This is a genomic window from Paenibacillus sp. FSL L8-0470, from assembly GCF_038008625.1.
In the GTDB taxonomy this organism is placed as follows: domain Bacteria; phylum Bacillota; class Bacilli; order Paenibacillales; family Paenibacillaceae; genus Paenibacillus_AQ.
The window spans coordinates 2,118,285-2,175,955 of the sequence record NZ_JBBOZM010000001.1 but is presented as its reverse complement, the minus strand read 5'-3'; the positions used below and the strand labels follow the sequence as shown (position 1 = coordinate 2,175,955).

At 54.6% G+C, this 57,671-nt stretch carries 25 protein-coding genes and 7 pseudogenes (2 of these 32 cut by a window edge); 1 reads left to right on the top strand and 31 read right to left on the bottom strand.

The features are described from left to right. The 30 genes and pseudogenes from NST99_RS09760 to NST99_RS09615 all read right to left on the bottom strand — a co-directional run. On the bottom strand, positions 1–221 hold the 5' portion of the coding sequence (locus tag NST99_RS09760) for a hypothetical protein (RefSeq protein ID WP_341091341.1). 49 nt of this gene lie to the left of the window's left edge; the window shows 221 of its 270 coding nt (coding positions 1–221); it begins with the start codon at positions 219–221; the stop codon falls past the left edge of the window. A gap of 91 nt (positions 222–312) precedes the next feature. Then, positions 313–1,302 carry a BtrH N-terminal domain-containing protein gene (locus NST99_RS09755; protein WP_341091339.1) on the bottom strand — a complete coding sequence of 330 codons (990 nt, stop codon included), beginning with the start codon at positions 1,300–1,302 and terminating at the stop codon, positions 313–315. A 33-nt stretch (positions 1,303–1,335) separates the two neighbouring features. Next, the gene (locus NST99_RS09750) at positions 1,336–5,043 is read right to left on the bottom strand and encodes a type I polyketide synthase (RefSeq protein WP_341091337.1); all 3,708 of its coding nucleotides are present in this window, start codon (positions 5,041–5,043) and stop codon (positions 1,336–1,338) included. A gap of 108 nt (positions 5,044–5,151) precedes the next feature. Beyond that, positions 5,152–7,095 carry a non-ribosomal peptide synthetase gene (locus NST99_RS09745; RefSeq protein WP_341097603.1) on the bottom strand — a complete coding sequence of 648 codons (1,944 nt, stop codon included), beginning with the start codon at positions 7,093–7,095 and terminating at the stop codon, positions 5,152–5,154. A 53-nt stretch (positions 7,096–7,148) separates the two neighbouring features. Next, the gene (locus tag NST99_RS09740) at positions 7,149–9,239 is read right to left on the bottom strand and encodes a condensation domain-containing protein (protein WP_341091336.1); all 2,091 of its coding nucleotides are present in this window, start codon (positions 9,237–9,239) and stop codon (positions 7,149–7,151) included. 65 nt (positions 9,240–9,304) lie between these two features. Further along, positions 9,305–10,102 carry an AMP-binding protein gene (locus NST99_RS09735; RefSeq protein ID WP_341091334.1) on the bottom strand — a complete coding sequence of 266 codons (798 nt, stop codon included), beginning with the start codon at positions 10,100–10,102 and terminating at the stop codon, positions 9,305–9,307. Positions 10,103–10,148: 46 nt separating this feature from the next. Continuing rightward, the gene (locus tag NST99_RS09730; protein ID WP_341091332.1) at positions 10,149–11,267 is read right to left on the bottom strand and encodes a condensation domain-containing protein; all 1,119 of its coding nucleotides are present in this window, start codon (positions 11,265–11,267) and stop codon (positions 10,149–10,151) included. Further along, entirely contained in the window at positions 11,200–12,024 is an 825-nt protein-coding gene (locus tag NST99_RS09725; RefSeq protein WP_445745021.1) for a condensation domain-containing protein, read from the bottom strand. The genes NST99_RS09730 and NST99_RS09725 overlap by 68 nt, the downstream gene beginning before the upstream one ends. A 45-nt stretch (positions 12,025–12,069) precedes the next feature. Continuing rightward, a pseudogene (locus tag NST99_RS09720) lies at positions 12,070–12,575 on the bottom strand (condensation domain-containing protein); the annotation flags it as partial. A 65-nt stretch (positions 12,576–12,640) separates the two neighbouring features. Then, positions 12,641–13,402, bottom strand: a complete 762-nt coding sequence (locus NST99_RS09715) for a condensation domain-containing protein (RefSeq protein WP_341091331.1) — start codon at positions 13,400–13,402, stop codon at positions 12,641–12,643. A 69-nt stretch (positions 13,403–13,471) separates the two neighbouring features. After that, positions 13,472–13,555 (bottom strand): annotated as a pseudogene (locus tag NST99_RS33665) (phosphopantetheine-binding protein); the annotation flags it as partial. 184 nt (positions 13,556–13,739) lie between these two features. Next, a pseudogene (locus NST99_RS09710) lies at positions 13,740–15,104 on the bottom strand (non-ribosomal peptide synthetase); the annotation flags it as partial. Between the two features lie 17 nt (positions 15,105–15,121). After that, positions 15,122–15,556 (bottom strand): hypothetical protein, encoded by a 435-nt coding sequence (locus NST99_RS09705; protein WP_341091327.1) that lies wholly within the window; start codon positions 15,554–15,556, stop codon positions 15,122–15,124. Further along, positions 15,549–15,956: a condensation domain-containing protein gene (locus NST99_RS09700; RefSeq protein WP_341091325.1), complete on the bottom strand. Its 408-nt coding sequence runs from the start codon at positions 15,954–15,956 to the stop codon at positions 15,549–15,551. The genes NST99_RS09705 and NST99_RS09700 overlap by 8 nt, the downstream gene beginning before the upstream one ends. Positions 15,957–15,970: 14 nt before the next feature. After that, positions 15,971–17,233 carry an ACP S-malonyltransferase gene (fabD, locus tag NST99_RS09695; protein ID WP_341091323.1) on the bottom strand — a complete coding sequence of 421 codons (1,263 nt, stop codon included), beginning with the start codon at positions 17,231–17,233 and terminating at the stop codon, positions 15,971–15,973. A 249-nt stretch (positions 17,234–17,482) separates the two neighbouring features. Next, a pseudogene (locus NST99_RS33660) lies at positions 17,483–20,667 on the bottom strand (amino acid adenylation domain-containing protein). Beyond that, positions 20,667–22,715 carry a condensation domain-containing protein gene (locus NST99_RS09680; protein ID WP_341091321.1) on the bottom strand — a complete coding sequence of 683 codons (2,049 nt, stop codon included), beginning with the start codon at positions 22,713–22,715 and terminating at the stop codon, positions 20,667–20,669. The pseudogene NST99_RS33660 and the gene NST99_RS09680 overlap by 1 nt, the downstream one beginning before the upstream one ends. A gap of 112 nt (positions 22,716–22,827) precedes the next feature. After that, positions 22,828–26,573, bottom strand: a pseudogene (locus NST99_RS09675) (amino acid adenylation domain-containing protein); the annotation flags it as partial. A gap of 16 nt (positions 26,574–26,589) precedes the next feature. Further along, positions 26,590–28,329, bottom strand: coding sequence for a condensation domain-containing protein (locus tag NST99_RS09670; protein ID WP_341091319.1), 1,740 nt, complete (start codon positions 28,327–28,329; stop codon positions 26,590–26,592). Positions 28,330–28,967: 638 nt separating this feature from the next. Then, positions 28,968–31,016: a condensation domain-containing protein gene (locus tag NST99_RS09665; protein WP_341091317.1), complete on the bottom strand. Its 2,049-nt coding sequence runs from the start codon at positions 31,014–31,016 to the stop codon at positions 28,968–28,970. 4 nt (positions 31,017–31,020) lie between these two features. Further along, positions 31,021–32,250 (bottom strand): annotated as a pseudogene (locus NST99_RS09660) (non-ribosomal peptide synthetase); the annotation flags it as partial. After that, positions 32,205–33,695, bottom strand: coding sequence for a condensation domain-containing protein (locus NST99_RS09655; RefSeq protein WP_341091315.1), 1,491 nt, complete (start codon positions 33,693–33,695; stop codon positions 32,205–32,207). The pseudogene NST99_RS09660 and the gene NST99_RS09655, both read right to left, overlap by 46 nt. 32 nt (positions 33,696–33,727) lie before the next feature. Beyond that, positions 33,728–34,033, bottom strand: coding sequence for a condensation domain-containing protein (locus NST99_RS09650; RefSeq protein WP_341091314.1), 306 nt, complete (start codon positions 34,031–34,033; stop codon positions 33,728–33,730). Next, complete coding sequence (locus NST99_RS09645) at positions 33,996–34,376, bottom strand: condensation domain-containing protein (RefSeq protein ID WP_341091313.1); 381 nt, start codon at positions 34,374–34,376, stop codon at positions 33,996–33,998. The genes NST99_RS09650 and NST99_RS09645 overlap by 38 nt, the downstream gene beginning before the upstream one ends. After that, positions 34,301–41,163: pseudogene (locus tag NST99_RS09640) on the bottom strand (amino acid adenylation domain-containing protein). Before NST99_RS09640 ends, NST99_RS09645 begins: the two are co-directional and overlap by 76 nt. Positions 41,164–41,319: 156 nt before the next feature. After that, positions 41,320–42,018, bottom strand: coding sequence for a thioesterase II family protein (locus NST99_RS09635; protein WP_341091312.1), 699 nt, complete (start codon positions 42,016–42,018; stop codon positions 41,320–41,322). A 194-nt stretch (positions 42,019–42,212) separates the two neighbouring features. Next, positions 42,213–44,324: a methyl-accepting chemotaxis protein gene (locus NST99_RS09630; protein ID WP_341091311.1), complete on the bottom strand. Its 2,112-nt coding sequence runs from the start codon at positions 44,322–44,324 to the stop codon at positions 42,213–42,215. Positions 44,325–44,521: 197 nt separating this feature from the next. Further along, positions 44,522–45,367, bottom strand: coding sequence for a sugar ABC transporter permease (locus NST99_RS09625; protein ID WP_341091310.1), 846 nt, complete (start codon positions 45,365–45,367; stop codon positions 44,522–44,524). Beyond that, on the bottom strand, positions 45,364–46,680 hold the full coding sequence (locus NST99_RS09620) for a carbohydrate ABC transporter permease (protein ID WP_341091309.1): 1,317 nt from the start codon (positions 46,678–46,680) through the stop codon (positions 45,364–45,366). The genes NST99_RS09625 and NST99_RS09620 overlap by 4 nt, the downstream gene beginning before the upstream one ends. A gap of 106 nt (positions 46,681–46,786) precedes the next feature. Next, complete coding sequence (locus NST99_RS09615) at positions 46,787–48,124, bottom strand: sugar ABC transporter substrate-binding protein (RefSeq protein ID WP_341091308.1); 1,338 nt, start codon at positions 48,122–48,124, stop codon at positions 46,787–46,789. Positions 48,125–48,905: 781 nt separating this feature from the next. Between NST99_RS09615 and NST99_RS09610 the strand changes: the two genes are divergently transcribed. Continuing rightward, positions 48,906–50,651, top strand: coding sequence for an alpha-glycosidase (locus NST99_RS09610; RefSeq protein ID WP_341091306.1), 1,746 nt, complete (start codon positions 48,906–48,908; stop codon positions 50,649–50,651). A 92-nt stretch (positions 50,652–50,743) separates the two neighbouring features. Here the strand turns inward: NST99_RS09610 and NST99_RS09605 are convergent, their stop codons facing one another. Then, a protein-coding gene (locus tag NST99_RS09605) for a pullulanase (RefSeq protein WP_341091305.1) crosses the window boundary here: on the bottom strand, positions 50,744–57,671 show its 3' portion. 668 nt of this gene lie beyond the right edge of the window; only the last 6,928 of its 7,596 coding nucleotides appear in the window; the start codon falls outside the window, past its right edge — the gene reads right to left on this strand; its stop codon occupies positions 50,744–50,746.

Sequence of the window (57,671 nt, the reverse complement as noted above, 5' to 3'; positions counted from 1 at the left end):
TCTGTTAGTATATTCAGGTCTCCTTGCAGCACCACGTTAAACTTTTTTTCAATATTAACGAGAATCATGATGAAATCAAGGGAATTAATATAATTGGACAACTCCAGATCACCTTCCAAGCTGGTCAGCAATCCAGTTTCACCCGGTTTTCCTGCTTCTTCAGCTCTTTGCAAGAGATGAGCATTAATGATTTCAAGTAATTCCTGAGTAATTGTATCCATAGAATGCATAGTAGATGCTCCTTTGTATGGACCTAGTATGTGTTAACACTATCATCGATCTGTATAATCCCGTTCATCTGTGTACTCTTCATCACTTCGTTAAAAAGGTTTCGTAAAACTTTAACTCGGCATCGTAAATATTGCTGATTCGATCCGGCAATTCGGCGAATTGTTCAACTTTAAACTGGTTGGAGTATACATATTTGCCCACGATCGCTCTAATCATGCTCCACTCATTAGTAATACTCTGCAGGATGGCACTTAAAGGCTCCTGCTCCATCTGCAAAAGCTTCAGCTTGTAGCTCTCCGCTTGTTTCGCCAATATGATTGAATTCAGCTTATCGAGTTGCTGTGCAGCATGATCTAAAGATATGTGCGCTTGCTGCATCAATCTCCCATACAACAGCTCCGACACTTCCAGCAGCTGGTCTAGACCTTCTGTAATTACATTCATATTTGCCTGAATGAGTTCCTGGTATTGTTCCGCTTCGCCGGAAATCATGGAAGCAGCTTGATTCAGCTTATAAAATTCATAGTAGGAATCCAGCTTCATTTGTCCTTGATTGAATTCATGATCAAATTCAATATAAGCCCGCTCCAAATCTTCCATCCTAATTGTTTTTTTATCATAGGACAGGTTCTCCATCTGCAAATGTTCAATAATATGAAAATGGCCGGTACAATCATTATATCCATGAACTAAGATAGTGTGTGGCAAATGCTTCTTCAGAAAAGTGTCTTTGCGAACCGGCAATTCGTAACAATCAACCCATAGTACGACAGGTCTCCCCATGTCTACTGCACTCTTAATTTTGTCAACGACCGTTCCGGCAAACTGTTCCTTCTCGACTGCGATTCCAAGCGCTGCAAGAGCTTCAATAAGACCCTTATTGCTTCTGTAAGAGATTCCGCAAAGAGTGCCTTCCCCTGCCCGGGCCGTTTCATACACAACCCAATCGTTAATCAGTAACGGCAATATACTAAGCTGAAAATGCCGTATAACCGGAAACAACGAATTATACAAGCAGCTTTGATAATAGATTTCGTTAAAAGGTTCTATCGGTTCAATGATTTTTGGCATCCTTTTTTCCCCGCTTTCACTTCAAGCACGCACTCAGTCCTCAACCTTAGAATTCGAGTATTCCAGAGTTTCCGCTATTTTCTCAAGCGTCCGGTCCCGTTCAATATTTAATTGGTCTACCGCCACACCATGCTTTTCCAGCTCAACCTCCACCCGGATAAGCAATAAGGAGTGTCCCCCCAAGTCGTAAAAATTGTCATCCACCCTCATCACATCACGTTCGAACAGTTCTCCCCAAATGCTTGCCAATAATTTCTCAAGTTCGGTGTATTCACCGGATTCTCTTCCTGCCAGCTGTACAGTCTTGAAGGGCTGTTGTTCCTGTAGCTGTCCGTTTACAGGCACTTGACTTGCATGTGCAGAGTTCATCTCCCCCAGAATCACTCTGGACCGATTCGAATCCAGGATTTGGTCAAGCGCAGCCAGCGCGGCACGAGGTGAGATATGGCTAACCAGATTGTCGCTTTCTTTGACGCCGTAATTAGCAGCCATGCCGACTTCCTTCCAGGCCGGCCAATTGATAGAACAAGCCGTCAACCCTAAGCCGGCTCGGTAGGCGGCGAAGGAATCCATAAACCGGTTAGCAGCCGTGTAGTCCCCTTGACCCGTTCCCCCGGTAAGTGAAGCAAGCGACGAGCACAGCACAAAAAAGTCCAGGTCATCGTCCTTCGTAAGCAGGTGTAAGTTCCATGTGCCCGTTATTTTAGGAGACAGGACCGCGTCCATTTGCTCATGGGTTCTTCTGAACAGCATACCGTCTCCTGCGATGCCTGCCGCATGGAAAATGCCATTAATATTTCCGAGGCTGGCTCTAATCTGCCGGAACAGCATGTCCATTTGAGCGAAATCGGAAACATCCGCACTGTAAGAATGTATGGAAGAACCCAGGCTCTCCATTTCCTCTATGCTCTCAACGATGCGTTTACGTTCAGGATTATTCCCCGCTTTAATGGAGCTCCATTCTTCACGGCTTGGCAATGGCGTCCGGTTTATGAGGACCATGGAGATTTGCTGTTGTCCCGCCCAATGTTTGGCCACCTCTAAACCAATTCCCCCGTGTCCTCCTGTAATAACATAGACGCCATTGCCCCGAACGCCAACGGCTTCGGTTGTTCTAAGCTCCGCTGCCTGAATGCTTTCGATGTATCTGACACCGTTTCGGAATGCACATTCTGCCGCTTCTCGGATTGGGGATAAAATCACCTCAAGTACAGGAGGTTCAATCGTTTCGTCCAGATCAAAGCTGCGGGTGTACAGGTATGGATGCTCTTGGTGAATCACCTTCGCCATCCCGAGCACTGCGGCGCCGACCGGATGAATCTGTTGCTCTTCTCCTGTCACGGCATTGGCCCATCGGGTAAGCACGGTAATCACCGCTTCTTGCCTCCGCTGCTTCTTGAATAATGCTTTCGATAAAGAAACCAAGCTGTAGACGCTGCGAGCGAGACGCTCCTGCAGCTCCAAGGTATGGTGCGGCAGCCGTTCCTCGGGCTCAAAGGCATGGATGATATGCCCAACCTTGCCTACTTGCTCAAGTAACAGGAGATAGTCAGCATCATTGCCCGAAATCACATATTCACGATCCGTTACTTTGCTGTACCGGGAACCATAATAAACTTCAATATAATCCCGGTCTTGTCTTTCCAGACATGTACGGATCTGGCTGGACAGCGGAGCTGTTGTCCGGAAGAACACCGTTTTCCCGTCAATGGGTTCCGTTCGCTTGTCATCCATGTCCCGGCGTACCCATTCCGGCTGATAATAGTGCCCCGCTTCCTGCAAAGATGGTAAAGCTTCGCGTCTCTCAACCAGTTCTATGTGCTTCTCCGGAATGCTGATCCAGCATCTGCTTTTCGTATAGCTGTAGGTCGGCAAACTGACTTTATAATAAGAACGGGCCGGATATAACAGTTTCCAGTTCATCTCAGCTCCTTGTATATAAGCCTGAGCGAAATCATGAAACGTTCTTCCCGCATCGGACAAATCCCTGCTAATATTGGTCAAAAGTTCTTTGACCTGCTCGGCAGCTGAACCCGTCGCAGTTTCAGAATCCGGCCAGGTGGCTTTGTTAGTGCTGACGTTATGGCTGCCGTAATAAATATGATGCTCTTCCATCGTAACGAATGGGGTTTTAAGAAATCGCTCCAATTGCTGAAGTAGTTCTTCTATGCTGCAAGCCCTCAGCACCAAGCGGTGAGCGTAGTGGCCTCTCCCCGTGTTAACGGTATAGCAAATATCCCCGATTCTATATTTGCTGACAGAACCCGATAGGAAATCTATATATCTTCTCACCATATCTAACAGGTTCGTTTGTTCCATAGCAGATAAGGTAAAAATATGATGTAAATGGTCAGGGGAAGTCTCTGTTCGTTCAGGTGCCTCCTCTAATACCACATGGCAATTCGTTCCGCTTAAACCGAACGAACTTACCCCGCATCTTCTTTTTGCACCTGGTGAACGCTCCCACCGGATTAACTGGTCTGCCACATAAACGGGCGAATCAATAAACGATATATTAGGATTAGGCACTTTAAAATGCAGCATCGGCGGAATTTTTTGATGCTCTAAGGCGAGAACCGCCTTAATAAATCCGGCGATTCCCGCTGCATGATCCAAATGGCCGATATTCGTCTTGACGGAACCGACGGCGCAAAATTGCATCTTGGAGGTATGCTTGCGGAAAGCATTATTTATTCCTCGGATTTCGATAGGATCTCCCAGCTTTGTTCCCGTACCATGGGCTTCCAGATAGGAGATGGATTCAGGATCGATTCCCGCATCCTGCCATGCCCGCAGAATAACCCGCTCCTGAGCGGCCGGATTCGGTGCTGTGAGTCCTACCGAGCTGCCATCCTGATTCCATGCACTGCCCTTCACGACCGCATAAATATGATCATGATCGGCCATCGCTTGATGCAGAGGCTTCAGCAGAACAGCCGCGACTCCCTCTGCACCATTCGTTCCATCCGATTCTGCATCGAAGGTTCGGGTGTACCCGACTGAGGATTCAATTCCCATACTGTAGTCATTCGACTGACTGGCCGGTAACATGACAATTTTGACGCTTCCCGCTATCGCAGTATTGCATTCGCCTGCGCGGATAGAGCGGCATGCCAGGTGAAGTGCAGACAAAGAGGAAGAGCATGCAGTATCCACCACACTGCTGGGGCCTTTAAAATCAAATATATAGGAAACCCTGCCGGCGATAATCGATTTCAGGTTACCTGAAGTTGTCAGACCCACAAGCTCTGGTGCGGACATTTGCGCAAATGCTTTGTATTCATTGGGCCCGTCGCTCGATAATCCGACAAATACTCCGGTTTCGCTGCCAGCTAGCTCCCTTCCTCCGTACCCCGCATCCTCCATGGTGGCATAGACAGTCTCCAGAAAGAGCCTTTGGTGCGGGTCCATTAACTGAGCCTCGATAGCCGGCAGAGAAAAAAACTTATAATCGAACGTGTCGATGCTGCCAAGGTAAGAAGCTTTCTTAAATTCCTGATGAGTGATGCCGCTTTGCTTCAGTGCATCTGTAATATCTTTTTGGCGTGCTTGCGGAATTTCTTCAACCAGACACTTTCCTTCAACCATACTATCCCAAAACTCATTTGTATTTTTGGCGCTCCCAATTTGGCAGGACACACCAATTACTGCAATATCCTTACTTGAGATTTGTTCAAACTTGATATTCTCATTCGTTAATAACACTTCGGAAGTATCGAAGTCGACTAGTTTTTTTTTCACATTGCGCCCTCCAATTTGAAACCTGATCTGATGTATAACAATCCGTAGAACAGAAGAGAAGGACATTCGCTTGTCTTCTCCTCTCTTCTCCTGTTCATTTCACGTCTCTTACAGACTGGCCTTTTTTTCGCATTGTTCCAGCATTTTAGCCAATAAGCTTACGAACTGGCGAAGCAGCCTCTCTACAGACGCTTGTAAAATCCTGCCCTGGTTGTACTCACATGTCATGGACTGGACAATGCCAGCCTCTCCACAATTGAGCACGAGATCAAACTGCTTTGCAAAGCCTGACGGCAATAGGTCAGCGCCTGTAAATGCACAAAGGATTTGGCCTTCTTGCGGCTCATAAGCAGCATACTTCACCTGTTCCCAATGAAATCGCCCTTCCGTTTTCAGGTATCCGTCTACTATTGCAAAAACTTCCTCCAGCTCTTCAGCTTCCCGGAACGAAACCTCAACCCGGCATACATCGCCGCCTTCTATCAAGCAAGGCAAAGTAACCGTTTCTGTCTGTGCGTATTCCGACATTAAATAGGCAAAAGCGGTCAACAGCACAGACATCTTTTGAATGCTGTAGTGACTCGAAATGCGTTCCAAGCTTTGACTCGTATGCTCCGAGAGCTCAAAGCGCAATACATCGCCCGGAATGTAGACTCCTTGCCCGGCCATACCTGACGTTGGGAATGCGAGGGGGAGGTGCTTCCATGTAGATGCTTGTTTTTGCGCATGAACCGTTTCGATATACTGAGCCAATTGACGCACATTCGGGTTTCCGAACAAATCCGCTACAACAAGTACGCCCGGATACTTTTGCTGTAACTTGGCATATATATCTACAATCCGCAATGAGTTTCCACCCACATGGAAGAAGTTATCCATAACCCCAATGTCGTCTTTGTGAAGAACCTCTTGCCATACTTTCAAAATTTCAGACTCAATCTCAGTAGCAGGCGGCAGTTTTTCTTCTTGATCATCCAAGACCACATCTGGAACAGGCAGAAGTGTCCGGTTCACTTTGCCGTTATTATTGAGCGGAATATAGTCCAATTCCACAAAATAGGACGGGATCATATAGTCCGGCAGATGTCTGGACAGGTGAGCATGTATTTGGGCTACAGTCAGCGGCATGCTGCATACCAGATAAGCGCATAGATATGCCTGCCCTTGCTCGTCCTTCCGGTCGACTACGACAGCTTCACGGATATGCCCATGCGCCAGAAGGCGCGCCTCGATCTCTCCGCATTCGATCCGGTAGCCGCGGATCTTCACTTGGTGGTCGATCCGGCCCAGGTACTCCACGTTGCCGTCCGGCAGCCATCTTGCTAAATCTCCGGTCCGGTACATCCGTGTCCCCGGCTCGAACGGGTTGTCTACGAACTTCTCCGCCGTCAGCTCCGGCCGGTTGTGGTAGCCACGGGCCAGACCGTCACCCGCGATACACAGCTCGCCCGCGACGCCTATCGGCTGCAGCTGCCGGTTGTCACCCACAATGTACAGCCGCGTATTAGCGATCGGTCCCCCGACGCTCACTGTCTGGTCGGAGGTCGCTTCCCGCACCGCGGACCAAATCGTGGTCTCCGTCGGACCGTACATATTGAATAGCGCGGCCTTCGATTTGCTTTGCAGTTCAGCCAGCAGATCGTCCGTCCATGCCTCCCCGCCGACCAGTATTTCCGTTACGCCTTCAAACCACGCCACGCAGCCCGCCGACAGCAGCATCTTCAGCCGCGACGGTGTCATCTGCACCATCCCAATGCGCTGGCGTTCGATCAGCGCCGCCAGCTGCTGAGGGTCCTTCTGCTGTTCTTCGCTCGCCGCCACGATCCGCATGCCTTGCGTCAACGCCAGCAGCGTCTCCACCACCGAGATGTCGAAGGACAGCGTGGTCGCAAATAAAACCGACTTCGCCGGGCCGAAGGGAATCACTCTCGTCATCCCTGTGATGAAGTTAACCACCGCGCGGTGCTCAATCATCACCCCTTTGGGGTTCCCGGTCGTCCCCGAGGTATAGATCACATACGCCAACCGCCGGGAATCCGGCGCAAGCGGCAGGTTGGCCTCGGACTCTGCTGGCCCTCCAGGCTGTCAACCCGATAACCGTGCCCTCAAATCCGCAGGAAATGCTGAGGCTGGGTCAGCAGCACCGCCGCGCCGCTGTCTCCGAGCATATACCGGATGCGTTCGGCCGGCAGCGCCGGATCAATCGGCAAGTACGCCCCGCCGGCCTTCAGGATGCCGAGCATCCCGGCGATCATGTCCAAAGAGCGTTCCATCAAGATGGCCACGATACGCTCCGGCCCTACACCCTGCCCGCGCAGCGTCCACGCCAGCTGATTCGCCCGCGCGTTCAGCTCCGCATAGGTCAGCTGCTGATCCCCGTACACGGCCGCCACCGCATCCGGCGTCTTCTCCACCTGGGCTTCAAACAGCTCATGGATCGTCGCTTCCCGCGGATACGCCGCCGCTGTGTCATTGAACGCATGCAGCAGTTGTTGCCTCTCTTCCGTCGTCACAAGCTCATACGAGCCAATGCTTGCTTCCGGCTGACCGGCCATTTGCGACAAGAGCTGCACGAAGTGCATCAGGTACCGCCCGGCTGTCTCCTCATTGAACAGCGCGCAGCTGTATTCCAGCAGCAGCTGAAGTCCTTGATCGTTCTCCGCGACGTTTAACGTCAGGTCAAACTTCGCCGTCCGTTGGTCAAGCTTGACCGGACGAACGTCAATATCTGCCAGCCCAAAACGCGCTTGTTCCATGTTCTGCAGCACCAGCATCGTGTCAAACAAGGGGTTACGGCTCCTATCGCGCCGTACGTTCAGCTTCTCGACCAGTTCCTCGAACGGGTAATCCTGATGCTCGAATGCCGCCAGCGTCCGCTCCTTCACTTCGCGCACGAAGTCCATAAACCGCTTGTCCCCGGACGGGGCGTTGCGCAGTGCCAGCGTGTTCACGAACATCCCGATCATCGGCTCCGTATCCCCATGTGTCCGCCCCGACACCGGCGTCCCGACCACAATGTCGCTCTGCCCCGTGTACTTGTGCAGCCACACGTTATAGGCAGCCAGCAGCACCATGTACAGCGTCGCTCCGCTTTCGGCTGCGATTCGTTTCAGGGCGTCTGCCGTCTTGGTATTCACTTGAGTGGATACCTGTCCTCCTTCACTGCCGGGCACCGCCGGACGCATCCGGTCGGCCGGCAGCTCCAGCACCGGCACTTCCTCCGCATAAGCCGACAGCCAGTACGCCTCATGCATCTCCATCCGCTCCACCCCAAGCGTACCCTGCTGCCAGACCGCGTAGTCCTTGTACTGGATCCGCAGCGGCGCCAGCTCCCCGCCGGCATACGCCGTCATGAAGTCCGACACCAGTAGGTTCACCGACACGCCATCCGACACGATATGGTGCATGTCCCAGACCAGCCAGTAGCGCTCTGCCGCCAGCCGCAGCAGCCCGGCCCGCAGCAGCGGCGCCTGATCCAACGCGAACGGGCGCACGAAGTTCCGGATGAGTTCCCGGGCCTGCGCTTCCTCCGCCTCCCGGCACCCCCATTCAAATGCCATGTCTTCGTGTACCTGTTGTCTTGGTTCGCCGCCGATCCACGTGAACGATGTGCGCAGCGATTCATGACGGGCGATGACCGAGCGGATCGCTTGCTCCAGCCGATCCGCATCCACCTTCCCGGCCAGTTCCAGGACGCCCGGCATGTTGTAGCGCATGCTCTCCGGCTCCATCTCATGAAGCACGTATAGCCGCCGCTGCGCCGAAGACAGCGGGTACGACGCCCGCGCCGCCGCCAGCTCGATCTTGCCGTAGCCGCTTTCTTTCGTGCTGCGCACATAGTCCGCCAGCGCCTTCACCGTCGGCCGCGCGAACAGCTCCCGCAGCGGCAGCTCCACCGCCAGCCGCTGATGTATGCGCGACATCAGCGTCATCGCTTTCAGCGAGTGACCACCGCGCTCGAAGAACGAATCACCGATGCCGAACGCCTTTATCCCCAGCACCTCTGCGAACAATTCCGCCAATTGTGTCTCCAGCGCATCCCGAGGCGCTTCATGGCTTCCGCTGTGCGCCTCCCGGTCCGGTGCCGGCAGCGCCTTGCGGTCCACCTTGCCGTTGGCAGTCAACGGGATTCCATCCATAGCTACAAAGTAGGACGGAATCATATAATCCGGCAGTTGTGCCACCAGGGTGCGCACGCAGCTCAGCTGCCGGAACGGCTTCGCCGCTTACGAGATATGCGCACAAGTACGCCAGCCCTTGCTCATCCTTCCGGTCGACGACGACGGCTTCGCGAATCTGTGGATGCGCCATGAGCTGCGTCTCGATCTCTCCGCACTCGATCCGGTAGCCGCGGATCTTCACTTGCTGGTCGATCCGGCCCAGGTACCAGGTTGCCGTCCGGCAGCCATCTCGCTAAGTCTCCGCTCCGGTACATCCGCGCACCCGGCTCGAACGGGTTGTCGACGAATTTCTCCGCCGTCAGCTCCGGCCGGTTCAGATAGCCCCGGGCCACGCCGGCTCCCGCGATACAGATTTCACCCGGCACACCCATAGGCAGTAATCGGCCTTCCTGATCCAGTATATACACCCGAGTATTGGACATCGGTTTGCCAATCGGAACGATCATCATCTCTTCTTTTGTTCCGTCTGCAGGCCACATCGTGGCGCCCACTGTCGTTTCCGTCGGCCCGTACCCATTGACCAAGTTGACGTAAGGACTCCACTTCCGCACAACCTCCTGCGGACATGCCGAGCCTGCCGTGACGACCGTTCTCAGCGAACGGACTTGCTCCGGATGCATCCGCAATAAGTACGCCGGCGGCAAGCTCATTATTGTAATGCCGTTTGTCCGGATGTACTGCTCGAACTCCCCAAGGTGATGGATCACTTCCACCGGCACTATATGCAATTGCGCCCCGCTGCACAGGCTGATCACGATTTCCCAGACAGATGCATCGAACGAGAGGGACGCAAATTGGAGAATCCGGTCACCCCCGGTAACCTGTAGATAATGTTTAAACATAGACGTCAAGTTGGCCACACTCCGGTGCTCAGCCATCACTCCTTTTGGCCGCCCCGTAGAGCCCGAAGTGTAGATGACGTATCTAAAGGCTCTCCGGTCCGCTGATTGCCCCTAAATTGCAGCCATATATAATGCTGCTCTCCCCGACATGCATTGTACCGGTCGCAGCGGTTTCGGCCATTGCTGTCATCAGTCCCAGCTTAACTCCATCAAAGGCCGTTTCCGCCAGTAGCGTCTCATCGCCTATCAACCACTGACTGCCGCTGTCCGCCAGCATGTATTGGATGCGTTCGGCCGGCAGCGCCGGATCGATCGGCAAGTACGCCCCGCCGGCCTTCAGGATGCCGAGCACTCCGATGATCATCTCTGCTGAGCGATGCATCAGGATCGCCACGATGTGATCCGGCCCTACACCCTGCCCGCGTAGCGTCCACGCCAGCTGATTCGCCCGCGCGTTCAGCTCCGCATAGGTCAGCTGCTGATCCCCGTACATGACCGCCACCGCATACGGCGTCTTCTCCGCCTGCTCCTCGAACAGCCCGTGGATCGTCGCTTCCCGCGGATACTCTGCCGCCGTGTCGTTGAATCCGTGCAGTAGCTGTTGTTTCTCCTCCGCCGTCACAAGCGATATCGAGGCCACCGGCCGCTGCGCATCCGCCAGCATTTGCTGCGCGATCTCCCGGATATGCCCTTCCATTCGCCGGATGAATATCCCCTCGTATACCTTGGCGTTGTAGCAGAAATTAATCGACAACGCTTCGCCCGGGAATAACACGACGGTTAGGTCATAATTCGTCTGCTCATATACTTCAACGTCACGGATTCCAAACGCAGCCTCGGCCGTCCCGCCTGCTTGGCCAAGCGCTTCGGCGATCGGATAGTTCTCGAACACCAAAATATGGTCGATTAGCCCTTGCTTCAGCGCGCTCATTCCCTGAATCTCATACAGCGGATAATGGCTATGTGATTCCGAGACCAGCGCCGCTTCCTGCACCTGCTGCAGCAGTGCCGTTACACTCTGCTCGGGGGAACTGCTGACCCGTACCGGCGTTGTATTGATAAACAGGCCGATCATCCGCTCGATCCCCGGCACCTCCGCCGGTCTCCCCGATACGACCGCCCCGAATACCACATCATCGCTCTGGTTGTATTTCTGTAGTAGCAGTCCCCAGATCGTCTGCATCACTGTGTTCAGCGTCATATAGGCCTTGGCGGGCCAACCGCTCCAGCTCCCGGGTCATCCCCACATCCAGACGGAAGGCATGCTCCTGCCGCTCAGCTTCTGTTCGCCCTGTTGCCCCTGTCACTCGCGGCACACTCGCCTGTTGCTCATAGTCCCTCAGGTACCGGCTCCAGTACTGCCGCGCCGCCTCCCTGTCCTGCATGTTCAGCCACTGCATGTATCGGCTATACGGCTCCACGGGCCCCAGCTCTATCGGCTGCTTCGTCTGCAACCCGCGATAAATCGCCATGAGCTCCTGCATCAGAATACTCGTGCACCAGCCGTCCATGATGATGTGATGAAAGCTCCAGATGACATGCTGACACCCCTTCTCCCCGATCACAATCGTGGCGCGCATTAGCGCATCCCGGCTCAGGTCAAAGCCGCTTTGCCGGTCTTCCTGCTGGATCGTCTCCAGATCACCTGACCCTTCCCTCACCCGCAGATCGACTTCCCGTTCCTGCAGCACCAGCTGCACCGGCCGCCCTACCTGCTCGCTCACGATCACCGTCCGCAGCATGTCGTGCCTTTCCGTTAAACGGCCCAAGCTTTCCTCGAATACCGCGATATCCAGCGTTCCTTCAACCCGGAACGTAAACTGCTCGAAATACGTCGCAGCCTCCGGGTCCAGCTCAGCGTGAAACAACATGCCTTCCTGCATCGGAGACAGCGGATAGATGTCTTGCACCTTATAGCCGTAGGCTTGCTGCAAGCCGCTCGCTTCCTGCGGCTCCAAATCCGCCAAACTGAAATCGCTCGCGGTCTTCTCGCTGTGCGCCTGCCGGGTGCAGTGGGTGATCAGTCTGCGAAGCTGTTCCGCGTAGCACGCCATCCAGCGTTCCACCGTTTCCCTCCGGTACGCCTCTGCCTCATAGTCGCATGTAAACACGAGCTCCCCGCCGATCACCATCCCGTTCAGGCTCAGCTTGTACTCTCCCGGGAGGTTCGGGTCGATGCTGCTGCCTGTCCCGTACGCCGACGATTCGAATAGTCCTGTCGTCACGTCCCGGTCGAACTGGCCCAAGTAGTTGAAGCAGATCTCCGGGCGAAGGTCGAACTTCAGCTCCTGTTTGTGCTCCGCGGCTGTCATATACTTCAGCACGCCATATCCCAGCCCTCTGTTCGGCACGCTGCGCAGCCCCTCTTTTACCCGCTTGATGCAGCCCGGCAACGTCTCGCATGACCCAGGTCAAGCAGTGTCGGCACGATCGTCGTAAACCACCCCACCGTTCGGCTCACATCCACCGCTTCCCCGATCTCTTCCCGGCCATGCCCTTCCAGGTCCACGACAAACCGATCCTTACCAGTCCATTCCCGCAGCGCCAAGGCCCAGCCCCGTCAGCAGGATGTCGTTAATTTCCGTGTAGTACGCCCGATTCGCCTGGTTCAATAACTGCGCCGTCTCTTCCTGCGACAGCCGGATGCTCACCGCTCCGCCGGTCTCCTCCGCTTCCAGGTCCTTCGTCCGCCGGCAGTGCCGCAGCCGGCATCTCTTCTACTCGCTTCCAATAAGCGATTTCACGCAGCTGTTCCTCACTGTCCGCATAGCGCGCCAGGGCCTCCGACCACGTCTGGAACGCGTCCGTTTTCTCCGGAAAGCGGATCTCCTCGCCCCTCTCCGCCTGCTCATAACCGGTCTGCACATCTTCGAACAGGATCCGCCAGGACACCCCGTCCACCACCAGATGGTGGATGACGATCAGCAGATGGTCGCCCTCGCCGGTCTTCATCAGCCCTAGGCGCAGCAGCGGCCCTTGCTCCAGATGCAGCCCCCGCTGCAGCCGCTCGGCTTCCGCCGCAATCCGTGTATCCACCGCGGTTTCCCCGCGCAAGTCGATCACGTCCAGCCCGAAACTCGCCTCTTGAGGCCCGCAGCTCCACTGCACGATGCCCCCCGCTTCTTCCCGGTACCTCATCCGCAGCGCATCATGATGCTGGGCGATCCGTTCAAACACACGGCGCAGAATAACTTCGTTGAATCCGTCCCGGCGATGCAGCATGACCGCCTGATTATAATGGTGCGGCAACTGCGGCGACCGCTCAAACAACCCTTGCTGGATCGGAGTTAATCGTACTTCGCCTTCGACCGGACGCTGATCGATCTTGTGCGCCAACGTTTGCACATAAGGGCACAGCTCCAGGATCGTTGGATACCGGAACAGATCGCGGATCCCCAAGTGCAGCCCATGCCCCCGCAGCCGCGCGGCGATCTGAACGGCTTTGATCGAATCCCCGCCCAGCTCGAAGAAGGAATCCTTGACGCCCATCCGCTTGATGCCCAGAACCTCCTTGGCAAACCGATACCATCAAGGCTTCCTGGGCTGTCCGCGGTGCTTCATAGCCTTTGCTGTACGTCTCCCGGTCCGGTGCCGGCAGCGCCTTACGGTCCACCTTGCCGTTAGGGGTTAGCGGCAGCTTCTCCAGCTCCACAAAGTAGGACGGAATCATGTAATCCGGCAGCTGTGCCATAAGGTGTGTACGCAGCTCCGGTACTGGAACAGCCCCGTTACTTACGAGATACGCACACAAGTACGCCTGCCCTTGCTCGTCCCCGCGGGCCATGACCACCGCTTCGCGGATCTGCGTATGCGCCAGAAGCCGCCCCTCGATCTCCCCGCACTCAATCCGGTAGCCGCGGATTTTCACTTGCTGGTCGATCCGGCCCAGGTACTCCAGATTGCCGTCCGGCAGCCATCGCGCCAAATCCCCGCTCCGGTACATCCGCTCACCCGGCTCGTTCGGGTTGTCGACGAATTTCTCTGCCGTCAGCTCCGGCCGGTTCAGATACCCCCGGGCCAGACCGTCCCCCGCGATACACAATTCACCCGCGACCCCGATCGGCTGCAGCTGCTGCCCTTCGCCGAGAATATAGGCCCGCAGCGTTGGAAGCGGCTTGCCGATGTTGCTGATGCCGCCGCTTGTGATTTCCGCTTCTGTCAGCTTCTTGTAAGTCACATGCACGGTCGTTTCCGTGATCCCGTACATGTTGATCAATTCCGTATGGGGATACTTCCGTCGCCATTCCCGCAATTGGCCCGGCGCCAGCGCTTCTCCGCCAAAGATCACGGCCCGCACGCAGAGCTCCGCGTCCGCCTCTTCCATTTCCCGCTCTGACAACGCACAGAATGCGCTCGGCGTCTGGTTTAGCACCGTCACCCGCTCCTGCCGCAGCAGCCGCACCATCTGCTCCGGGTCCCTCGCCGTCATCAGCGGCACAACAACCAGCTTGCCCCCATAAAGCAGCGCTCCGTACATTTCCCATACCGAGAAATCGAAGCAATACGAGTGGAACAACGTCCACACGTCCCGTTCGTTGAAATCAAAAGCCATGCGGTCATTGAACAACAGCCGCACTACGTTCCGGTGTGTGATCATCGTCCCTTTCGGCTTTCCCGTCGTTCCTGAGGTGTAAATCACGTACGCCAGATCGTTCGGTTTCGTCGCCTGCGGCGGGTTCTCCGCCTGCACCGGCTCTGTTTCTAAGGCAGTTTCTCCGGCATATACCCGGCATCCCGCGAACGGTAACGCCGGGGTCTGAAGCTCGGCGGCACGGGTCGTCACCAGCCACTGCGTCCCGCTGTCCGCCAGTGTATAGGCGATGCGCTCGGCTGGATAGGTCGGATCGATCGGCAAATACGCACCGCCGGCCTTCAGAATGCCGAGCATCCCGACGATCATCTCCAAAGAGCGCTCCATCAGGATGGCCACGATACACTCCGGCCCCACACCTTGCCCGCGCAGCGTCCACGCCAGCTGATTCGCCTCCGCATTCAGCTCTGCATAGGTCAGCTGCTGTTCCCCGTATACAACTGCCACAGCATCCGGCGTCTTCTTCACCTGGTCCTCGAACAGCCCGCGGATCGTCGCTTCCCGCGGATACGCCGCCGCGTGTCGTTGAACCCGTGCAGGAGCTCTTGCCTCTCCTGATCCGAAACCATATCAATCTGGGCAAGCGGCGTGTTCTTCTGTTCCATTATTAATTCAAGGAAGTAAGCAAGCTGCTGCTTTAACCTGATCAGACTCTCATGGGCATAGCGGCTTGCATCATAATGCAGTACAAAGGAAAGGGCGTCGTCCTTCTTTTGAAAAAATATGTGTATGAGACATTCAGAGAGAAGAGGGTCTATCGTTTGGTGAATGCTGTTAAGTGAAACAATCGTACCGAAACGCAATAAATCGTTACCGTTCATAGGCAGCCCGAATTTCTCGGCTATGTAAGGATGGGGGAATTTCTGATGTTTGGCGGCTTCCGTTAAGCCGTTACGCACCTATGGAGCAGTACGTCCCTGAAAGTACTCTCAGAGTCCACTTGAATTCGAATCGGCAATACAGCCGAAGCCACTTCTTCGCTTCCTTTTTTTTCAGTGGAGGCATACCTACTAATAAATCTGCAAGATTCAGATACCGGGAAAGAAACAACAGCGTTCCGGACATTAAGACCATGAACATTGCCTGTTCCGAGTTTTTAGATAGCAACTCTACTTGATGTAAGGTCTCCTTCGAAAGCTGCTGCTCCACCTGCCGGAACGACGGGCCGGCTATACCGTTCTCTCTGCCTAGGGAGAGGGTTGTCGGTGCGGAGGATTCCGCAAGCTGCTCCAGCCAATAATCAACGGCCTCCGAGTATTTACCGCTGGAAGCCATAAGCCTAACGGTTAAAGAATCCATTGTTGAACCTCCAATCATTGGGTAACCTCAGCAATTCCATGAAATAAACCGGGCATACCTGTTTCGTTAATCGCCTGCTCCATACGCAGATTCAGTTCATCGGCAGGCAGCTTCTTACCTCTAAGAATAGTCTCAAGCAGCTGTAGAACGTTCTCCGTTTGCTTTAATGTCAGTTCCTTTCCGGCAACCGTTACTTCTTCCTTCATTCTCTGAATCATCTTATAAGGCTCAAGCACATTTTTTTGATATTCATCCGCATTTGAATTGTGATTTTGGGTGCATACGGCAATAGATAAGCATTTATCTATTACCTTCCTCCTGCCTCTTAGACGGCTTCTTTCCCGATCTGACCTCAGGTTGTCAAGACAATCCTGCATAGCCGAATGGACGGAGTCTATTGCATACACCTTCGCTTCCGGAAAAGCTTCCTTCAGAAGCGGCCCAAGTGTTTCACGAGGCCCCGTATCGATAAATGCATGAACGGGCAGAGCAGCCATCCTGTTCATGCAAGCCGTCCACAAAACCGGTTTTATTAATTGGTCAGAGAGCAATGGAATAATATCCTGTTCACTGCTGTAAAAGTCCCCCGTAACATTCGACACAACTGTGTGCCGCAAAGGCTGAAATGTAAGTCCGTTCAAAAATGCGCGAAACGGAGCAACGGCCGGTTCCATGAGCGGACTGTGAAAGGGAGCACTGACTTTTAACGGTATAACTTGCGCGCCTGCATGTTTCATGGAAATCACCGCTTCTTCCACCGCGCCTTTTACCCCGGATATTACCGTTTGATTGCTGGCATTATAGTTAGATGGCACGACGGCCCCTGTATTTAGTGAAATCTTCCTGCATATCTCTTTCACTTGCTCTGATGAAAGTCCAACCACGGCATACATCAAGCCCCGGCCTTCCGGCACCGCTTCCTGCATATATTTCCCTCTGGCATGCACTAGCTTGACTGCGTCGGCAAACGATATAGTTTCCGCTGCGCATAATGCCGATATCTCTCCAAGACTATGACCCGCAAGGACGGGCTGCTGAATTTCAACCTCTTGAAGTATGATTCGATAAGCAATCAAACTTACGGTTAAAATTGCGGGTTGGGCAATTTCCGTCTTTTTAAGTTCTTGCGGATTTCCCTCGAAACAAATTTTTTTAAGATCGAAACCAAGAGCATCGTTGGCCATTTCGAACAATTCCCGTGCAATTGGATATGCTGAATGCCAAGCTTGACCCATCCCAACATATTGCGAGCCTTGGCCCGGAAATATAAATGCCATTTTATACAAATGCAACACCTCATTATATTGAAGTCCAATAATATCAATAAAGTTTATATATTTACTTTTTCACTTATTAAAGTTATACATATGGCAAAATTAGAAATTGATTTTTGTGAATTCTAGTTCCAGCTTCTTTCCAGATCAACTGCCAAACCAGTGGTCTGAAGCTTTCCGTGGCTGGAACTAGAATTCTGTAACCAATTGAGATGTTACCGAAGATTAACCCTAGTAATACAACAGACCCTGTTATTCAAAATAAATAATATCGAATAATTCGTCTTCCTCTTCTTCTTTTTCCTGTGGAAAAAGTTCCATCTTTAATTCTTTAATGCAAACGGAAGGATCGGTTACCGTGGCTTTGATAAGTTCACAGAATCCTTGAAGCAGTCTCGCTGCCGTCCCATGCTCAAATAAATCCCTTCTGTACTCCAAAGATAATTGAAGGCCTTGTTCGACTTCGGCAACAATCATCGTCAGATCCATCTTCGTTGTCAAAATATCTTGTTCAACGGAGCGAACCTCAATATCAGTTAAATAAAGAATCGATTGCTCCATGTTCTGCAGCACCAGCATCGTGTCAAACAAGGGGTTACGGCTCCTATCGCGCCGTACGTTCAGCTTCTCGACCAGTTCCTCGAACGGATAGTCCTTATGCTCGAATGCCGCCAGCGTCCGCTCCTTCACCTCACGCAGGAAATCCATAAACCGCTTGTCTCCGGACGGGGCATTCCGCAGCGCCAGCGTGTTCACGAACATCCCGATCATCGGCTCCGTATCCCCATGCGTCCGCCCCGACACCGGCGTCCCGACCACAATGTCGCTCTGCCTCGTGTACTTGTGCAGCCACACGTTATAGGCAGCCAGCAGCACCATGTACAGCGTCGCTCCGGTCTCTGCGGCAATCTGCTTCAGCCCCTCGGCTACGTCCGCGCTGATCTGCGCATGAACCTGCCTGCCTTCACTGCTGGGCACCGCTGGACGCCTCCGGTCGGTCGGCAGTTCCAGCACCGGCGTTTCTTCCGCATAAGCCGACAGCCAGTACGCCTCATGCGCTCTCATCTGCTCCACCTCGAGCGTACCTTGCTGCCATACCGCGTAGTCTTTGTACTGAATCCGAAGCGGCGCCAGTTCCACGCCGCCATACGCCGCCATGAAGTCCGACACCAGTAGGTTCATCGACACGCCGTCCGACACGATATGGTGTATGTCCCACATCAGCCAATGGCGCTCCTCCGAAAGCCGCAGCAGTCCGGCCCGCAGCAGCGGTGCCTTATCCAGCGCGAACGGCCGCACGAAGTTCCGGGTAAGTTCTCTCGCTTGCGCTTCATCCGCATCCCGGCATACCCATTCCAGCGTCACGTCTTCATGTATCCGTTGTCTCGGTTCGCCGTCGATCCACGTGAACGACGTGCGCAGCGATTCGTGACGGGCGATGACCGAGCGAATCGATTGCTCCAGCCGGTCCGGGTCCACCCTCCCGGCCAGTTCCACCACGCCCGGCATGTTATAGCGCGTGCTCTCCGGCTCCATCTCATGCAGCACGTACAGCCGCCGCTGCGACGAAGACAGAGGGTACGACGCCTGTGGTGCCGCCGGTTCGATGGCGCTGTAGGCCGTCTTCGACATCCCTTCGATCTTCTGCGCCTGCTCCTTGACTGTCGGCAGGCGGAATACATCCTGCAGCGTCAGTTCTGCGTTCATCGTCTTCTGGATCTTGGTCACCAGCGCGGTCGCCCGCAAGGAGTGTCCTCCGATTGCAAAAAAGTCGTCGCTCACCCCAATGTTCTCTATGCCAAGCACGTCTTGCCAAATCCTGAGCAGCTTCCGCTGCGTCTCATTACTCGCTGCCTCATACCGTTCTTCCGAATCCATTCTTGCCTCAGGCTCCGGCAACGCCTTGCGGTCCAGCTTCCCGTTAGGCGTCAGCGGCAAGCGCTCCATCCGGATCATGTACCCCGGTATCATATAGGACGGCAACGTCCGCCCGAGATGCTCCCGAATGTCCGCCGATGCCGTCTCCTCCTGCAGCACCACGTAAGCGCACAAGTATTTCCCGCCCGCGGCATCCTCCCGGTCGATCACCACCGCTTCGCGGACCGCCTCATGCTTCAGCAGCTGGCTCTCGATTTCGCCCAGCTCCACACGGTAGCCGCGGATCTTCACCTGATGATCCCGGCGCCCCAGAAATTCCATATTGCCGTCCGGCAGCATCCGACCCATATCTCCCGTCTTGTACATCCGTCCCTGCGGCACAAACGGATTCGTCATAAACGATGCGCTGGTCTTCGCCGTATCGTTCATATATCCTTTGGCTACGCCTACTCCCCCGATATACAGCTCGCCGGCCACCCCGTACGGCACCGGATGCCGATTGGCGTCCAGTATGTAGAAGGTGTTGTTATCCAGCGGCTTGCCGTACGGAATGCTTGTTTGATCCGCCGTTACTTCCCGGATCGGATAGTAGTTGGACCATACGGTGGCTTCCGTCGCACCCCCAAGTCCAATCACCTGGACGTTCGGGAAGGCTGCCTTCGCTCGCTCCGCCAAATTCACCGGAATCCAGTCCCCACTTACCAGCGCCAGACGCAATGCCTGCTGACGGATGCCCTTCTCCTGTTCCTCCAGACCATGCAGCACATGGTTCAGTGTCGTCGGCACCGAGTCCCAAATCGTAATGGCTTCCTGTTCCAGCAGCTGCTGCATCTGCTTAGGATCCTGCACCTGCTCCCGGTCTGCAATCACAATCCGGGCGCCTGCCGCCAGCGGTCCGAAAATGTCATACACCGACAAGTCAAAGCACATCGACGTGATGAACAGCAGCCGATCTTCCTCATGAACGCCAAATTCCTGATTGACCCAGCTGACCAAGTTCACGGCCGAATGATGCTCTATCATGACGCCCTTCGGCTCTCCGGTGGAACCCGAGGTGTAAATAATGTAAGCCAGCTCGTGCGAATCTTTGGTAAGGTGAAGCGCCTCACCGGAATGCCCGATCAGCGAAGGGTCCCGGCTGTCGATGATTTGCGCAGGCATTTCTGCATACGCCTGATCGGCGACAACGACGCTTATTCCCGCATGGCTGATCATATGCGCGATCCGGCTTTGCGGATAGTCCGGATCCATCGGTACATACGCCGCGCCAGCTTTCAGAATCGCCAGCATGCCAATGATCATCTCAAAGCCCCGGCCAGTCATCAGCCCGACATGATCATTGACGTTCACCCCTGGGCCTGCAGCCGCCGCGCCAACCGGTTCGACCGCTTGTCCAGCTCCCGGTAGGTCAGCTGCTGGCCGTTCCAGCTTACAGCCGGTCGCTCCGGCGTCCTCGCTGCTTGTTCCCCGAACAGTTGATGCAGCGTCTTCTCTACTGCGTACGGCGTATCCGTTCGGTTCCATTCGTACACGATCCCTTGACGCTCCGCAGCCGTCATCAGATGCTCCATCGACAAGAGATCGTTCTCCTCGTCACACAAGGCCTCAAGGATTGTTCGTACCATAAGGCAAACGCCGTTTCGATCTCCCGGTCCTCAAAATAAGCCGGCGTATATTTGATCTGCATGTTCAGCCTGTCAAAGTACTGCGATACTTCCAGATCAAACCACGTATTTGTCATTTCGTTTGCTTCCAAGCTCAGCGCCGCCGTCTCCGATACCAACTCTTGTCTCGGCCCCATCTCCTCCAGCACATGGAAATCCGTATAGTTAAACAGCGTATCGAAGATCGGGTTGACCGACGGGCTCGATACATCGCCGATCGCATGGGCGATATCGACCAAAAACAGTTCATGCGCCTTCATGTGTGCAAGCTGCTGCTTGGTACGGTTCACCAGTTCCGACTTGGACACTTCATGTGCTACCCCCATGCGGATCGGCACCGTATTCAGGAAGCAGCCCAGCACTTTATCTGCATCCTCGATTGGCGGCCGGTCGTGGCTGACCACGCCCGTGACAATCTCTTCCTCCGTCGTCAGGATACCCAGCAAATATACGTGCGCGCTCAAGCACAGTTCCTTGACGGTACAACCGTACCGCTTCGCGTGCCGCTTCAAGGCTCCCAGCAGCGTGCTGCTCAATGGCCTGCGATAAATTTTGCTGACTGCCCCGCGTTCCCTCTTCTTGCCTGCGTAGTTAAACGGCAGCTTATTACGGGTATACCCCGCCAATTCGCTGATCCAATATTGCCGGCTCTCCTCGTCGCTCTCCCGGAACCGGTTGATGGCCACATAATCCTTATAGCTGCTTTGCAGCGGCTTAACCTCCGCAGGGTTTCCCTGCAGCAGCTGATGATAAATGTCTTCAAACTCCTGCTGGAAGGAAGCCACGCTCCAGCCGTCCAGAATCGCATGGTGGAACGTAAACACCATGCAATAATCATGCTGGCTATTCAGCCGGAACAACCGAACTCGCCACAGCACCTCGCCGTCGAAGCGGAACAAGTGGCGCTGGTCCTGCTCAATATACGTGCGGATAACGCGCTCCTGCTCTTCCCGGCCAAGTGAAGAGACATCCTCCGCCGAAAGGGCTGGCACGATCCGGGCGTGCACGATCTGGACCTCTTCCTCGAAATGCTTAAGATCGAAGGTGGTGCGCAGAATCGGATGCTTGTCAGATAACCGCTGCAGTGCTTCGGCAAACTGTTCCACTGACACGATTTTGAAATGATACACAAACTGGTCGTGGTAGATCGGCTCCTCCGGCCGCAATCTGGAGTAGAACACCATGCTCTGCTGAATTTTGCTAAGCGGATACACATCCTCGCAATCTTCTGGCAGGTGCTTCAACTGCTCGGGGTCCACCATGATGCGCCGCTTCATCTGCTCCAGCATCTCCCGCCCCGATTCCAGCTGCCGGTTCGGCTCATACTCCTGCGCCAAAAGCCCGGCCAGCTCTCCGATGGTCTGATGCAGGTAGAGCTCTTTTAGCGGGAGATCCGCCTCCATGTCACGGTTCATCCGGCTGATCAGACGGATCGCCTTGATCGAGTCGCCGCCCAGCACAAAGAAGTTATCGTGGACGCCGACCTGCTCCGCCCCCAGCACTTCCTGCCAAATCTCTGCCAGTTGCCGTTGCGTCGGCGTGCTTGGCGCTTCGTATACGCTGCCGGTATGAGCCGCTTCCGGTGCCGGCAACGCCTTGCGGTCCACCTTGCCGTTGGCAGTCAACGGGATTCCATCCATGCTCACAAAGTAGGACGGAATCATGTAATCCGGCAGCTGTGCCGCTGGGTGCGCCCGTAGTTCTGTAATCGGAACAGCCGCGTCACTTACGAGATACGCACACAAGTACGCCTGCCCTTGCTCGTCCTCATGGGCCAAGACCACCGCTTCGCGGATCTGCGCATGCGTCATGAGCCGCGCCTCAATCTCCCCGCACTCGATCCGGTAGCCGCGGATCTTCACTTGCTGGTCGATCCGGCCCAGGTACCAGGTTGCCGTCCGGCAGCCATCGCGCCAAATCCCCGCTCCGGTACATCCGCTCACCCGGCTCGAACGGGTTGTCGACGAATTTCTCCGCCGTCAGCTCCGGCCGGTTCAGATACCCCCGGGCCACGCCGTCGCCCGCGATACACAGTTCACCCGCGACCCCGATCGGCTGCAGCTGCCGGTTGTCACTCACAATGTACAGCTGCGTATTGGCAATCGGCCCCCCGATCGGCACCGCCGCTTCCGCGAAGGTCGGAGCGCTGTCGTAATACGCGACATCGACCGTGGCCTCCGTCGGCCCATACAGGTTGTGAAGCGTGGCTCCGCTCCCTTCCATGAACTTGTAGAACCCGCTCACATGCTGCGGCTTCAGCGCTTCCCCGCTGGCAAATACCCGGCGCAAGCTGCCGAGCTTCTCCGGGCTAAACGCTTGCCCGGCCTGCTCCATAAGACGCTCAGCATCGACGGCACAAAATGCATCACCGTGACCCCGTAACGCTCCATCGTTTCGGCCAGCACCGCCGGATCTTTCTCTCCCTGCGGCGGAAGCATGCAGACCTTCGACCCGGTCATCCCCCACCAGAACAGCTCCCACACCGAAACGTCGAACGTTATCGGCGTCTTCTGCAGAATGACGTCCCCTTCTCCGACCGGGTAGCGGTTCTGCATCCATTGCAGGCGGTTGATGACCGCGCGATGCTCAATCATGACCCCTTTCGGGTTGCCTGTGGTCCCCGAGGTATAGATCACATACGCCAAACGCCGGGAATCCGGCGTAAGCTCCGGATTGGCCTCGGATTGCACCCGCTCTCCAGGCGTCAGCTCGATGACCGTCCCCTCAAATCCGCATGAATCCTGCCCGGGCTGAATCAGCAGTACCGCCGAGCCGCTGTCCCCGAGCATATACCGGATGCGTTCGGCCGGCAGCGCCGGATCAATCGGCAAGTACGCCCCGCCGGCCTTCAGGATGCCATAAAGCCCTACCATCAGCTCCAGTGAGCGTTCCGCCATCACCGCTACAATCGTTTCCGGCCCCACACCTTGCCCGCGCAGCGTCCACGCCAGCTGGTTCGCCTGCCCGTTCAGCTCCGCGTAGGTCAGCTGCTGATCCCCGTACACGACCGCCACCGCATCCGGCGTCTTCTCCGCCTGCTCCTCGAACAGACCGTGGATCGTCGCTTCCCGCGGATACTCCGCCACCGTATCGTTGAATCCGTGCAGTAGCTGTTGCTTCTCTTCCGGCGTGACAAGCTCATACGAGCCGATGCTTGCTTCCGGCTGACCGGCGATTTGCGACAAGAGCTGCACGAAGTGCATCAGGTACCGCCCGGCTGTCTCCTCATTGAACAGCGCGCAGCTGTATTCCAGTGTCAGGAGAAGATCTATCTCGGCTTCCCATACATTTAGAGTCAGATCGAACTTCGTCGTCGAATGCTTCAGCTCGACCGGCCGAACGTCAACATCCGCCAGCCCAAAGCGCGCCTGCTCCATGTTCTGCAGCACCAGCATCGTGTCAAACAAGGGATTGCGGCTCCTATCGCGCCGTACGTTCAGCTTCTCGACCAGTTCCTCGAACGGGTAATCCTGATGCTCGAATGCCGCCAGCGTCCGCTCCTTCACTTCGCGCACGAAGTCCATAAACCGCTTGTCCCCGGACGGGGCGTTGCGCAGTGCCAGCGTGTTCACGAACATCCCGATCATCGGCTCCGTATCCCCATGCGTCCGCCCCGACACCGGCGTCCCGACCACAATGTCGCTCTGCCCCGTGTACTTGTGCAGCCACACGTTATAGGCAGCCAGCAGCACCATGTACAGCGTCGCTCCGGTCTCTGCGGCAATTCGTTTTAGGGCCTCAGCTACGTCCGCGCTGATCTGCGCATGAACCTGTCCGCCTTCGCTGCTTAGCACCGCCGGACGCATCCGGTCGGCCGGCAGCTCCAGCACCGGCACTTCCTCCGCATAGGCCGACAGCCAGTACACCTCATGCCCTTGCATCCGCTCTACCCCGAGCGTGTCCTGCTGCCAGACCGCGTAGTCTTTGTACTGGATCCGCAGCGGCGTCAGCTCCTCACCGGCATACGCCGCCATAAGGTCCGACACCAGAAGGTTCAGCGACACGCCATCCGAGACGATATGGTGCATGTCCCACACCAGCCAATGGTGCTCCTCTGCCAGCCGCAGCAGCCCAGCCCGCAGCAGCGGCGCCTGATCCAGCTCGAACGGCCGCACAAAATTCCGGGTGAGTTCCCGCGCCTGCGCTTCATCTGCCTCCCGGCATACCCATTCAAACACCACGTCTTCATGTACCTGTTGTCTCGGTTCGCCGTCGATCCACGTGAACGACGTGCGCAGCGATTCGTGACGGGCGATAACTGTACGAACCGCTTGTTCCAGTTGATCCGCATCGATTTCCCCTGTTAACTCCATGACCCCCGGCATGTTGTAGCGCGTGCTCTCCGGCTCCACCTCATGCAGCACGTATAGCCTCCGCTGCGCCGAAGACAGCGGGTACGATGCCTGCGCCGCTGCCGGCTCGATTCGGCCGTAATCGCTTTCCTCCGTGCTGCGCACATATTCCGCCAACGCCTTCACCGTCGGACGCGCGAACAGCTCCCGCAGCGGCAGCTCCACCGCCAGCTGCTGATGTATGCGCGACACCAGCGTCATCGCTTTCAGCGAGTGACCACCGCGCTCGAAGAACGAGTCCCCGATGCCGACTTCGTTTACCCCCAGCACCTCTGCGAACAACTCCGCCAATTGCGTCTCCAGCGCATCCCGCGGCGCTTCATAGCCTTCGCTGTTCGCCTCCCGGTCCGGCGCCGGCAGCGCCTTCCGGTCGACTTTGCCGTTAGGGGTCAGCGGCAGCTTCTCCAGCTCCACAAAGTAGGACGGGATCATGTAATCCGGCAGCTGTGTTGCCAGTTGCGCCCGCAGCTCCGATACCGGAACCGCTTCATCACTTACGAGGTACGCGCACAAGTACGCCTGTCCTTGCTCATCCTCACGGGCCATGACCACCGCTTCGCGGATCTGCGCATGCGCCATAAGCTGTGCTTCGATCTCCCCGCATTCGATCCGGTAGCCGCGGATCTTCACTTGGTGGTCGATCCGGCCCAGGTACTCCACGTTGCCGTCCGGCAGCCATCTTGCTAAATCTCCGGTCCGGTACATCCGCATCCCCGGCTCGAACGGGTTGTCTACGAACTTCTCCGCCGTCAGCTCCGGCCGGTTGTGGTAGCCACGGGCCAGACCGTCACCCGCGATACACAGCTCGCCCGCGACGCCTATCGGCTGCAGCTGCCGGTTGTCACCCACAATGTACAGCCGCGTATTAGCGATCGGTCCCCCGACGCTCACTGTCTGGTCGGAGGTCGCTTCCCGCACCGCGGACCAAATCGTGGTCTCCGTCGGACCGTACATATTGAATAGCGCGGCCTTCGATTTGCTTTGCAGTTCAGCCAGCAGATCGTCCGTCCATGCCTCCCCGCCGACCAGTATTTCCGTTACGCCTTCAAACCACGCCACGCAGCCCGCCGACAGCAGCATCTTCAGCCGCGACGGTGTCATCTGCACCATCCCAATGCGCTGGCGTTCGATCAGCGCCGCCAGCTGCTGAGGGTCCTTCTGCTGTTCTTCGCTCGCCGCCACGATCCGCATGCCTTGCGTCAACGCCAGCAGCGTCTCCACCACCGAGATGTCGAAGGACAGCGTGGTCGCAAATAAAACCGACTTCGCCGGGCCGAAGGGAATCACTCTCGTCATCCCTGTGATGAAGTTAACCACCGCGCGGTGCTCAATCATCACCCCTTTGGGGTTCCCGGTCGTCCCCGAGGTATAGATCACATACGCCAACCGCCGGGAATCCGGCGCAAGCGGCAGGTTGGCCTCGGACTCTGCTGGCCCTCCAGGCGTCAACCCGATAACCGTGCCCTCAAATCCGCAGGAATCCAGTACCAGGCTGGGTCAGCAGCACCGCCGCGCCGCTGTCTCCGAGCATATACCGGATGCGTTCGGCCGGCAGCGCCGGATCAATCGGCAAGTACGCACCGCCGGCCTTCAGGATGCCGAGCATCCCGGCGATCATGTCCAAAGAGCGTTCCATCAGGATGGCCACGATACGCTCCGGCCCTACACCCTGCCCGCGCAGCGTCCACGCCAGCTGATTCGCCCGCGCGTTCAGCTCTGCATAGGTCAGCTGCTGATCCCCGTACACGGCCGCCACCACATCCGGCGTCTTCTCCACCTGGGCTTCAAACAGCCCGTGGATCGTCGCTTCCCGCGGATACTCCGCCGCCGTGTTGTTGAACCCATGCAGCAGCTCTTGCTTCTCCTCCGCCGTGACAAGCGATATCGAGGCCACCGGCCTCTGCGCATCCGCCAGCATTTGCTGCGCGATCTCCCGGATATGCCCCTCCATTCGCCGGATGAATGTTCCATCGTATACCTTGGCGTTGTACCGGAATTCAATCGACAACGCTTCACCCGGGAATAGCACGACGGTTAGGTCATAATTCGTCTGCTCAAATACTTCAACGTCACGGATCCCGAACGCAGCCTCGTCCGTTCCGCCTGCTTGGCCAATCGCTTCAGCAATCGGATAGTTCTCGAACACCAAAATATGATCGATCAATCCTTCCTTCAGCGCGCTCAGTCCCTGAATCTCATACAGCGGATAATGGCTGTGTGATTCCGACGCCAGCGCCGCTTCCTGCACCTGCTGCAGCAGCTCCATTACGCTCTGGTCGGGGGAACTGCTGACCCGTACCGGCGTCGTATTGATAAACAGGCCGATCATCCGCTCGATTCCCGGAACTTCCGCCGGTCTCCCCGATACGACAGTCCCGAATACCACATCACCGCTCTGGTTGTACTTCTGCAAAAGCAGTCCCCAGATCGTCTGCATCACTGTGTTCAGCGTCACTTGTGCCTGGCGGGCCAACCGCTCCAGCTCCCGGGTCATCCCCACATCCAGACGGAAGGCATGCTCCTGCGGCTTGGCTCCCGCAGGCCCTGCTGTCCAAGGCGCTCGCGGTACACTCGCCTGTTGCTCATAGTTTGCCAAGTACTGGCTCCAGTACTGTCGCGCCGATTCCCCGTCCTGCTTTTCAAGCCATTGCATGTAACTGTTAAATTGTATTGGCGTGTCAAGTCGAATGGGCTGTTTAGTCTTCAAGCATTGATATATATGCATAAATTCCTGCATAAGAATGCTTACACACCAACCATCCATCAAAATATGGTGGAAGCTCCAAATCATTATGTGTGAATCAGAATCCTTTTTTAGAACAGCTAATCGAATTAAAGGCCCCCTCAATAGGTCAAAGCCCTCATCTCGATCATTTTGCATGTACTCGTTCACATACCTAGACTTTTCATTTTCACTCAACTGAGAAATATCTTTGAAAATCAAGTCCGTCTTTTGATTTTTTACTACGACTTGAACAGATTTCTTCACCTTTTTCCAGACGAAGATGGTTCGAAGTATATCGTATCGCTCAATGAGCTTCGCAAATGATTGATTAACTAGGGTTACATTTAAATCACCTGCAAGCTCCAAAGTATATTGTTCAAAATACTCATTTGATTTGTGAAGCAAAGAATGAAATAACATACCTTCTTGCATCGGCGTAAGATAATAGATGTCTTTTATCGAGTCTCTTCTTCTACTCATGTTTACCTCCCGGCAAGTTGTTTAGAGACGCTATTATAAAACCTGGGCTATTTCTCCGATCATTTAGTTTAGATACTTGGTGCCTCGTTCTCTTCAATAACAACGTTAGGGAAGATGTTTTTACCTCTCCACCTTCTGTTAACCCTTTTTTCTAAGGTGTGTCTTCAAACCGCTTCTCCGCCAAAACCTGCCGCTGTATGCCCTAAGGAATCTTGGGTACAGTACCATTTTCTGATCACATGCGGAGAAAGGCGTTTCGCCACTAGGTAGTTTTTCGGTGGAGGCTTACGTCTCGGTGTTTCAAAGACTTCGCTCTTCTTCCGAAGGTGTGTGTGTGACTGGAAAGTGTATTCCTGGCTCTGAGTACAAACGGACCGAGCTGTACTTGATTTGGGGCTTTTAGCCTGTTACAGGAGGACAAGGACTCCAGCGCAGTTATTTCTCCCTGATGGCCGTTTTTAGATAGAATGCAGAGCAGATAAGGTCGCCTGGGTCCGCAAAAGAGAATAAACAGGGATTTTACTCTCCATAGCACCTCCTGTGCGTTACGGGTAAATGAACCCGCTGCGGGCTTTTGGGCCCTACTTTCAATTCTAAATCCTTGCTTCCCCAGAGCTCTTCCAGTTTGAAGACATGCTCTAGTCTACTTGTTCAAGCAATGAGTAAATGTTCTCTACTTCATCAATATCTAATCCACTAGAACTAAAATCGCTCGCGGTCTTCTCGCTGTGCGCCTGCCGGGTGCAGTGGGTGATCAGTCTGCGAAGCTGTTCCGCGTAGCACGCCATCCAGCCCTCCACCGTTTCCTTCCGGTATGTGTCTGCCGCATAGTCGCATGTAAACACGAGCTCTCCGCCGATCACCATCCCGTTCAGGCTCAGCTTGTACTCTCCCGGGAGGTTCGGGTCGATGCTGCTGCCTGTCCCGTACGCCGACGATTCGAATAGATCTGTCGTCACGTCCCGGTCGAACTGGCCCAAGTAGTTGAAGCAGATCTCCGGGCGAAGGTCGAATGTCAGCTCCTGTTTGTGCTCCGCAGCTGTCATATACTTCAGCACGCCATATCCCAGCCCTTTGTTCGGCACGCTGCGCAGCCCCTCTTTCACCCGCTTGATGCAGCCCGGCAACGTTTCCGACGCCCCCAGGTCAAGCAGTGTCGGCACGACCGTCGTAAACCAGCCGACCGTTCGGCTCACATCCACCGCTTCCCCGATCTCTTCCCGGCCATGCCCTTCCAGGTCCACGACAAACCGATCCTTACCAGTCCATTCCCGCAGCGCTTCAGGCCCAGCCCCGTCAGCAGGATGTCGTTGATTTCCGTGTAGTACGCCCGGCCTGCCTGGTTCAATAACTGCGCCGTCTCTTCCTGCGACAGCCGGATGCTCACCGCTCCGCCGGTCTCCTCCGCTTCCAGGTCCTTCGTCCGCCGGCAGTGCCGCAGCCGGCATCTCTTCTACTCGCTTCCAATAAGCGATTTCACGCAGCAGTTCCTCACTGTCCGCATAGCGCGCCGGGGCCTCCGACCACGTCTGGAACGCGTCCGTTTTCTCCGGAAAGCGGATCTCCTCGCCCCTCTCCGCCTGCTCATAACCGGTCTGCACATCTTCGAACAGGATCCGCCAGGACACCCCGTCCACCACCAGATGGTGGATGACGATCAGCAGATGGTCGCCCTCGCCGGTCTTCATCAGCCCTAGGCGCAGCAGCGGCCCTTGCTCCAGATGCAGCCCCCGCTGCAGCCGCTCGGCTTCCGCCGCAATCCGTGTATCCACCGCGGTTTCCCCGCGCAAGTCGATCACGTCCAGCCCGAAACTCGCCTCTTGAGGCCCGCAGCTCCACTGCACGATGCCCCCCGCTTCTTCCCGGTACCTCATCCGCAGCGCATCATGATGCTGGGCGATCCGTTCAAACACACGGCGCAGAATGACTTCGTTGAATCCGTCCCGGCGATGCAGCATGACCGCCTGGTTATAATGGTGCGGCAGCTGCGGCGACCGCTCAAACAACCCTTGCTGGATCGGAGTTAATCGTACTTCGCCTTCGACCGGACGCTGATCGATCTGCCGCGCCAACTTCTGCACATGCGGACACAGCTCCAGAATTGTCGGATACCGGAACAGCTCACGGATCCCCAAGTGCAGCCCGTGCCCCCGCAGCCGCGCGGCGATCTGAACGGCTTTGATCGAATCCCCGCCCAGCTCGAAGAAGTTGTCTTGGATCCCGACTTGTCCGACTTGGAGCACGTTCTGCCAAATCGTTGCCAGCTTCGCCTCCATCTTGCTGCGCGGCGCCACATATTCGCTTCCCGCCTGAATCTGTCCTTGCGGCTCCGGCAGCGCCTTGCGGTCGACCTTGCCGTTAGGGCTGAGCGGCAGCTTCTCCAGCTCCACAAAATAGGACGGGATCATGTAATCCGGCAGCTGTGCCGTCAGGTGCGCACGCAGCTCCGTTACCGGAACAGCTTCGTTGTTTACAAGATACGCGCACAAGTACGCCTGCCCTTGCTCGTCCTCATGGGCCAAGACCACCGCTTCGCGGATCTGCGCATGCGCCATGAGCCGCGCCTCAATCTCCCCGCACTCGATCCGGTAGCCGCGGATCTTCACTTGCTGGTCGATCCGGCCCAGGTACCAGGTTGCCGTCCGGCAGCCATCGCGCCAAATCCCCGCTCCGGTACATCCGCTCACCCGGCTCGAACGGGTTGTCGACGAATTTTTCCGCCGTCAGCTCCGGCCGGTTCAGATAGCCCCGGGCCAGACCGTCGCCCGCGATACACAGTTCACCCGCGACCCCGATCGGCTGCAGCTGCCGGTTGTCACTCACAATGTACAGCTGCGTATTGGCAATCGGCCCCCCGATCGGCACCGCCGCTTCCGCGAAGGTCGGAGCGCTGTCGTAATACGCGACATCGACCGTGGCCTCCGTCGGCCCATACAGGTTGTGAAGCGTGGCTCCGCTAACTTCCATGAACTTGTAGAACCCGCTCACATGCTGCGGCTTCAGCGCTTCCCCGCTCGCAAATACCCGGCGCAAGCTCACGAGCTTCTCCGGGCTAAACGCTTGCCCGGCCTGCTCCAGGAAGACGCTCAGCATCGACGGCACAAAATGCATCACCGTGACCCCGTAACGCTCCATCGTTTCGGCCAGCACCGCCGGATCTTTCTCTCCCTGCGGCGGAAGCAGGCAGACCTTCGACCCGGTCATCCCCCACCAGAACAGCTCCCACACCGAAACGTCGAACGTTATCGGCGTCTTCTGCAGAATGACGTCCCCTTCTCCGACCGGGTAGCGGTTCTGCATCCATTGCAGGCGGTTGATGACCGCGCGATGCTCAATCATGACCCCTTTCGGGTTGCCTGTGGTCCCCGAGGTATAGATCACATACGCCAAACGCCGGGAATCCGGCGTAAGCTCCGGATTGGCCTCGGATTGCACCCGCTCTCCAGGCGTCAGCTCGATGACCATCCCCTCAAATCCGCATGAATCCTGGCCGGGCTGAATCAGCAGTACCGCCGCGCCGCTGTCCCCGAGCATATACCGGATGCGTTCGGCCGGCAGCGCCGGATCAATCGGCAAGTATGCCCCGCCGGCCTTCAGGATGCCATAAAGCCCTACCATCAGCTCCAGTGAGCGTTCCGCCATCACCGCTACAATCGTTTCCGGCCCCACACCTTGCCCGCGCAGCGTCCACGCCAGCTGGTTCGCCTGCCCGTTCAGCTCCGCGTAGGTCAGCTGCTGATCCCCGTACACGACCGCCACCGCATCCGGCGTCTTCTCCACCTGCTCCTCGAACAGACCGTGGATCGTCGCTTCCCGCGGATACTCTGCCGCCGTGTCGTTGAATCCGTGCAGTAGCTGTTGTTTCTCCTCCGCCGTCACAAGCGATATCGAGGCCACCGGCCGCTGCGCATCCGCCAGCATTTGCTGCGCGATCTCCCGGATGTGCCTTCCATTCGCCGGATGAATATCCCCTCGTATACCTTGGCGTTGTAGCATAAATTAATCGACATCGCTTCGCCCGGGAATAACACGACGGTTAGGTCATAATTCGTCTGCTCATATACTTCAACGTCACGGATTCCAAACGCAGCCTCGGCCGTCCCGCCTGCTTGGCCAAGCGCTTCGGCGATCGGATAGTTCTCGAACACCAAAATATGGTCGATTAGCCCTTGCTTCAGCGCGCTCATTCCCTGAATCTCATACAGCGGATAATGGCTATGTGATTCCGAGACCAGCGCTGCTTCCTGCACCTGCTGCAGCAGTGCCGTTACACTCTGCTCGGGGGTACTGCTGACCCGTACCGGCGTTGTATTGATAAACAGGCCGATCATCCGCTCGATCCCCGGCACCTCCGCCGGTCTCCCCGATACGACCGCCCCGAATACCACATCATCGCTCTGGTTGTATTTCTGTAGTAGCAGTCCCCAGATCGTCTGCATCACTGTGTTCAGCGTCATATAGGCCTGGCGGGCCAACCGCTCCAGCTCCCGGGTCATCCCCACATCCAGACGGAAGGCATGCTCCTGCCGCTCAGCTTCTGTTCGCCCTGTTGCCCCCGTCACTCGCGGCACACTCGCCTGTTGCTCATAGTCCCTCAGGTACCGGCTCCAGTACTGCCGCGCCGCCTCCCTGTCCTGCATGTTCAGCCACTGCATGTATCGGCTATACGGCTCCACGGGCCCCAGCTCTATCGGCTGCTTCGTCTGCAACCCGCGATAAATCGCCATGAGCTCCTGCATCAGAATACTCGTGCACCAGCCGTCCATGATGATGTGATGAAAGCTCCAGATGACATGCTGACACCCCTTCTCCCCGATCACAATCGTGGCGCGCATTAGCGCATCCCGGCTCAGGTCAAAGCCCCTTTGCCGGTCTTCCTGCTGGATCGTCTCCAGCTCACCTGACCCTTCCCTCACCCGCAGATCGACTTCCCGTTCCTGCAGCACCAGCTGCACCGGCCGCCCTACCTGCTCGCTCACGATCACCGTCCGCAGCATGTCGTGCCTTTCCGTTAAACGGCCCAAGCTTTCCTCGAATACCGCGGCATCCAGCGTTCCTTCAACCCGGAACGTAAACTGCTCGAAATACGTCGCAGCCTCCGGGTCCAGCTCAGCGTGAAACAACATGCCTTCCTGCATCGGAGACAGCGGATAGATGTCTTGCACCTTATAGCCGTAGGCTTGCTGCAAGCCGCTCGCTTCCTGCGGCTCCAAATCCGCCAAACGGAAATCGCTCGCGGTCTTCTCGCTGTGCGCCTGCCGGGTGCAGTGGGTGATTAGTCTGCGAAGCTGTTCCGCGTAGCACGCCATCCAGCGTTCCACCGTTTCCCTCCGGTACGCCTCTGCCTCATAGTCGCATGTAAACACGAGCTCCCCGCCGATCACCATCCCGTTCAGGCTCAGCTTGTACTCTCCCGGGAGGTTCGGGTCGATGCTGCTGCCGTCCCGTACGCCGACGATTCGAATAGTCCTGTCGTCACGTCCCGGTCGAACTGGCCCAAGTAGTTGAAGCAGATCTCCGGGCGAAGGTCGAACTTCAGCTCCTGTTTGTGCTCCGCGGCTGTCATATACTTCAGCACGCCATATCCCAGCCCTCTGTTCGGCACGCTGCGCAGCCCCTCTTTTACCCGCTTGATGCAGCCCGGCAACGTCTCGCATGACCCCAGGTCAAGCAGTGTCGGCACGATCGTCGTAAACCACCCCACCGTTCGGCTCACATCCACCGCTTCCCCGATCTCTTCCCGGCCATGCCCTTCCAAGGTCCACGACAAACCGATCCTTACCAGTCCATTCCCGCAGCGCCAGGCCCAGCCCCGTCAGCAGGATGTCGTTAATTTCCGTGTAGTACGCCCGATTCGCCTGGTTCAATAACTGCGCCGTCTCTTCCTGCGACAGCCGGATGCTCACCGCTCCGCCGGTCTCCTCCGCTTCCAGGTCTTCGTCCGCCGGCAGTGCCGCAGCCGGCATCTCTTCTACTCGCTTCCAATAAGCGATTTCACGCAGCTGTTCCTCACTGTCCGCATAGCGCGCCATGGGGCCTCCGACCACGTCTGGAACGCGTCCGTTTTCTCCGGAAAGCGGATCTCCTCGCCCCTCTCCGCCTGCTCATAACCGGTCTGCACATCTTCGAACAGGATCCGCCAGGACACCCCGTCCACCACCAGATGGTGGATGACGATCAGCAGATGGTCGCCCTCGCCGGTCTTCATCAGCCCTAGGCGCAGCAGCGGCCCTTGCTCCAGATGCAGCCCCCGCTGCAGCCGCTCGGCTTCCGCCGCAATCCGTGTATCCACCGCGGTTTCCCCGCGCAAGTCGATCACGTCCAGCCCGAAACTCGCCTCTTGAGGCCCGCGGCTCCACTGCACGATGCCTCCCGCTTCTTCCCGGTACCTCATCCGCAGCGCATCATGATGCTGGGCGATCCGTTCAAACACACGGCGCAGGACACCTTCGTCGAATCCGTCCCGGCGATGCAGCATGACTGCCTGATTATAATGGTGCGGCAGCTGCGGCGACCGCTCAAACAACCCTTGCTGGATCGGAGTTAATCGTACTTCGCCTTCGACCGGACGCTGATCGATCTTGTGCGCCAACGTTTGCACATAAGGGCACAGCTCCAGGATCGTTGGATACCGGAACAGATCGCGGATCCCCAAGTGCAGCCCATGCCCCCGCAGCCGCGCGGCGATCTGAACGGCTTTGATCGAATCCCCGCCCAGCTCGAAGAAGGAATCCTTGACGCCCATCCGCTTGATGCCCAGAACCTCCTGCCAAACCGATACCATCAAGGCTTGGGCTGTCCGCGGTGCTTCATAGCCTTTGCTGTACGTCTCCCGGTCCGGTGCCGGCAGCGCCTTACGGTCCACCTTGCCGTTAGGGGTTAGCGGCAGCTTCTCCAGCTCCACAAAGTAGGACGGAATCATGTAATCCGGCAGCTGTGCCGCCAGGTGCGCACGCAGCTCCGGTACTGGAACAGCCCCGTTACTTACGAGATACGCACACAAGTACGCCTGCCCTTGCTCGTCCCCGCGGGCCAAGACCACCGCTTCGCGGATCTGCGTATGCGCCATGAGCCGCGCCTCAATCTCCCCGCACTCGATCCGGTAGCCGCGGATCTTCACTTGCTGGTCGATCCGGCCCAGGTACTCCAGATTGCCGTCCGGCAGCCATCGCGCCAAATCCCCGCTCCGGTACATCCGCTCACCCGGCTCGAACGGGTTGTCGACGAATTTCTCCACCGTCAGCTCCGGCCGGTTCAGATACCCCCGGGCCAGACCGTCCCCCGCGATACACAGTTCACCCGCGACCCCGATCGGCTGCAGCTGCCGGTTGTCACTCACAATGTACAGCTGCGTATTGGCAATCGGCCCCCCGATCGGCACCGCCGCTTCCGCGAAGGTCGGAGCGCTGTCGTAATACGCGACATCGACCGTGGCCTCCGTCGGCCCATACAGGTTGTGAAGCGTGGCTCCGCTCCCTTCCATGAACTTGTAGAACCCGCTCACATGCTGCGGCTTCAGCGCTTCCCCGCTGGCAAATACCCGGCGCAAGCTCACGAGCTTCTCCGGGCTAAACGCTTGCCCGGCCTGCTCCATAAGACGCTCAGCATCGACGGCACAAAATGCATCACCGTGACCCCGTAACGCTCCATCGTTTCGGCCAGCACCGCCGGATCTTTCTCTCCCTGCGGCGGAAGCAGGCAGACCTTCGACCCGGTCATCCCCCACCAGAACAGCTCCCACACCGAAACGTCGAACGTTATCGGCGTCTTCTGCAGAATAACGTCCCCTTCTCCGACCGGGTAGCGGTTCTGCATCCATTGCAGGCGGTTGATGACCGCGCGATGCTCAATCATGACCCCTTTCGGGTTGCCTGTGGTCCCCGAGGTATAGATCACATACGCCAAACGCCGGGAATCCGGCGCAAGCTCCGGATTGGCCTCGGATTGCACCCGCCCTCTAGGCGTCAACTCGATGACCGTCCCCTCAAATCCGCATGAATCCTGGCCGGGCTGAATCAGCAGTACTGCCGCGCCGCTGTCCCCGAGCATATACCGGATGCGTTCGGCCGGCAGCGCCGGATCAATCGGCAAGTACGCCCCGCCGGCCTTCAGGATGCCATAAAGCCCTACCATCAGTTCCAGCGAGCGTTCCGCCATAATTGCTACAATCGTTTCCGGCCCCACACCTTGCCCGCGCAGCGTCCACGCCAGCTGGTTCGCCTGCCCGTTCAGCTCCGCGTAGGTCAGCTGCTGATCCCCGTACATGACCGCCACCGCATCCGGCGTCTTCTCCACCTGCTCCTCGAACAGACCGTGGATCGTCGCTTCCCGCGGATACGCCGCCGCTGTGTCATTGAACGCATGCAGCAGTTGTTGCCTCTCTTCCGTCGTCACAAGCTCATACGAGCCAATGCTTGCTTCCGGCTGACCGGCCATTTGCGACAAGAGCTGCACGAAGTGCATCAGGTACCGCCCGGCTGTCTCCTCATTGAACAGCGCGCAGCTGTATTCCAGCAACAACTGAAGTCCTTGCTCACTCTCCGCAACGTTCAGCGTCAGGTCAAACTTCGTCGCCCGGTGGTCCAGCTCGACCGGACGAACGTCAACATCTGCCAAGCCAAAGCGCGCCTGCTCCATGTTCTGCAGCACCAGCATCGTGTCAAACAAGGGATTGCGGCTCATATCGCGCCGTACGTTCAGCTTCTCGACCAGTTCCTCGAACGGGTAATCCTGATGCTCGAATGCCGCCAGCGTCCGCTCCTTCACCTCGCGCACGAAGTCCATAAACCGCTTGTCCCCGGACAGGGCGTTGCGCAGTGCCAGCGTGTTCACGAACATCCCGATCATCGGCTCCGTATCCCCATGCGTCCGCCCCGACACCGGCGTCCCGACCACAATGTCGCTCTGCCCCGTGTACTTGTGCAGCCACACGTTATAGCCCGCCAGCAGCACCATGTACAGCGTGGCTCCGGTCTCTGCGGCAATTCGTTTTAGGGCCTCAGCTACGTCCGCGCTGATCTGCGCATGAACCTGTCCGCCTTCGCTGCTTAGCACCGCCGGACGCATCCGGTCGGCCGGCAGCTCCAGCACCGGCACTTCCTCCGCATAGGCCGACAGCCAGTACACCTCATGCCCTTGCATCCGCTCTACCCCGAGCGTGTCCTGCTGCCAGACCGCGTAGTCTTTGTACTGGATCCGCAGCGGCGTCAGCTCCTCACCGGCATACGCCGCCATAAGGTCCGACACCAGAAGGTTCAGCGACACGCCGTCCGAGACGATATGGTGCATGTCCCACACCAGCCAATGGTGCTCCTCTGCCAGCCGCAGCAGCCCAGCCCGCAGCAGCGGCGCCTGATCCAGCTCGAACGGCCGCACAAAATTCCGGGTGAGTTCCCGCGCCTGCGCTTCATCTGCCTCCCGGCATACCCATTCAAACACCACGTCTTCATGTACCTGTTGTCTCGGTTCGCCGTCGATCCACGTGAACGACGTGCGCAGCGATTCGTGACGGGCGATGACCGAGCGAATCGCTTCCTCCAGCCGATCCGCATCCACCTGCCCTGTTAGCTCCATGACCCCCGGCATGTTGTAGCGCGTGCTCTCCGGCTCCACCTCATGCAGCACGTATAGCCGCCGCTGCGCCGAAGACAGCGGGTACGAAACCTGCGCTACCGCCGGCTCGATCCGGCCGTAATCGCTTTCCTCCGTGCTGCGCACATAGTCCGCCAACGCCCTCACCGTCGGACGCGCGAACAGCTCCCGCAGCGGCAGCTCCACCGCCAGCTGCTGATGTATGCGCGACACCAGCGTCATCGCTTTCAGCGAGTGACCGCCGCGCTCGAAGAACGAGTCCCCGATGCCGACTTCGTTTACCCCCAGCACCTCTGCGAACAACTCCGCCAATTGCGTCTCCAGCGCATCCCGCGGCGCTTCATAGCCTTCGCTGTTCGCCTCCCGGTCCGGCGCTGGCAGCGCCTTCCGGTCGACTTTGCCGTTAGGGGTCAGCGGCAGCTTCTCCAGCTCCACAAAGTAGGACGGGATCATGTAATCCGGCAGCTGTGTTGCCAGTTGCGCCCGCAGCTCCGATACCGGAACCGCTTCATCACTTACGAGGTACGCGCACAAGTACGCCTGTCCTTGCTCATCCTCACGGGCCATGACCACCGCTTCGCGGATCTGCGCATGCGCCATAAGCTGTGCTTCGATCTCCCCGCATTCGATCCGGTAGCCGCGGATCTTCACTTGGTGGTCGATCCGGCCCAGGTACTCCACGTTGCCGTCCGGCAGCCATCTTGCTAAATCCCCGGTCCGGTACATCCGCGTCCCCAGCTCGAACGGGTTGTCCACGAATTTTTCCGCCGTCAGGTCCGGCCGGTTGAAGTAACCCCGCGCCAGACCGTCCCCCGCGATGTACAGCTCACCAGCAATGCCCATCGGCTTCAGCTGCAAGTCGTCACCTACAATGTACAGCTGCGTATTGGCAAGCGGCTTGCCGATCGGCACCGCCGCTTCCGCGACGAGTGGCATGCAATCAAAATAGGAAACCTCAGCTGCTTCCGTCGGCCCGTACAGGTTGTGAAGCGTGGCTCCGCTCCCTTCCATTAACTTGTAGAACCCGGCCACATGCTGCGGCTTCAACGCTTCTCCGCTGGCAAATACCCGGCGCAAGCTGCCGAGCTTCTCCGGGCTAAACGTTTGCCCGGCTTGCTCCAGGAAGACGCTCAGCATCGACGGCACAAAATGCATCACCGTGACCCCGTGACGCTCTATGGTTTCGGCCAGCACCGCCGGATCTTTCTCTCCCTGAGGCGAAAGCATGCAGACCTTGGACCCGGTCATACCCCACCAGAACAGCTCCGACACCGAAACGTCGAATGTTATCGGTGTCTTCTGCAGAATGACATCCTCTTCTCCGATGCGGTACCAATTCTGCATCCACTGCAGGCGGTTAATGACCGCGCGATGCTCCATCATGACCCCTTTCGGGTTGCCTGTGGTCCCCGAGGTATACATCACATACGCCAAATGCCGGGAATCCAGCTCTAGCGGCGGGTTGGCCTCGGATTGTGCCTGTCTTCTGGAAGTCAACTCGATGACCGCGCCTTCAAATCCGCATGGATCAAGGCCAGCGTCAATCAGCAGCGCTTCCGCGCCGCTGTCCCCGAGCATGTATTGGATGCGCTCTTTCGGGTAAGCAGGATCAATCGGCAAGTACGCCCCGCCGGCCTTCAGGATGCCATAGATCCCTACAATCAGTTCCAGCGAGCGTTCCGCCATAATCGCCACGATACGCTCCGGCCCTACACCTTGCCCGCGAAGTGTCCACGCCAGCTGGTTGGCCCGTGCGTTCAGCTCCGCGTAGGTCAGCTGCTGATCCCCGTACACTACCGCTACCGCATCCGGCGTCTTCTCCACCTGCTCCTCGAACAGACCGTGAATCGTTGCTTCCCGCGGATACTCCGCAGCCGTATCGTTGAATCCAACTGTAAGCTGACGGGTCCCCACTTCATCCAATAGACGGATATCTTGAATCATACGACTAGGCTCCCCAAGGATATCCTGAAGCATGACAGTAAAAGAGCTAAATATCTGTTCTACAATTCCATCCGAATGGTCAGCTTTGTAATCAAAAGCCAATTCGAGTTCACCCGTCAGAGACCAGTCTTTAATCATAAGCTGAAATGGATAAAATTGATGCCCATTGTAAACCTCGTTCGCTTTTACAGTCAGGTTTGCCAAATTCGTCACAAGTCTGGTGCCAAGATTATTTACAACAACAGAAAACAGCTGATCTATTCCCCTTTTACGCAGTTCTAATTCTTGCACCAGATTATCGTATGGATATTTTTGATGAAAGTAACATGACATCAATTCCTGCTGTACTTCCCTGCTAAACGAGTCAAAGCTCTGCATAGCGTTGACTTGAACCCGAAGCGGCATTGTACTGGCAAACATACCAATTACAGATTTTTCTTTCGCTCCGGAACGGTTTAAGACCGGAGTCCCAATGACTAAGTCGCTTTGCCCTGTCGTCCGATTCACATAGGCGAGCATTAACGAGACAAACCAGGCGTTTAGTGAAACCCGGTTCTCATCAAGTTTTTCCCTGATCCGGTCAGAAAGCTCTTTGTTCAGCAGGAATGATTTCCGTGTTCCAGCCGAATCGCCGGTGACCCCTTTGGAAGTTCCCATAACCGTAGGGGACTCATAGTCCTGATAACGGTGTAACCAAAACTTCTTGTCTTTAATGTACCGGTTAGTCCTTAAATAATTATCTTCATGATCTGCAAATTCAAGAAAATTGCTTGATCTGCCAACCGGATTGTTTTCGCCTTTCGCCAGCTTTTCATAAATTGCCAGTGTATCCTGAAGCCATGCTTGCCCTGACCATCCATCAGCAATGATGTGGTGTGCCTTGATTAAATATCCGCACTCATCGTCACTGATTTTGAAGAGGGCTACGTAATATAAAGGGTTATTCTCAAATTGGAAGGGGATTGCCGCCTGCTGCTGCGTCCAAAGCTCAAGCGCCTCATTAGGGTTATTTGAAGTACTGAAATCGATTAGTGGGAACGGGGTTTTATGATGGGGCACATAATATTGATAGGGCTCACCGTTCTGGTTGCGGGAGATTCGCAATCCAAAGCCTGCGTGGTTGCTAAGATTATAGTGGATGGCTGCTTCAATCCAATCTAAATTCGCTTCTCCTTTAAAAATAAAATACAGCGTTATATTATTGAGCGAAGTGTCGGGATAATGCTGCTCCATCATCCAAACTCTCTTCTGTGCGTGCGTTAATGGAAATGCAGATTTGCACCCGCTTAACGGTCTCATACAAGTAAGTCCCCCTCATTAATTATGCTGACTCTGAATGAACTGCATGCTTCTGAAGGCAACCGCAAACCAATCTGAGAAAGTGAGGTCGAATTAGGCAGTATGATGATTGGCCTGGATTATAGGTTCTTGTTGTAAAAACACATCTTGCTGCGATTAGCGGAAATTGAGAGCCTTCATAAGAGCCTCTATAACAAATTGCGAATGACTATGAATAAAAAAATGATCTCCATCAAAACCAACATACTTGCAAGCGTTATCAGAAACTTGGTCCCACTCTTCTATATCTCCTGCCAGGGTGTCATCCTTGCAACCGAAGAATATGTAGACGTCACACCCGAGTTTACTGTTTCTCTCTTTGAACATAAAAGTCTCTGACAACCGGAAATCCGACCTGATAATAGGCAAAAAAAGATCCATCAATTCCGTATTATCAAAAAACTGCGGCGGCGTTCCGCCTAATTCCATTAAGTGCCGCTTAAACTCTTCATCCGGGAGCGTATGAACGATAGTTTCATCCTTGTCTGGTACATGCGGAGCAGATCTTCCTGAGAAAAAAACGGCATCAGGCTCCTTATACCCCCTACTTTTCAGTTGATGAATCGTTTCATAGGCAAGAATTGCCCCCAAGCTATGCCCGAAAATCCCATAGGGATCTCCACTTAATTGCGGCAGAATAAGCGACGTAATATCTTCAACTGCTTCTTCAAAGGATCGATAAAACGGCTCGTGCACTCTCCTGCCTCTGCCAGCCAACTCCACAGGAATAATCTCAGCGATTCCGTTTAAGTAGCTTGACCATTGACTGTAGAAGAAGGCCGAACCACCTGCATAAGGTATACAGAATAATTTCATAGTCCATCTCTTTCATGTTTTATTAATAATTGAAAGAAAACCCCAATTAACTGAGGATATCCAGACTAGAAACCTCCAGCCCGCATCAGCGGGGTTGGAGGTTTCTTGATATGTGGCAACTTGTGCTGAAATTCTGCTATCCGCTGCCTGCCTGGAAAGATACACAACTAATTTTGAGGTTCTTCGGAACAACTCTACTGCATTTGTTCCGGGCTGTCCGCTTGCGGATTTTCAGCTTGTCCGTGAAAAGAAATCAGCGATTGCTTCAAGCTCTCTGCCAGTTCCTCCAGCTGCTTGGACAGCGCCACCAGTTCGCCGCTTACTGTCAATTGCCGCGAAGACATTGCCGCCACTTCCTCTGTAGATGCACTGGTCTGCTGCACCACAGAACGGACACTACCCATCGACTCGCCAAGACGTGCCTGGAAAATGGTCAACTCAGAAACCGCAGCCGACGATTGACCCAGATATTCAATGAAGTCTTCCATTTCCTTGCGTACAGCCGCGAAAATCTGGGACGATTCCCGCACCGAGCCGATCTGCTCGCTGAACAGCGGCACAGCTTCGCCCACCACCTTGACGGTGTCCTCGATACTCCGCCCGATCTCCTCCGTAATTTGCGAGACTGAGGCAATCGATTGGCTGGACTGGCCGGCCAGGGCGCGGATTTCGTCGGCGATAACAATAAAGCCTCTGCCGGCCGCTCCTGCACGGACTGCTTCAATGGAAGCATTAAGCGCCAGAATATTGGTCTGCTTGTTCATGGCAATCATTGGCGCCAGAATATTGCGGATCAAATGAGTGCTTTCCTGCAGCTTGGCCGAATTCTCTTCAATCAGCCGCATCATCTCCACCGTCGACTCACTTTGTGCAACCAGTGTCTTCATTAGCGCCGCTCCCTGCTCGCTGACCGCGATCACTTTCTCGGCTGCCGCATCCATTACCCGGTTAATCTGGTCCACCTCATGCATCTTGCCGCCCATCAGCTCCACATCATGGTTGCTGCTCTCGGCTTCCGCCGCCAGACTGGCAGCACCTTGGGCAATTTCATCCGTGGCTACCGCCAGCTCACGGGCGTGGTCCGAGATCGTTGCCGAAGCATGAACCAGCTGTTCGGATGTCGCCAGAACCTCTGTCGCCGAAGCGCCGCTCTGGCCGGCCAGCATGGAAATCTGCTCCATCATCCGGTTGAAGCTATGCCCAAGCCGGCCGATTTCATCGCGGCCCTTGAAGTTGGTACGAACATTAAGGTTGCCTCGCTCCCCTTCCTCCATCAGCCGGGCCAGCTTACCGAGCGGCCGGCCAATCAGACGGACCAGCACATAGCCGATCAAAAGAGCAATCAGTGCCGCCGCGAATACTACGAGCAGTGTAATGTACAACAGGCGGTCGGCCGACTTGGTGAAATCACTGACCGGCGCATAGCCAAGCAGTGTCCAACCACCTGTGGTCAGCGGCTGGTACACCGCCAGTTGCTCCGTTCCGGCTTCATCGTCTGCCATAAAGGAACGATCCAATTCTTGGGCCGCCTGCGGCTCGACCTCTGCCCTCGACGGCTTGATGAATGAGGTCTGCTCCAGTTGAGCATCATCCTTCGCATACACAACCTTTCGGTCAGCATCAAGGATGCGCAGTTCACCGTCTTCTCCAATGCGCAGATTCGCTAATATGTCGTTGAGAGAGCTTCGCTTGATCTCAATCAGCATATAATATTCCGCTTGCGGATTTTGCATATTGCGCAGAAGCCGTCCCATCGTGAGAGAAGCTTCAGAGTATGTATCGAAGAAGCCCGTCGGCCGGACCGGGAACCACACTGGATTACCCTTGGCCTCGTCAATCTGCTTGAATCTCGCCAGGATCCCCTCATCGGTGCGGATCCCCGTAACGCCCGAGGTTGTATAAGATTCAACTTCGGCGAGGCTGCGGGAAACAAGCCGGATGCCCAATAGACGCTCATCGGAGCCTTTGACTGCATCCAGCTTGCTGCGGATACGCCCTTCGGCGGCAACCTTAGCCACGATCCCGATACCCGGATCATTTACCGCCTCTAGATCTGCCTTGAGCGCCTGATCCACGGCAAATTGCCGCGAGAGCGCTTCATACTCGACAAAGAGGAAATCCAGTTTATCAGCGGCCTGGACAATCGCTTGCGATGAAGCAGCAGCTACTTCATCGGTAATAATACCTTTGGCGGCGTAATAAGAAGTCAAACCAAGCACGGAGGACAACAACAGAATGGTGCTGAACAGGATTATGAATAATTTGACGCCAACCGATTGCAGATGCAGGCTTCGTTGCCCTTTCATAAGTCTACTCTCCCCATAGAATAAAATAACGCCACATTAGTGGGTTTTATCCTTAAAGCCTAATCAGGTACCCAGTTGTAGTCCTTGAATAACCCCATAAATTAAATAAAAATACATAAGACAAGGTACACCCTTCGCAGTCAAATGAAGGCTGTACCTTGTTTTCGTTAAATCGTGCAAACTGGCAAAGGGCCAGATTACCCCTTGCTCGCCCCAGCAGTCAACCCTTCGACGAGCAATTTTTGCAGGAAGCCAAAGAGAATCATGATCGGAATAGAGATCAGTACAGCGCCTGCCGCAAAAGTCGTGAAATTGGAGTTCTGATTTGAATCCACCATGTCCCACATACCGACGGCAACGGTCCATTTATCCTTGGTCCGCAGAATGAGTCTTGCAAAGATAAAGTCAACCCACGGTCCGACAAATTGCGTAAGCGCCATGTAGGTAATCATCGGTCTCGACAGAGGCAGAATAATTCTCCAGAAGATTCCAAAGTTACTTGTTCCGTCAATGCGGGCAGCTTCGTCCAGCGAACGCGGTATCGTATCGAGGAACCCTTTCGCGATCAGTGTCCCGCCTAGCGGAGCACCGGCTGCATATACGATAATCAGAGCCAAATGTTTATCCAGCAGATCAAACTCTTTCAGCAGCAAATAGATGGCAATCATACTCATGAAGCCTGGAAACATTCCAAGCACCAGCAGTCCGGACATGGTGGTCTTGCGCGTCTTGAATCTGAACCGGGAAACTGCATAGCTTGTAAGCAATGTCAAGAAAACGCCCAGGATCATTGAGAACAAGGCAATCTTAAACGTATTAAGCCACCAGGTAGGGAACAGCAGGGTGTTATCATAGAATAGCGCCCGGTAATGTTCAAGCGTAAACGTTTCAGGAATCAGCGTTTTACTGTAAAGGGATTTGCCCGGCCGCAGCGACGATAACAGAATCCAAATGGCAGGATAGAGTGCTGCAACAGACAGAATCAGCAACGCTAAATAACTTAATCCGAGACGTATTTTTCTTTTAATATTTACTCCGCTCATTGGATCATGTCCTCCTCCTGGAATGATTTCGACCGCCGGTAATTGTAAAGCGAGAAGCTGGCTACGATCAAGAAGATAATGATTCCGACCGCAGATGCCATGTTATATTTGTTCTGGTCAAGCGTGAGCTTGTAAAGCCACGTCACGAGCAAGTCGGTGGAACCGGCGTACTGATAATCCCCGTTTGGGGGATTACCGGCTGTTAACAGGAAGATCGCATTAAAGTTATTGATGTTACCTGCAAACTGGGCAATCAGTGTAGGCGCCGTCGAGAACAGCACCATAGGCAATGTTATGATGCGGAATTTCTGGTAGTTGGTCGCCCCATCCACTTCGGCCGCTTCATACATATCGCGCGGAATCGTTGTCAGAACCCCCATAATCAGCAGCATGGATACCGGAATACCGACCCACAAGTTAACCACGATAACTGTTACTTTGGCCCAGAATGGATCCGTTAGCCAAGGAAGGCCACCGAGCCCGAAAAATTTTAGATATTGGTTAATCGGACCAAACTGGCCGTTGAACAGGTTACGCATGAGCAGAAGGGAGATCATCTGCGGAATAGCGTATGGAACAATCAGAATGGCTCTCCAGAAGCCCTTGAAACGGATGCCTTGCTGGCTGACCAGCATCGCGACCAGCATGCCGCCGAAATAGGTAGTAACCGTGGACAAGATCGCCCATGTAATAGTCCAAGTAAGTACCCCGTAAAAGGTCTGGCTCCATGATTTAAGTACCACCAGATTACGGAATGTTTCAAAGCCAACCCAATCTACCAGCTTGGCCGGAGGCATATGGTTAGGCGCAGCATAGTTCGTAAACGCCAGCATGATCATGAAGATGATCGGCATTACTGTAAAGAACAGAATACCTACAGACGGCAGGATAAGAAATGTCTGCGCAAACTTGTAGTCGAGGATATAACGGATGCTCTGTTTAAATGTAGCCGGAGTACGGCCTGCGTCCCGTACAGCTCCAGTCTTTCGGGCATCTTTAATGTTCATATACCACGCAAGCAGAAACAGAACAAAGAATATAATTGTAATCAAACTCTGAATTAGAATAAATATAGAATGATCACCTTTGACCAACTTGGCAATCCCTTTGACCTTCTCAAAATGTTGGGAGGTTGTCCCTAAGGTAACGATACCCCAGAACGCCCGTCCCAGCTTCTCAATAAAGTAAGTTAAGCTTAATGCCTCTACAATCAAAAAAATAAAACCTTTGATAAATTGGCGGTTATATATTTGTCCCAATCCCATAAATAATGTAGACAGTATCGTTGCTGTTCTAGTATGGTGTCGCTGCATTTCCCTTCCGTTCTCCTCTCCTGGGAAATCAGAGAATCGCCCGCCGCTACCAGGCGGCGGGTGATTTGATTTCATAAATATACTGTTGGAATAGACCTGCGGATGTTTACTTCGAAGCGCCGTTGTTCAGATCTTTGATCTGTTGGGCTGCTTTGTCCATTGCAGTCTTAGGGTCTACGCCTTTGTCCCAGATTTCCGGCAGGGCTGCATTTACAGGACTCCACACATTGCCCATTTCAGGAATGGAAGGCATTGGCTGGGAGTTGTTAGCCTGTTCAGCAAAAACGGATACATAAGGGTCATCCTTGATTTGCGGATCTTCCAGAGCCTCCAAGTTGGTTGGAATCGATCCGACCAGTTTGTTCAGCTTAAGCTGGGCATCCTTGCTGGAAGCGAACTCAGCATAGAGCTTAGCGGCATTTGGATATTGCGTATACGCGTTAACCGCGAAGATCTTGAAGCCGGCCAAGGAGATGGCAGTCTTTCCACCGACAGTCGGCAGCGGTGTCAGTCCCAGATTATCGCCCAGAGCCTTTTTGTATCCGGCCAGTTCCCAAGGTCCGTTGATATCCATTGCGACATCGCCGGAGTTGAAGAGACTGCGCTTAATATCCGGGTTAATATCGCCACTGTTGATTGGCAGAATTTCTTTCAGTTTCTTAAATTCACTCAAGCCTTGGATTGCGCCGTCGGTATTGATCCCGATATCGTCTTTGTTCGTGCCGTTATCCCCGAAGAGATAACCGCCGTTGGAAGCGATGAACGGATAGTCGAAATACATGTTGCCGACTTCCCACATGATTCCATACCGGTTTTTGGATTTGTCGGTGAAGGTTTTGCCGAAGGCGAGTACATCATCAAAGGTCTTAGGCGCTTCAGTAACAAGAGACTTATTGTAGTACAAAGCATAAGTTTCAGCAGCACGCGGGTAGCCGTACAGGAGACCGTCATAGCTGGCACCGGTAATCGAGGATTCTGTATTGTTCTTTACTGTTTCTTTCTCGAACACATCGTTTGGAAGCAAAAGCTGTGCGCTTGCTGCTCTGCCCAGGTTGTCATGCGGAATCAGAACAACGTCGGCAGCCAAACCGGAAGGACCGTCTTGGGACAGCTTGGTAACTTGCTGCACCGGTGACAACTCTTCAATTTTTACCGGAACCTTGTATTTTTCAGTGAACTCCTTCGCAATTGCGTCTGTAAAGGCTCTTTCTTCCTTACTTTCCCATACGGTCAGGGTTGCGCCATCTTCTGGGGTGATTTGTGCGGTTTCGGCGCCAGTGTTGTCTGTGCCTGCGTTTCCGGCCGGAGCCGTGCTTTCTGATGGTGCGTTCGTTGCGGCTGAGTTGCTGCCCCCGTTATTTCCGTTGTTGCTAGATCCACAGGCAGTAACAGAAAGTGCCATTGACGCTGCGGCGGTGAGAACCATAAGCTTTTTCAACTTCATTGCTTTAACCCCTCCTAATTTGTGTACGCTTGCCAACAATGATCCTGCAGAACTTGCGCAAACGATTTCAGAAGATCCAAAAAAAATGTCTGTTTTATTCTTCCAACCTTCTGTATCCGCTTTAGTCAAGTTCTAGAAAGCGCTTCATTACTTAATTTATAATACAACAGGAATCTTAATTGTTAAAACGTTTGCACATGGTATATTCGTCCATTTTCGGCTAATTATCCATGGTCACAATACAATATATCCCTTATTCGCAAGATTACTCTTATTTCCTTTTGTTTTCTTCAGTCTCTACTTAATTATTTGTTTTCATTAACAATTTATAGCCGCACTTATCTTCTGTAATGAATCTTTTGAAAATTAGATCACCGTAAAAGTGCCTGATCGCAAGTGAATAATTGTGCAATGGTTTGAACAATAGTATTGAACGGCTATTTATTCCGTGCTATAATCCAAACCATTATGAGCAGCTTGATCTGCTGGAAGCAGCAGAAGCATCCGCCCTTTGTTCTTTTATAACTAAAAGGCAATGTTACTTGACACAGGTACAACCTCGGAACTATCTCTTCGGCGGCGGTTGTGCCTCTTTGCTATGGGCGAATGTAAGGGCGATATTGTGCAATCGTGGCACAATGTTTGCGCACCGCGGGCACATGTCCGTATATCACCCCTTAAGTTCCTTATATATCCACTTCATGCAAATTGCGCATAATGCACCGTCTTAGTTCTGCATTGGGATTCCACAAGACAAACCAACTTTTTAGGAGGAATTATCATGTTATTAGAAGCTGTATACCACCGTCCGCGCTTGAATTGGTCTTATGCCTATGACCGCCAAACCATTCATCTTCGTCTACGTGCCAAAAAAGGAGATTTGACAGAGGTATTCGCCTGGGCCGGCGATAAATATGCCTGGGATACTACCAAAGAATTGATTCCGATGAAGCTTTTCACTTCGGATGCGATGTTTGATTATTGGGAATGTGAGTCGGTTCCCCTGTACCGCAGGCTGAAATACGGTTTCCTGCTGCAACAAGGTCATGAGCGGATCTGGATGACGGAAAGCGACTTTCAGACAGAACGTCCGGCGAATCCGAACCGGCTGTTTGAATTTCCGTACATAAACCCTGTAGATGTGTTCGCACCACCGGCATGGGTGAAGGACGCTGTCTTCTATCAGATCTTTCCGGAGCGCTTTGCAAACGGTGATCCCAGTCTGAATCCCGAGAATGTGCAGCCATGGGGCGGTACGCCTACACCGGAAAATTTCTTCGGCGGAGATCTTCAAGGAGTCATTGACCATCTGGATCATTTGACCGAGCTTGGCATTACCGGCATCTATTTCACTCCGATCTTCGCGGCGACTACCAACCATAAGTATGATACAGAGGACTATATGAAGGTTGATCCGCATTTCGGTGATGTGAAGACACTCAAAAAACTCGTCGATGCCTGCCATGAACGCGGCATACGTGTGCTCCTGGACGCCGTGTTCAATCATGCGGGCAGAACCTTTGCCCCTTTCGTTGATGTACTGGAGAACGGGGAAAACTCCCGTTACAAAGACTGGTTCCATATCCGCGAGTTTCCACTGCAGGTGGTGGACAACATCCCGAATTATGATTCCTTTGCCTTCGAACCCCTGATGCCAAAGCTGAATACAGAGAATCCCGAAGTAAAGGAATATCTGCTGAATGTGGCTGAATACTGGATTCGTGAGGTCGGCCTTGACGGCTGGCGTCTGGACGTTGCCAATGAGGTGGATCATGAATTCTGGCGCGACTTCCGCAAAGTGGTAAAACGCGCGAATCCCGAAGCTTATATTTTGGGTGAAATCTGGCATGAATCCGCCCCTTGGCTGGAAGGCGATAAATTCGACGCAGTAATGAACTATCCGTTCACCGATGCCGTAATTGACTTCTTCATCTCCGGTGCGCTTGATGCCGAAGGTTTTGCCAATGCCATCGGCAAGCAGCTGTCGCGTTATCCGCTGCAGGCCAGCGAAGTGGCCTTCAATCTGCTGGACAGCCACGATACGCCGCGCCTCTTGACTGTGGCCGGAGGAGACAAGAAGAAGCTGAAACTGGCCACATTGTTCCAGTTCACGTTTATGGGCACGCCGTGCATCTACTACGGCGCTGAAATTGGCATGGATGGCGAAGGCGATCCGGGCTGCCGTAAATGCATGGAGTGGGATCCCGAGAAGCAGGACCGCGAGCTGTTCAGCTTTTTCCGCAAGCTGATCGAGATCCGCGGCAGCCATCCTGCACTCCGCACCGGCGCCCTCACCTTCCTGGAGGCGGCCCCGCAGGGCAGCAAGCTGGCTTATGAACGCAGTCTTGGCGATGATATTATCATCGTACTGATGAACACAGAAGGGACAGGCCAGACCTTCCACATTAGCGTAGAAGAACGTCAATGGGAGAACCTGTTCACCGGCGAATCCTTGCGCGCTGAGCGAGGCAAGCTCTCCGTTAAGCTGCCAGCATACGGCTATACCGTCATTAAGGCGATAGTATAACAATCCATCACTTCAATCCAGACGAGATATCATTCACAAATAAAAAACGGCACTCTTCGCGATGAAGAGTGCCGTTTTCGTTATATGGCTATTTATTCGTCAAGCAGATTGTAAATCACTTGTGCGCTTTCAGCGCGGGTCATTAGCTCTTTGGGAGCAAACTTATGACCGGCTTTTCCTTGCACCAACCCCAGCTCTGCAGCGGTATTTACATAAGAGCCTGCCCAGGCACTGATGCCGGCAGCATCTGCAAACCGGGTTGACCCGGAGGCCACCTCAACCTTCTGACCTTGTTTGACTTCCAGCGCACGAATAACCATAACGGCCATTTCCTCGCGGCTGATGGCAGCATTTGGCGCAAAGCTCTCTTGGCTTCGTCCCGTCACAATTCCCTGACTGGCCGCTGTCGCCACGTACGAAGAGTACCAGGCAGCAGGCTTCACATCAGCGAATGCAGCCTGACCTTCCGCAGTCACACCAAGCGCACGAACCAGCAGTGCGGTAAATTCCGCGCGGCTGACATTGCTCTTTGGTTTGAATTCGGAAGAGGTAACACCCGTAATGATTTGTTTGGCGCTAAGCGATTTAATTGCCGCTGCCGCCCAATTGGCTGCCGGAACATCCTTAAAGGTCTTGTCGAGCTCAAGTGCCGCATATTTGCTGAAATGCGTAACTTGTGCCGTAATGACATTCCCGTTCAAGGCTCCACCCGCATATGCCACACTTCCGCTATCGCCCAGAACATAGATACCGAGCAGCTCTTTATCCGGATTGCCGGTAATCTTGAAAGCAAGCGTAACCGGCGCTTTAAAGGTCGTAACCGGAATACGGGTGCCGTCTTTTTTGACAATATGCAGTGTAAACTCATATACATCCGATGCAGCGGTCACTCTGGTATCCTGCAGCTTCAGCCCGGCCAGGAAGGTGTCTGCCGCCATGCCTTGAAGCGGACTGGTTGCGAACAGAATGTGCGCCCCCTCCCCCTCAGTCCCGGTCAAGCTTCCTTGAATCCCGCTCAGCACTGCACTCGGCAGAGTTACAGAAAGCCCGCCCATATGGAGTACCAAGCCATTTGTTCCGAGGACTTCCGCTGCCTGAATCGGTAAGAGCACCGATTGCTTACCGGCAGCAACCTGCACCTCTACCTTCCCGTCCTTGCCATTTTTCAAGCTGTCTACCCCAATAATTTGCGGATCTGCAGTTGTGGTTGTTGGCGTTGGTGCTGGTGCCGGTGCCGGAGTGGGTACGGGTCCCGGCGTTCCATCAGATACCACCGCTAGAATAACGGTTCCTCCCTCATCTCTGCCCGGGATCTCAAGCGTTACTTTCCGGTCGGACGATACGGCATATGTTCTGCCGCTGTACTCATCTATTACAGAAGCAAATGCTGTGTACGGCACTGGAATACTTGCAGTTACAGCCTTCGTGCTGGTGTTGATGAGCGTCACAACATTTTGGGAACCGTACTGCTTGTCAAAAGCCAAATATCCCAGTTCATCCGAACCTGCCAGCTTCGTACGTGTACCCTTGGCATATACCGCAGAGTATTTGGCACGGATATTCAGCAGCTTCTGATAGTGGTCGTGAAGACCCTGCTCAGCAGTAAGCTGATCCCACGGCATATCCGAACGATTTTCGCTGAATTCTCCCTTCGACATGTCTCCGGCATTTCTGCCTGAACGTCCGAGTTCTTCACCATAGTAAATAACTGGCTGTCCTTTAGCTGTAATCTGCAGAGCGGCAGCGATTTTCAGCTTGCCTTTGTCCCCGTCCACATAGTCGGACAGGAAGCCGTTCTCGTCATGGCTGCTCAAGAACTGAGCCATCATCCGGGTATTGTCAATCTTCGATTCACGGTCCTGAAGGTATGCATCCACATCACTGATTTTGCCGTTCGTGAAATCTCTCGCCGCATTCTTAAAGCCGAAATCCAGCAAGCCGTCCATTTGCCCGGTTTGCAGCATGCCACCGTCGCTATCAATGGTGCCGCCGTAATATTCACCGACCAGCTTGAAGCCGGGGTCAATTGCTGTCAGCGCATTTTTGAATGCTTTCCATGTCGTATCTTCCACATGCTTAATGGTATCCACACGGAAATAGTCAATCGTATCGCCGCGAGCTGTCCGTGCCTTATCCAGCCAGCCCGTTTGCCACTCAATAATTTTTGCGCGAACTGCAGGATCTTCCGTTTTGAAGTCCGGCAAGCCGGCAAGCTCGCCCTTGATCGGGTCAGTATCGGCCGATACATTGTCCGTACGGAGCATGCCGTCAAAGCGCGCTTTATCCTCTGCGGTAACGGCCGGATAGTTATCCTCTGCTTCCAAACCGTAGCCTGCATGATTCAGCACAACGTCAACCATGATTTTGATACCCTTGTCATGTGCCTTCTCAATCAGTTCGCGGAAGGTCGCCATATCGCCAAGATGTTCATCCAGCTGGGTGAAATCCTTGGCCCAATAGCCATGGTAAGCCTGCTGCGTACCGCCGAAATCACCCCCCTTATTGAAATCAATGTTGTCGACAATCGGCGAGATCCAGAGCGTGTTGATCCCTAGCTCCTGAAGGTAGTCCAGACTGTTGATCATCCCGCGGAAGTCTCCGCCGTGGTAGGCTTCAAGATGTGTTTTATCGACGTTCTCATTGTTGGTGAGGTCACCATCCTTGAAGCGGTCGGTCAGGGCAAAATAGATCCGTGCCTCATCCCAATCGAAATCCAGCTTGGCTCCCGTATAGGTTCTGGCTTTCACTTCAATGGAGGCGCTGCCTTTATGCGTATTTCCGTATTGGTCAATAAGCGTGACCGGAATGGTTTTGATGCCCGCAGCTACGGTATCCTTCACCGCAATGGTCTGTTTCATGAGCCCGGTATCGAGCTTCACTTCGCTTGGACCCCCAATGACAGTCAGATCCATGAATCCATGCTTATAGGTTACAGCTTCTTCGGAGGCTGCACTGACCGTCACAATTGCATTTTCACTCGATGTAACAGCTTCCGGTTGTACTTTTGCACTGACTGTAACGACTGGACGATGATATACGGCAACCGATTCACCGTTCACCGTATTTTTCGGATCGGTGAGTTCTTCAGTATCTCCATCCTTAGTGATCAGGAAGGTATACTTAAACGTTCCTTCCTCCACGCCAGTCAGTTGATAACTGAACCACTCACTCGACGGATCATACACCATCGGGTATTCTTTGCCGTTCACTTTCACTTTGGCCTCGCTGATAGATTCCAGGTTGCCGCCGCGGAAAAGCTCGTCATCACGGTACTTGAAGGTAATCGTTCCGTCTTTCATGACCGGACCGTTAATAACCGGTTTGATGTCAAGCTCCTTCACCATACTGGTCACAATGACCTTGGTGAAATTTTCACCCGGGGTAAGCAGAATAACACGATCATCCGGGTAGTCTTGTTTGCCCGTATTCCAGTCCGTTCCTTTGCGCAGTACGAATCCCACGCTTGTGGCATTTGGCGCCACCTCAATCAGAACACTGGCTTTACCATCCTTAAACGTTGTGAAATCAATTTGATCATTTTTAACTCCAGTGTTCCATATCCAGAGATTCCAATCCGTATAATCTTTGTCGTCACGGACATAGGTCAGTTGGACATAACGTTTGCTATCCACCGGCTCTTTCGTTACCTTCACGGTTACCTTTGTTGTTTTTCCGCCATAGGTAATGGTAAGGTTGGCTGTTCCAGCCTTGAGCCCCTTTACGAGACCTTTGCTTGTAACGGCAGCCACTTCCGGTTTATCGGAAATATAAGTGGCAGTATTCGTAACCGAACGTTTGCTGCCGTCATCATATTTGGCATATACAGCCGATTGATGTGTGCTGCCAATTTGCAGGGAGTAGCTGCTGCTGTCCGTTTCCAGAGAACTCAGCACAGCTGCTGCGGCATCCATCTTGATAATTACAGCAGTCAACGGCTGCAGTTCAATGGACGTAGCCGTTAATGCAAAACCGGACTGGGCTGCAGCAGGGATAACTTCAGTACCCGCTTCGTCATCGTCGGCCAGTACGCTGCCGCCTGTTAAATCCTCGGAAAGTGTTAGCGTTCGGGATACATTGTCGCCATTCATGAACACATAATAGATGCCGGTACCATCAGTGGCCTTGTTCTTGTACCCGATCACAAGACCGGTCTCCTGCATTTCCGGCGCCGGAATCAGGCTGACATTAGAATCCACCAGACTCATGTCGCCCAGACGGAATGCATCTGTAGACTTTCTCAGCTTAATGAGGCCTGAGGTATAATCTTTGGTCATGTTCTGCACCGGGAAGTTCACTTCATCAGTTACCTTGGACCAATCGAACATGTTGACCGCATCCGATGAATCATAGGAATCATGAATGAAATACCCGAATGAATTATTGTTTGCGTCCTTTAGCTCTGTAGCTTTTTGCTCAGGAATAGTATCTGCCTTCCACTGCTTGGTGCGTCCATACTCCTGGCCTGCCTGCAGGAAGGAGGTACCCTGGGAAGTGAATACCAGCATGTTGCCGAGCCTGATCCGCTTCTGTATTTCCAGCTCGTTCCCGGGAATTGCCGGATCTTTCTTGATGGACTGCGCAATTACATCATGCAGTGTCAGATTGTCATGGGCTTCAATGTACGGCACGATATCCCCCGGATCATCCGCCGGGATATTGGACGGCTGGCCTTTAATATTGTCCAGTATCGCCTCAATGGAACGTGCCCCGCCCGTAATAAACCTCGGTTCACCTTCCGAACCATAACCTGATTTCAATTCATTGCGGAATTCATCGGAGAATACGCCGACACTATCCGTCTTATTCATCCAATCCTGATCCGCGCCTTTACCTGCAAGAGAAGGATCGGAAGCGGCTCCGCCGAACGTTTTCCAGCCCTCGCCGATGAACAGCGCCTGCGGGTTAATGGCTGCTGCGGCATCATAGGCAGCCTGCACAGCATCTGCCGTGGCATCGCCCATCATGTCCCAGCGCATGCCGTCGATTTTGTATTCACTGAACCAGTACTTGACGGAATCCACCATCAGCTTCTCCGCCATTTTATGGTTTGTCGCCAGGTTGTTGCCGAAACCGCCGATAAAGTTGCCGTTTGCATCCTGGAACGCATAATAATTAGGCACGATATCGTTCAAGAATTCCTTCTTCGCCATATGGGTATATACAACATCCAGAACGACGCCCATCCCGGCCTCATGCACTGCGTCGATAAGCCCTTTAAGCTCCTTGATCCTCAGTTCTGGATCGGCAGGATTCTGTGAATATGCGCCATCCGGGGAGAAGTAGCTATGCGGATCATATCCCCAGTTGTACTGATTATTTTGCGCTGAATATTCACTTTCTCTTTGCCCCATCTTCGTCTCGTCGCCGTTATACCATGCCATTACAGGCATCAGCTGAATATGGGTTACGCCCAGAGATTTAATATAATCCAGCTTCTTCTCAAAAGCGGCATAGGAGCCCCAGCGTTCGCCGCCCAGACTGCTTTCGATTGAAATATCCGACGTGAAATCACGGACATGGACTTCATAAATGACGGCATCCTCGCGTTGTTCATAACCGGCGATATCTGCCTTATGGAAGTTAGCCGGATTGGTCCGGCTTAGGTCAACGATGGCTGCTTTACCCACTGTATCTCCGCCAGCGCCCGCAGCACCTGTGGTATCCACAGTGAACACGGCCATGGACTTGGCGTACGGATCAAGCACCTGCTTCATAACCCCGTCATTGGTAACTTCATATTGATAATAGTATCCGCTTACATCTGACTCCCCGGGAGCGCCAGTTAAATCAGACGCCTTCAGCTTCGCAGACCAAACGCCTTGTTCGCCCTTAATCAGACTGATATGGCCGACAAGTTTGGCAGCATCACTCTTATCGTACACATTTGCTACAACAGAACTGGCCAAAGGAGCCCATAACTTGAGCGTGGCCGACTTCTCAGCCGCACTATACTCAGCCCCAAGGTCGTCCCCAGTATAATTGTATATTTCATCGATCATTCTCCAGCCGCCGGAAGCGGACACCGTTTTGCCGGAAAAAGATACACTCAACGGTGTTTTACCCAGATCAAAAGCTGCTGTATCCACCTCAATGGAAGTCGGGCTCTTAATGGTTACTGCATTTACCGGGATAGCTGTACCTTCTTTGTCCTTGACGGTAATTCCAGCTTTTAATGCAGCAGCATCTAAACCGTCGGTTAAGGTGAAGCCCAGAAGGATTTTGCTGGTCGATAGTACTTCAGCCGACACGAGTCCTACCGGTTGTTCCCCGAACGGAGAAACATAGACATTGTTATCCCCTTCTTTTACCCACAGCTGATTGTAACGGTCCAGCAGGCTGAAAGCTTTATCGCCGCCGTCCTTGTCCTCATTTGTCGGGTTAACGATGAGGAAGCCAATTTTCTTGGCATTTTCTTTCAGTGGAATATCGATATACGCACCGAAGCGGTCCACATTCTCAGGGAGAAACGTAGCAGCATCCGACGGCCAGTTAACCGGTGCTGTTGCGACATCATCCCACAGCCATAAACCATACTGGCTTTGATGATTATCGCTTCTCATGTAATGAATCCGGACGGTATTTGCAGGAATTACTGCCGGCTCATACGGCGTCACCTGATCCGAACCTTCCTTGATCCAGATTTCATTCGCTTGCGGAGTATTGATTGTGAACAGCTTGTCGCCGCCGTCTTTGGCCTGATTGTTGCGGTTGACAACTAAGAAGGAGACTTTTTGGGCTCCTGCCTTAAGCGGCACGTCGGTATACGCCCCATAAGAATCAGTTTGACCTTCAGGGAATGGCGTGGCACCCGCAGGCCACCCGGAGGAAGGTGCAGCTACATCATCCCAGAGCCATAAACCCTGCTCCGCATAATCACCGGCTGTACGTTGGTAGTGAACCCGCAGATGCCCATCCGGTACAGGGGCATTGTTACCCGGAACAACCGGAGCCGTAAATTTGGCACTGACGACATGATCCGCCGCGTTGTATTTGAAGGTGACCGGCAGATCCGCCGGCAGA

What these genes read in the sequence shown, in the direction of transcription:
- NST99_RS09755 (WP_341091339.1), bottom strand. Translation starts at nt 1,302, where the DNA reads ATGCCAAAAATCATTGAACCGATAGAACCTTTTAACGAAATCTATTAT.
- NST99_RS09735 (WP_341091334.1), bottom strand. Translation starts at nt 10,102, where the DNA reads ATGGCTGAGCACCGGAGTGTGGCCAACTTGACGTCTATGTTTAAACAT.
- NST99_RS09730 (WP_341091332.1), bottom strand. Translation starts at nt 11,267, where the DNA reads ATGACGCTGAACACAGTGATGCAGACGATCTGGGGACTGCTACTACAG.
- NST99_RS09700 (WP_341091325.1), bottom strand. Translation starts at nt 15,956, where the DNA reads ATGGATTCTTTAACCGTTAGGCTTATGGCTTCCAGCGGTAAATACTCG.
- fabD (WP_341091323.1), bottom strand. Translation starts at nt 17,233, where the DNA reads ATGGCATTTATATTTCCGGGCCAAGGCTCGCAATATGTTGGGATGGGT.
- NST99_RS09670 (WP_341091319.1), bottom strand. Translation starts at nt 28,329, where the DNA reads ATGAGTAGAAGAAGAGACTCGATAAAAGACATCTATTATCTTACGCCG.
- NST99_RS09635 (WP_341091312.1), bottom strand. Translation starts at nt 42,018, where the DNA reads ATGAAATTATTCTGTATACCTTATGCAGGTGGTTCGGCCTTCTTCTAC.
- NST99_RS09630 (WP_341091311.1), bottom strand. Translation starts at nt 44,324, where the DNA reads ATGAAAGGGCAACGAAGCCTGCATCTGCAATCGGTTGGCGTCAAATTA.
- NST99_RS09625 (WP_341091310.1), bottom strand. Translation starts at nt 45,367, where the DNA reads ATGAGCGGAGTAAATATTAAAAGAAAAATACGTCTCGGATTAAGTTAT.
- NST99_RS09620 (WP_341091309.1), bottom strand. Translation starts at nt 46,680, where the DNA reads ATGCAGCGACACCATACTAGAACAGCAACGATACTGTCTACATTATTT.
- NST99_RS09615 (WP_341091308.1), bottom strand. Translation starts at nt 48,124, where the DNA reads ATGAAGTTGAAAAAGCTTATGGTTCTCACCGCCGCAGCGTCAATGGCA.
- NST99_RS09610 (WP_341091306.1), top strand. Translation starts at nt 48,906, where the DNA reads ATGTTATTAGAAGCTGTATACCACCGTCCGCGCTTGAATTGGTCTTAT.